This is a genomic window from Marinobacter mobilis (genome assembly GCF_900106945.1).
Taxonomy (GTDB): domain Bacteria; phylum Pseudomonadota; class Gammaproteobacteria; order Pseudomonadales; family Oleiphilaceae; genus Marinobacter; species Marinobacter mobilis.
This window is the reverse complement of record NZ_FNNE01000005.1, coordinates 56823-112920: the sequence shown is the minus strand read 5'-3', so window position 1 is coordinate 112920 and position 56098 is coordinate 56823. Positions and strand designations below refer to the sequence as shown.

At 59.3% G+C, this 56098-nt stretch carries 55 protein-coding genes (2 of these 55 only partly in view); 26 read left to right on the top strand and 29 right to left on the bottom strand.

The window, feature by feature from the left end; all coding sequences use genetic code 11:
- On the top strand, positions 1–523 hold the 3' portion of the coding sequence (gene xerC, locus BLV11_RS09155) for a tyrosine recombinase XerC (RefSeq protein ID WP_281242768.1). The gene continues 449 nt to the left of window position 1, outside the view; 523 of the gene's 972 nt are visible here — the last part of the coding sequence; its start codon lies off the left edge, out of view; the stop codon is at positions 521–523.
- A gap of 140 nt (positions 524–663) precedes the next feature.
- Here xerC and BLV11_RS09150 read toward each other — a convergent pair whose 3' ends face one another.
- Entirely contained in the window at positions 664–897 is a 234-nt protein-coding gene (locus BLV11_RS09150) for a DUF2789 domain-containing protein (RefSeq protein ID WP_091812794.1), read from the bottom strand.
- A gap of 115 nt (positions 898–1012) precedes the next feature.
- On the opposite strand from BLV11_RS09150, the gene BLV11_RS09145 reads away from it, so the two are divergent.
- The gene (locus BLV11_RS09145; RefSeq protein ID WP_091812792.1) at positions 1013–3745 is read left to right on the top strand and encodes a transporter substrate-binding domain-containing protein; all 2733 of its coding nucleotides are present in this window, start codon (positions 1013–1015) and stop codon (positions 3743–3745) included.
- Between the two features lie 9 nt (positions 3746–3754).
- Here the strand turns inward: BLV11_RS09145 and BLV11_RS09140 are convergent, their stop codons facing one another.
- Positions 3755–4129: a hypothetical protein gene (locus tag BLV11_RS09140; RefSeq protein ID WP_245725973.1), complete on the bottom strand. Its 375-nt coding sequence runs from the start codon at positions 4127–4129 to the stop codon at positions 3755–3757.
- Positions 4130–4334: 205 nt separating this feature from the next.
- On the opposite strand from BLV11_RS09140, the gene BLV11_RS09135 reads away from it, so the two are divergent.
- Together BLV11_RS09135 and BLV11_RS09130 are read left to right on the top strand one after the other, a co-directional pair.
- A complete protein-coding gene (locus tag BLV11_RS09135; protein ID WP_091812790.1) occupies positions 4335–4940 on the top strand; it encodes a hypothetical protein in 606 nt (201 codons plus the stop codon).
- Positions 4921–7185 carry a patatin-like phospholipase family protein gene (locus BLV11_RS09130; RefSeq protein ID WP_245725972.1) on the top strand — a complete coding sequence of 755 codons (2265 nt, stop codon included), beginning with the start codon at positions 4921–4923 and terminating at the stop codon, positions 7183–7185. The genes BLV11_RS09135 and BLV11_RS09130 overlap by 20 nt, the downstream gene beginning before the upstream one ends.
- 31 nt (positions 7186–7216) lie before the next feature.
- On the opposite strand, the gene BLV11_RS18220 is transcribed toward BLV11_RS09130, so the two are convergent.
- From BLV11_RS18220 to BLV11_RS09105, 5 genes are all read right to left on the bottom strand, one after another.
- On the bottom strand, positions 7217–7594 hold the full coding sequence (locus BLV11_RS18220; protein WP_139173221.1) for a hypothetical protein: 378 nt from the start codon (positions 7592–7594) through the stop codon (positions 7217–7219).
- Complete coding sequence (locus BLV11_RS09120) at positions 7581–8264, bottom strand: GntR family transcriptional regulator (RefSeq protein ID WP_091812784.1); 684 nt, start codon at positions 8262–8264, stop codon at positions 7581–7583. The genes BLV11_RS18220 and BLV11_RS09120 overlap by 14 nt, the downstream gene beginning before the upstream one ends.
- Before the next feature lie 111 nt (positions 8265–8375).
- Entirely contained in the window at positions 8376–9827 is a 1452-nt protein-coding gene (gene cls, locus BLV11_RS09115; RefSeq protein WP_245725971.1) for a cardiolipin synthase, read from the bottom strand.
- Complete coding sequence (locus tag BLV11_RS09110) at positions 9824–10876, bottom strand: AraC family transcriptional regulator (RefSeq protein WP_245725970.1); 1053 nt, start codon at positions 10874–10876, stop codon at positions 9824–9826. The genes cls and BLV11_RS09110 overlap by 4 nt, the downstream gene beginning before the upstream one ends.
- Before the next feature lie 312 nt (positions 10877–11188).
- On the bottom strand, positions 11189–11626 hold the full coding sequence (locus BLV11_RS09105; RefSeq protein ID WP_091812782.1) for a PilZ domain-containing protein: 438 nt from the start codon (positions 11624–11626) through the stop codon (positions 11189–11191).
- Positions 11627–11806: 180 nt separating this feature from the next.
- Between BLV11_RS09105 and BLV11_RS09100 the strand changes: the two genes are divergently transcribed.
- The gene (locus BLV11_RS09100; protein ID WP_091812779.1) at positions 11807–12580 is read left to right on the top strand and encodes an alpha/beta fold hydrolase; all 774 of its coding nucleotides are present in this window, start codon (positions 11807–11809) and stop codon (positions 12578–12580) included.
- Between the two features lie 13 nt (positions 12581–12593).
- Here the strand turns inward: BLV11_RS09100 and BLV11_RS18310 are convergent, their stop codons facing one another.
- Positions 12594–12734, bottom strand: a complete 141-nt coding sequence (locus BLV11_RS18310; RefSeq protein WP_175528319.1) for a hypothetical protein — start codon at positions 12732–12734, stop codon at positions 12594–12596.
- Between the two features lie 195 nt (positions 12735–12929).
- Here BLV11_RS18310 and BLV11_RS09095 point away from each other — a divergent pair, with 195 nt between their 5' ends.
- From BLV11_RS09095 to BLV11_RS09085, 3 genes are all read left to right on the top strand, one after another.
- A complete protein-coding gene (locus BLV11_RS09095; protein ID WP_091812777.1) occupies positions 12930–14018 on the top strand; it encodes an SMP-30/gluconolactonase/LRE family protein in 1089 nt (362 codons plus the stop codon).
- A complete protein-coding gene (locus BLV11_RS09090; RefSeq protein ID WP_091812775.1) occupies positions 14015–14494 on the top strand; it encodes an acyl-CoA thioesterase in 480 nt (159 codons plus the stop codon). Before BLV11_RS09095 ends, BLV11_RS09090 begins: the two co-directional genes overlap by 4 nt.
- A 64-nt stretch (positions 14495–14558) precedes the next feature.
- Positions 14559–15548 carry an NADP-dependent oxidoreductase gene (locus tag BLV11_RS09085; protein ID WP_091812773.1) on the top strand — a complete coding sequence of 330 codons (990 nt, stop codon included), beginning with the start codon at positions 14559–14561 and terminating at the stop codon, positions 15546–15548.
- Between the two features lie 12 nt (positions 15549–15560).
- On the opposite strand, the gene BLV11_RS09080 is transcribed toward BLV11_RS09085, so the two are convergent.
- Both BLV11_RS09080 and tcdA read right to left on the bottom strand, forming a co-directional pair.
- Positions 15561–17420 carry a cation:proton antiporter gene (locus BLV11_RS09080; protein ID WP_091812770.1) on the bottom strand — a complete coding sequence of 620 codons (1860 nt, stop codon included), beginning with the start codon at positions 17418–17420 and terminating at the stop codon, positions 15561–15563.
- A gap of 44 nt (positions 17421–17464) precedes the next feature.
- Entirely contained in the window at positions 17465–18265 is an 801-nt protein-coding gene (gene tcdA, locus BLV11_RS09075; RefSeq protein WP_091812768.1) for a tRNA cyclic N6-threonylcarbamoyladenosine(37) synthase TcdA, read from the bottom strand.
- Between the two features lie 399 nt (positions 18266–18664).
- Here tcdA and BLV11_RS09070 point away from each other — a divergent pair, with 399 nt between their 5' ends.
- The gene (locus BLV11_RS09070; RefSeq protein ID WP_091812765.1) at positions 18665–19702 is read left to right on the top strand and encodes an AraC family transcriptional regulator; all 1038 of its coding nucleotides are present in this window, start codon (positions 18665–18667) and stop codon (positions 19700–19702) included.
- Between the two features lie 6 nt (positions 19703–19708).
- Here the strand turns inward: BLV11_RS09070 and speA are convergent, their stop codons facing one another.
- Positions 19709–21616, bottom strand: coding sequence for a biosynthetic arginine decarboxylase (gene speA, locus BLV11_RS09065; protein WP_091812762.1), 1908 nt, complete (start codon positions 21614–21616; stop codon positions 19709–19711).
- 210 nt (positions 21617–21826) lie between these two features.
- Between speA and speE the strand changes: the two genes are divergently transcribed.
- Both speE and BLV11_RS18495 read left to right on the top strand, forming a co-directional pair.
- A complete protein-coding gene (speE, locus tag BLV11_RS09060) occupies positions 21827–22687 on the top strand; it encodes a polyamine aminopropyltransferase (RefSeq protein ID WP_091812761.1) in 861 nt (286 codons plus the stop codon).
- Between the two features lie 221 nt (positions 22688–22908).
- Positions 22909–23103, top strand: coding sequence for a DUF6316 family protein (locus BLV11_RS18495; protein WP_091812758.1), 195 nt, complete (start codon positions 22909–22911; stop codon positions 23101–23103).
- Between the two features lie 99 nt (positions 23104–23202).
- On the opposite strand, the gene BLV11_RS09050 is transcribed toward BLV11_RS18495, so the two are convergent.
- Positions 23203–24471, bottom strand: coding sequence for an ammonium transporter (locus tag BLV11_RS09050; RefSeq protein WP_091812756.1), 1269 nt, complete (start codon positions 24469–24471; stop codon positions 23203–23205).
- Between the two features lie 75 nt (positions 24472–24546).
- On the bottom strand, positions 24547–24885 hold the full coding sequence (gene glnK / locus BLV11_RS09045; RefSeq protein WP_004578958.1) for a P-II family nitrogen regulator: 339 nt from the start codon (positions 24883–24885) through the stop codon (positions 24547–24549).
- A gap of 391 nt (positions 24886–25276) precedes the next feature.
- Here glnK and BLV11_RS09040 point away from each other — a divergent pair, with 391 nt between their 5' ends.
- The 3 genes from BLV11_RS09040 to trmB all read left to right on the top strand — a co-directional run bounded on the left by BLV11_RS09040 (position 25277) and on the right by trmB (position 27944).
- Positions 25277–25534 carry an accessory factor UbiK family protein gene (locus BLV11_RS09040; protein WP_091812754.1) on the top strand — a complete coding sequence of 86 codons (258 nt, stop codon included), beginning with the start codon at positions 25277–25279 and terminating at the stop codon, positions 25532–25534.
- Positions 25535–25639: 105 nt separating this feature from the next.
- Positions 25640–27163: a YifB family Mg chelatase-like AAA ATPase gene (locus BLV11_RS09035; protein ID WP_091812752.1), complete on the top strand. Its 1524-nt coding sequence runs from the start codon at positions 25640–25642 to the stop codon at positions 27161–27163.
- Positions 27164–27227: 64 nt separating this feature from the next.
- Positions 27228–27944, top strand: a complete 717-nt coding sequence (trmB, locus tag BLV11_RS09030) for a tRNA (guanosine(46)-N7)-methyltransferase TrmB (RefSeq protein ID WP_091813211.1) — start codon at positions 27228–27230, stop codon at positions 27942–27944.
- Between the two features lie 39 nt (positions 27945–27983).
- Here trmB and BLV11_RS09025 read toward each other — a convergent pair whose 3' ends face one another.
- The 10 genes from BLV11_RS09025 to BLV11_RS08980 all read right to left on the bottom strand — a co-directional run bounded on the left by BLV11_RS09025 (position 27984) and on the right by BLV11_RS08980 (position 37113).
- A complete protein-coding gene (locus tag BLV11_RS09025) occupies positions 27984–28514 on the bottom strand; it encodes a hypothetical protein (RefSeq protein ID WP_175528318.1) in 531 nt (176 codons plus the stop codon).
- The gene (hemW, locus tag BLV11_RS09020) at positions 28511–29668 is read right to left on the bottom strand and encodes a radical SAM family heme chaperone HemW (RefSeq protein ID WP_245725969.1); all 1158 of its coding nucleotides are present in this window, start codon (positions 29666–29668) and stop codon (positions 28511–28513) included. The genes BLV11_RS09025 and hemW overlap by 4 nt, the downstream gene beginning before the upstream one ends.
- Positions 29665–30282 carry an RdgB/HAM1 family non-canonical purine NTP pyrophosphatase gene (rdgB, locus tag BLV11_RS09015; RefSeq protein ID WP_091812746.1) on the bottom strand — a complete coding sequence of 206 codons (618 nt, stop codon included), beginning with the start codon at positions 30280–30282 and terminating at the stop codon, positions 29665–29667. Before rdgB ends, hemW begins: the two co-directional genes overlap by 4 nt.
- Before the next feature lie 10 nt (positions 30283–30292).
- Positions 30293–30748 (bottom strand): DUF4426 domain-containing protein, encoded by a 456-nt coding sequence (locus BLV11_RS09010; RefSeq protein WP_091812743.1) that lies wholly within the window; start codon positions 30746–30748, stop codon positions 30293–30295.
- 2 nt (positions 30749–30750) lie between these two features.
- Positions 30751–31353 (bottom strand): methionine biosynthesis protein MetW, encoded by a 603-nt coding sequence (gene metW / locus BLV11_RS09005; protein ID WP_091812741.1) that lies wholly within the window; start codon positions 31351–31353, stop codon positions 30751–30753.
- Positions 31350–32498, bottom strand: coding sequence for a homoserine O-succinyltransferase MetX (metX, locus tag BLV11_RS09000; protein ID WP_091812739.1), 1149 nt, complete (start codon positions 32496–32498; stop codon positions 31350–31352). Before metX ends, metW begins: the two co-directional genes overlap by 4 nt.
- Before the next feature lie 168 nt (positions 32499–32666).
- A complete protein-coding gene (locus BLV11_RS08995) occupies positions 32667–34631 on the bottom strand; it encodes a dynamin family protein (RefSeq protein ID WP_091812737.1) in 1965 nt (654 codons plus the stop codon).
- 225 nt (positions 34632–34856) lie between these two features.
- A complete protein-coding gene (locus BLV11_RS08990) occupies positions 34857–35441 on the bottom strand; it encodes a YggT family protein (RefSeq protein ID WP_091812734.1) in 585 nt (194 codons plus the stop codon).
- Between the two features lie 78 nt (positions 35442–35519).
- The gene (proC, locus tag BLV11_RS08985; protein WP_091812732.1) at positions 35520–36353 is read right to left on the bottom strand and encodes a pyrroline-5-carboxylate reductase; all 834 of its coding nucleotides are present in this window, start codon (positions 36351–36353) and stop codon (positions 35520–35522) included.
- Positions 36354–36408: 55 nt separating this feature from the next.
- On the bottom strand, positions 36409–37113 hold the full coding sequence (locus tag BLV11_RS08980) for a YggS family pyridoxal phosphate-dependent enzyme (RefSeq protein ID WP_091812730.1): 705 nt from the start codon (positions 37111–37113) through the stop codon (positions 36409–36411).
- Between the two features lie 178 nt (positions 37114–37291).
- On the opposite strand from BLV11_RS08980, the gene BLV11_RS08975 reads away from it, so the two are divergent.
- The 3 genes from BLV11_RS08975 (at position 37292) to BLV11_RS08965 (ending at position 41023) form a co-directional block, all read left to right on the top strand.
- Positions 37292–38326 (top strand): type IV pilus twitching motility protein PilT, encoded by a 1035-nt coding sequence (locus BLV11_RS08975; RefSeq protein ID WP_091812728.1) that lies wholly within the window; start codon positions 37292–37294, stop codon positions 38324–38326.
- Positions 38327–38388: 62 nt separating this feature from the next.
- A complete protein-coding gene (locus BLV11_RS08970; RefSeq protein ID WP_091812725.1) occupies positions 38389–39510 on the top strand; it encodes a PilT/PilU family type 4a pilus ATPase in 1122 nt (373 codons plus the stop codon).
- Positions 39511–39625: 115 nt separating this feature from the next.
- Entirely contained in the window at positions 39626–41023 is a 1398-nt protein-coding gene (locus tag BLV11_RS08965; protein WP_091812723.1) for an OmpP1/FadL family transporter, read from the top strand.
- Positions 41024–41044: 21 nt separating this feature from the next.
- Here the strand turns inward: BLV11_RS08965 and BLV11_RS08960 are convergent, their stop codons facing one another.
- Positions 41045–41437 (bottom strand): hypothetical protein, encoded by a 393-nt coding sequence (locus BLV11_RS08960; protein ID WP_091812721.1) that lies wholly within the window; start codon positions 41435–41437, stop codon positions 41045–41047.
- A 232-nt stretch (positions 41438–41669) separates the two neighbouring features.
- Positions 41670–44396 (bottom strand): DNA polymerase I, encoded by a 2727-nt coding sequence (gene polA / locus BLV11_RS08955; protein WP_091812719.1) that lies wholly within the window; start codon positions 44394–44396, stop codon positions 41670–41672.
- 174 nt (positions 44397–44570) lie between these two features.
- Here polA and BLV11_RS08950 point away from each other — a divergent pair, with 174 nt between their 5' ends.
- Positions 44571–44912 (top strand): DUF2782 domain-containing protein, encoded by a 342-nt coding sequence (locus BLV11_RS08950; RefSeq protein ID WP_091812717.1) that lies wholly within the window; start codon positions 44571–44573, stop codon positions 44910–44912.
- Positions 44913–44922: 10 nt separating this feature from the next.
- Here the strand turns inward: BLV11_RS08950 and BLV11_RS08945 are convergent, their stop codons facing one another.
- Positions 44923–45480 (bottom strand): fibronectin type III domain-containing protein, encoded by a 558-nt coding sequence (locus tag BLV11_RS08945; protein WP_091812715.1) that lies wholly within the window; start codon positions 45478–45480, stop codon positions 44923–44925.
- Positions 45481–45789: 309 nt separating this feature from the next.
- Here BLV11_RS08945 and BLV11_RS08940 point away from each other — a divergent pair, with 309 nt between their 5' ends.
- Positions 45790–46215: a hypothetical protein gene (locus BLV11_RS08940; RefSeq protein WP_091812708.1), complete on the top strand. Its 426-nt coding sequence runs from the start codon at positions 45790–45792 to the stop codon at positions 46213–46215.
- 70 nt (positions 46216–46285) lie between these two features.
- Here BLV11_RS08940 and BLV11_RS08935 read toward each other — a convergent pair whose 3' ends face one another.
- Positions 46286–46951, bottom strand: a complete 666-nt coding sequence (locus tag BLV11_RS08935; protein WP_091812706.1) for a DUF4124 domain-containing protein — start codon at positions 46949–46951, stop codon at positions 46286–46288.
- A gap of 125 nt (positions 46952–47076) precedes the next feature.
- Complete coding sequence (gene pyrE / locus BLV11_RS08930; protein ID WP_091812704.1) at positions 47077–47715, bottom strand: orotate phosphoribosyltransferase; 639 nt, start codon at positions 47713–47715, stop codon at positions 47077–47079.
- 80 nt (positions 47716–47795) lie between these two features.
- Between pyrE and BLV11_RS08925 the strand changes: the two genes are divergently transcribed.
- On the top strand, positions 47796–48602 hold the full coding sequence (locus BLV11_RS08925; protein ID WP_091812702.1) for an exodeoxyribonuclease III: 807 nt from the start codon (positions 47796–47798) through the stop codon (positions 48600–48602).
- Positions 48603–48656: 54 nt separating this feature from the next.
- Here BLV11_RS08925 and rph read toward each other — a convergent pair whose 3' ends face one another.
- Positions 48657–49373, bottom strand: a complete 717-nt coding sequence (gene rph, locus BLV11_RS08920) for a ribonuclease PH (RefSeq protein WP_091812700.1) — start codon at positions 49371–49373, stop codon at positions 48657–48659.
- A 173-nt stretch (positions 49374–49546) separates the two neighbouring features.
- Here rph and BLV11_RS08915 point away from each other — a divergent pair, with 173 nt between their 5' ends.
- The 6 genes from BLV11_RS08915 to BLV11_RS08890 all read left to right on the top strand — a co-directional run.
- A complete protein-coding gene (locus BLV11_RS08915; protein WP_091812697.1) occupies positions 49547–50413 on the top strand; it encodes a YicC/YloC family endoribonuclease in 867 nt (288 codons plus the stop codon).
- 62 nt (positions 50414–50475) lie between these two features.
- Positions 50476–52161, top strand: coding sequence for a diguanylate cyclase (locus BLV11_RS08910; protein ID WP_091812693.1), 1686 nt, complete (start codon positions 50476–50478; stop codon positions 52159–52161).
- 181 nt (positions 52162–52342) lie between these two features.
- Entirely contained in the window at positions 52343–52969 is a 627-nt protein-coding gene (gene gmk / locus BLV11_RS08905; protein ID WP_091812687.1) for a guanylate kinase, read from the top strand.
- Between the two features lie 132 nt (positions 52970–53101).
- On the top strand, positions 53102–53314 hold the full coding sequence (rpoZ, locus tag BLV11_RS08900) for a DNA-directed RNA polymerase subunit omega (protein WP_091812685.1): 213 nt from the start codon (positions 53102–53104) through the stop codon (positions 53312–53314).
- Positions 53315–53491: 177 nt separating this feature from the next.
- Entirely contained in the window at positions 53492–55642 is a 2151-nt protein-coding gene (locus BLV11_RS08895) for a RelA/SpoT family protein (protein WP_091812683.1), read from the top strand.
- A 95-nt stretch (positions 55643–55737) separates the two neighbouring features.
- Positions 55738–56098 carry the 5' portion of a RidA family protein gene (locus BLV11_RS08890; protein WP_091812681.1) on the top strand. 26 nt of this gene lie beyond the right edge of the window, so 361 of the gene's 387 nt are visible here — the first part of the coding sequence; its start codon is at positions 55738–55740; the stop codon falls past the right edge of the window.

Genomic DNA, 56098 nt, shown 5'->3' with positions numbered 1-56098 from the left:
ATCGGGGCTGCGTTTGTCTGAACTGGCCGGGCTGGATCTGATCGATCTGGATCGCCGCAGCGCCGAGTTGCGGGTCATGGGTAAAGGCAGCAAGGAACGTCTGCTGCCGGTCGGCCGGAAGGCGCTGACGGCTGTTCAGGGCTGGTTGCCGGTGCGGGAGCAGCTGGCCGACGGGAATGAAACGGCTCTTTTTGTCAGTCAGCGTGGTCAGCGCATCAGTGTTCGCAGTATCCAGACCCGGTTAAAGCGCTGGGGGATCGCCAAAGGCGCCGACCAGCGACTGTATCCCCACCTGCTGCGACATTCCTTTGCCAGCCACATGCTGGAATCCAGCGGTGATCTGAGGGCAGTACAGGAGTTGCTGGGCCATGCCGATATTGCCACCACTCAGGTCTATACCCACCTTGATTTCCAGCATCTGGCGCGAATTTACGACCAGAGCCATCCGCGGGCGCGGCGCCGTCATGGTGGAGAGTCAGCTGGCTCGTCAGGACAGGTCGATGATCGTCACTCTGATGACTAAAGTTGTGACGCCCGGTCGTTTACCGATTTGTTGAATGGGGTGGGGCTGAACGGGTTGCCGTTTCCTTTTCGCGGCGAGCCCGTTACGATCACCTTTACCGCAGGCCTGACCGAACTGCAGGAGACCGACGACCCGGTGACTCAGTGACGCAACATCGCGTCCAGTTCGTCGATCAGTTCGGCCCAGTCGGAATCATCGGCCAGTCCTTCGCTGAGAAAGCTCGACTGACTTTCACTCCAGAAGGGCGCGTCGGCCAGGGTCATTTCCCGCGGCAGCGGACTGTGGCGTGTCACAAACTGGGTGATGCTATTGTCATCTGAGGCCAGGCCCAGTTGCTCGAAAAGGGTACCCAAAGATCGTTTGCTGATATCCATGATGGGAATCCTTCTGCTCTCTTTCAGAATTGGCGTCGTGTTTTTTTCAATGTAGTGGATGTGATGGGGATATCCAGTGATTGCTCGCGGTACGGTTAGATTTGTTGTTTGGCTGATGGTCACGTTGAGCTCGCCGGTGCTGGCCGAGCCACCACAGTTATCCCCTGCACCGGTACTTGGTATTGACGATCTGCGCTGGCTGGGTCAGCTCACTGAGCTGAACGTCGGGGTTAGCGGTGGCCAGGTGCCGTTGGCGTTCAGTACCGTTGATGGCCAGATGGTCGGCACCTATATCGATTACCTGGATCGGATTGCCAGCAAGCTGGACCTGACGGTTGTGCAGGTGAATGCCGCAGGCGATGAGTTGGAGCGCATGTTGGACGCCGGTGAGCTTGATGCCATTGTCGTTACCCGCTTCTACGGCGAGTCCCCAAGCTCCGAGCGGGAGTTGACCGTGCCGCTGATGTCGCTGACCTACGGGTTGTTTGTCGATGCCGGTGACGCCAGTATTCGTACCCTTGGAGATCTTGAACGCCGGCGCATAGCGCTGGTGGAGAGCGATGCCAATCAGTTCCAGCTGCTGGAGCCGGTGGAAAATTTTCACCCGGTCCATGTCGCGAATATCAGCGAAGCGGTCAGCATGGTGCTATCGGGGCAGGCTGATGCTTTTATCGGGCCGGTGCCGGTGGTGTCGGATTACCTGCAGTCCGCGATGATCAACGGCATTGGCCTGGCGGTGCTGCTGGATGAATGGCCGGTTGATGTGGTGTTGGAGGTGGCGAGCGGGCGCGACCAACTGCTTCGGGTTCTGGACGGTGCGGTGGAGTCGATCAGCCATAATGAGCACCGGGAAATCCGTCAGGCCTGGCTGCCTGTTACGGTCCCTCAGGCTGGCCAGGAGCTCGATGTTACCCTGACCGAGATCGAGCGGGCATGGCTCAAGCGGAACCCGAACCTTCGGGTGGCCTTCCGTGACCATTGGCCGCCGTTCGAGTTTGCCGAAGACGGCAAGATCCGCGGCCTGGTGTCTGACCTGGTCAACCGTATCGAAGGACGGCTGGGTGTGACGTTTGCTGAGCAGCCAGTGACAGATTTGGCGCTGGCTGAGCAGCAGTTGGCCAACGGTGAACTGGATATTCTGCCGGCGTTGTCGCGGACCCCCCAGCGGGAAGGCAAGTTCCTGTTCAGCCGGCCCTACCTGACCCTCCCCATTGCCCTGGTGATTCGTGATGACGGCCGCTTTATCGGTGATCTCCGCGAGCTACGCAAAGAGCGGGTGGGGGTTGTACGTGGTCAGGCGGGGTTTGACTATCTGCTGATCAATCACCCGGACCTGGATCTTTACCCGGTGCTGAATGTGGAGGAGGGGCTGTTGGCGCTATCCAACGGTGACCTCGATGTCATGGTGACTCAGATTCCGGCCGTGAGTTACACGGTCGCCCGGCTGGGTCTCTCCAACCTGAGGATTACCAGCATAACGCCCTATGAGTATGAACTGAGGTTTGCCGTCAGCAGGGAGCGGCCGGAGCTGCTGAGAATCATCAATAAGACCCTCGGCAGTCTCGGCAGTGCTGAAACCGAAGAAATCTACAATCGCTGGATCCATCTCGATATTGAGCAGGAAACAGATTACACCGTGGTTCGTCGGGTCATCCTGATCGCCCTGGTGGTGGTGCTGATCTTCCTCTACTGGAACCGAAAGCTGTCCCGGGAAGTGGATGAGCGCATCCGCTCAGAGGAAGCCCTGCGCCGCAGTGAAGATGAACTGCGTGCCGCCAAGCAGGAAGCCGAACGGCTGGCGCGGGAGGCGGAAGGGGCCAACCGTGCCAAGAGTGAGTTCCTGGCCAACATGTCCCACGAGATCCGCACGCCCATGAATGCGGTAATCGGCTACAGCGACTTGCTCGACAAGAGCGTATCCGATCCCCGGCAGCGCAGCTATCTGGAGGCGATCCGGGCGAGCAGCCGCAGCCTGCTGATGCTGATTAATGACATCCTCGACCTGTCCCGCATTGAGGCTGGCAAAATGCCGCTGGAAATTGCGCCACTGGCCATGCGGCGCCTGCTAGACGATGTTCGCCACATCTTTGATCTGCGGGCCCGGGAACAGGGGATCACGCTTGATGTGTCGGTAGACCCGTCATTGCCGGCGGTGATGATGCTCGATGAGACCCGCTTGCGTCAGGTTCTGTTCAACCTGGTAGGGAATGCCATCAAGTTTACCCATCAGGGCGGGGTGACGGTCAGGGCGTCGACCGACCAGTGCAAGGACGATGGTGAGGCGCTGCACTGCCGGTTGCAAATCACCGTCAGCGATAGCGGCATTGGCATATCGCAGGATCAACAGGATCGTATTTTTGAGGCTTTCGAGCAGCAGGAGGGGCAGAGCAGTCGCAAGTACGGTGGTACTGGTCTGGGTCTGGCGATCAGTCGTAAGCTGGCCCGTATGATGGGGGGCGAGCTGACGGTGGTCAGTGAGTCCGGGCAAGGTTCGACCTTTACCGTATCTCTGCCGGATGTTGAGGCCTCGGAGGCGTTGGTTGAGGGTGAGGATGCGCCTGAAATCAGCGAACAGCCTTTGGTGGAAACCCTGAACATGCAGGAGCGGGGCTGGCTTCGCCATCAGCTGGCCGATGATTTTGGCGACGAATGGAAATCGGTGCGGGAGAGTGGTGACCCGGAGCAGATGCGCTACTTTGCCAGTCGCGTATTGTCCTGGGGGCAGCGCTTCCGCTCTCGTACCGTTACTCTATATGGCGAGAAGCTGTTGGCCGATGTGGATGCGTTCAATCTGGACGCAATCAATGCCGCACTGGAAGGTTTCCCCCGGTTACTGGGTGAGGACTAGCGCGTCGTCTCAGAGGCAGTCGTACTGAGACTGGCGGTCGAAAGCCACTGAGACCATGTCGTAGCCGGCATCGGACAGCGAACGGATCAGTTCGCGGTCCCGCAGCAGGGTCATGCAGGCCTTGTGGACACTGGCCTGTAACTGTTCGTGGCCGGTCGCCGGATCGATACGGAAATCGACTATCAGGTACTTGCGGTCAACGGCGGAGGCGACGGGGATGTCGGTCCGTTCGACACTCTGGTAGCCGATATAAGTGGCTTCGGCGGCGGTGAATACATCGCTCATCAGAAGGTCAATGTTTTCCGCCTGTCCCGGTACTGACACCGCCAGGCCGACCAGCAGGGCAGCGCTCTGAAATCCGGGCAAGAATCTGGGTAGCCGCATCGTCCTTGGCCTCTACGTTATGTAACCAAACAGAAAATCTTTGTTACAAAATATTGTTGCAGATAGCCGGCGAGCTTTCCCGAGTTTTTGGGACAATTTTTCAACTTTTTGCATTCTGGTTAATAAGTGAACATTTCTCCGGGCTTTGTGAGCGCAAGGGGATCAACTATGATGAACGTACCGTCGAACAGGGAGTGACTACCTCATGTTTCAGCTTGTTTTCAAGGGCGAGTGTGCCCCGGGCACCGACCTCGATGCCGTCCGTACCAACGCCCGTGCCCTGTTCAAGGCATCCCTGGAACAGGTCGACAAAATGTTCAGCGGCCAGCGGGTGGTGATCCGTAACAAACTGGATGAAGCTCAGGCGGAGAAGTATCGGCAGGTGTTGCTCAAGCATGGCATGGTGGCCCATATCGAACCGATGGCCACGGCACCGTCTGCTCCCGCTCCGCAGCCTGGCCCTGCCGCCGCGGCTCCACAGCCGCAGGCCAGCGCTGCCAGCCACTCTGACGCGGCAGAGAGTGCCACGGCTGAGGGCGTCGCCGTGGAACCGGGTGACCGCTTGCCAGTGGCGGGCGACAAGGTCGATACGATCCTGTCCGGAACCGGCCTGAGTCTTGACCCGGTGGGGGTTACCCTGGCGGAATCCGAAGACGTGGAAGCACCGATGTTTGAGCATCTCGATGACTGGACCGTTGCGCCTGCGGGCAGCGATATCGGCGTCGAGAGGGACCTGCCGCCACCGCCGGTGCCTGATACTTCCCACCTGTCACTGGCGGATGACGACAAGAGTGAACGCGGACATAGTTAACTCTGACATTGTTGCCGTGATCCGCTCCCTCGCTGTTTCAACTCTCTTTGCCCTGTTGCTGGGGGCATCCCCGCTGTTTGCTGCTGTTGTTGACGGCAGCAACGACGCTGACCCGCGTCCCCGGGTTGGCCTGGTTCTCAGTGGCGGCGGCGCCAAAGGGCTGGCCCATGTTGGGGTCCTGCGGGTACTGGAAGAGATCCGGGTGCCGGTGGACTATATTGCCGGCACCAGTGCCGGATCGGCGGTGGCGGCCTTATACGCCCTTGGCATGCCGGTGGATGAAATCGAGCAGCGTTTTATTGAACTGAACTGGAAAGCCAGTTTCCAGGATACCCCGGGCCGCCGCTATGAGCCGATTCACCGTAAGGACCAGAGCTGGCGCTACCCCTTGTCGCCAGGACTGGGGGTTCGTTCCGACGGCTTTCACCTCGGGCGGGGACTGATTTCCGGCCAGAACCTTGGCTTCATTCTCAACGGGCTCATCGCTGATGCGGCCACGGTGCAGGATTTTGACCAGCTGCCAATTCCCTATCGCGCGGTGGCCACCGATCTGGCGACCGGGCAGCAGGTGGTGATCGGTACGGGGGATCTCGCCGAGGCCATTCGTGCCAGTATGAGCGTTCCCGGAGCCTATGCGCCGGTGGAGAGGGATGGGCGGCTACTGGTCGATGGCGGCATCGCCAACAACATTCCCATCAGTGTGGTCCGCGACATGGGGGCGGACATCATTATCGCGGTGGATATCTCCGACGCGCTGCTGGACGGCCAGAACCTGCAGGAAGCGTTCTCTGTGGTGGGGCAGCTCACCACCATGCTGACTCTGGTCAATGCCCGGCCGCAGCTTGCGTTGCTGGGCGAGAACGACATTCTGCTGAGGCCGGACCTGCAGGGATTGGGCTCAGCGGACTTCTATCAGGCACCGTTGCTGATTGAACTCGGCGCGACCACTGCCCGGGATCATGCCCTGGAACTGTATGACCTCACTGTGGACGAGGCCAGCTGGGAGGCCTACCTGGAACATCGGGCGACGAGGGATTTCCGGGCCGGACCCATCACCGACATCAGAGTCACTGACCGTCCGCGGGAGGTCTCCACGGAGTTTGTGGCAGCACGAATCCGTCAACCGCTGGGTGAGCCACTGGATGTGCCCGGGCTGGAGGAAGATCTCAAGCGAATCTATAGCCTGGGCTACCACGAGACTGTCGGCTATCGGCTGTTACCGTCGGATGATGGAACGGCGCTTGAAGTGGATACTCGGGCCAAAAGCTGGGGGCCAAACTACCTCAGGTTTGGTCTGGGTTTAGAGGATAACTTCCGTTACGACACCCATTTCAATACATCGGCTGAGTTGCGAATGACCGAACTTAACAGTCGGGGCGGAGAATGGTTGACGGGACTGCAACTGGGTACTGATCCCTATTTCCGCACAGAGTGGTTTCAGCCTCTGGACTACGGCCAGGATCGCTTTGTCGCCGTGGGTGCACAATACCAGCGGGAAACGTTCAATCTGTTTGAGCCTGACGGGGAGCGGGTAGCTAAAGCAGAGCTCAGCCGTCGGCACGTGGACCTGTCGGTGGGCATGGCGCTGGGTGTCGACGGTGAGGGCCGGGTGCAGCTGGCCCGGGGGTTCACCGAGACTGATGACCTTCTGGGCGCACTGGTGTTTGAGGATGAGCGGGTGGAGCAAGGCAGTCTCGAGTTACGCCTGCTTTATGACTCTATGGACGACCCGTTCCTGCCTTCAAGTGGCGGCTTTGCCGGACTCAAGGGGCGCTTTGAACGGCCATACCTGGGCTCGGACCGCGACTACGACCGGGTGTCCATGATGTTGTCTCAGGCCGTGGGCTGGCAGAGCTACTACCTGATCGGGACACTCTACGCTGACGTGGTGACCCGGGGGCAGGCAGGGTATGAGGACTATGTCCTGCTGGGCGGGTTTCGCCGTTTAACCGGCTACAGCTATGGCGAAGTGGCCGGTCAGGATGCTGCCCTGGCCTCTCTGGCCGGTTACCGGGAGTTCGGGGGGCCGTTTGTCCCTTTCTTTGCCGGTGCCGCCTTTGAAGCTGGCAACGGCTGGGACTCCATTGGCGATGCCCGATGGGGGAATGCCCGCAAGTCGTGGAGCGTATTTGCCGGTGTTGATACGTTTCTGGGGCCGGTCCAGCTCACGACCTCCCACAGTCAGGACGAAGACTGGACCGTCACGCTCAATATTGGTTACTACCTGGGCCGGTTATTCGACTGATGGCCCCGCAGGGGTATCCGTTCCCCGCGCCCTACAGCGGGCCTACCAGATACAGCTCGGCCTCACAGGGTCCGGTCATCGGTCGCCTCAACAGTGCTTTGTACTCATCGCCTCTGGCTGCGCCCCCGGGCAGTGGGTGGAAGACAATGTCGTCGCCTGGGAAGAATTGCCATGTGGCGAGAGCGGGATTGGCCATGGCACTGGTGACAGACAGTATGGTGGCCACGCCTCTTACCTGGCTCCAGGCGCAGCGAGGGATAGGCTGGACAGGGGGCGGTGGAGTCCGGTGGGCGTTGGTGTCAGTCGTGTCCACTGGGGTGGTCGTCACCGGCGGCGTGCTCGCACAGGCGCTCAGCAAGGTCGCTGCCAACAGGGCTGCTGTTGCCCGGAGTTGGCTAGCGTGACGCATGATCGGTCTCGCCGCTTTCAAGAGAGGCGACGACGTTCTGACATTGCTGGCTGGCATAGTGCTGGATAATGTCACAGAGTCCATTGTCATCGTGCCTGGCAATCGCATCCAGCGATTGGCGCATGAACGTCAGGTTGTCGTTCAGGGTTTGGAGGCCGCCGTGAGTGAACGCGGCATAGGCGCAGCGCTTCGCTGACGGCCATAGATCTTCGATGGCTGAGACGATGAAGTGGTTATCAGCATAGGCCAATGACGCCTGAGTATATTCGATACCGAGCTCAAGGAAGGTGAGCAGGTCGTTGCCCTGATAGCAGCTCTGCATGGCGCCATAGAGCGATTCCAGGCGTTCCAGGTCACTGGCCTGGGCTTCCCGGGTCAGCTTGCGCCCGGTATGGCAGAGGTACAGTGCCATGATCTCGTAAAGGCTGCGTACGAAGAATCCGTCGAGTTCGGTGACAAACGCGCCCTTGCGAGGAATGTTCCTGACCAGATGGCGCTTTTCCAGCAACAGCAGGCCCTCGCGAATAGAGCCGTGACTGACGTCCAGTTCCCGGGCCATGGTGGTTTCATAGACGCGTTCGCCGGATTTCAGCTGGCCGAACACGATCAGGTTCTCGATGTGGCGGGCGACCTGCTCGGTCAGGGGCTCTCGGGGTTTGAAGGCTGTCATTTAGTCGTTATGGGTTAGGGGCTGGCGGCGCGCTCGTTACAGACATGGTCTCACATCTGATCCGGTGGAAAAACACCGTGGCACTATTCGCCACTGCTGGTGCAGTCACCGTTACAGCAACGGTGCCAGCAGTCTCACCGCACGACAACCAATCCGGAAGGCCAGGGAACGGTCGCGGTAGTCCCGGGCCGTCATCAGTCGGCACGCCTTCAGATCCTCCAGCAACATGTTTTCGATATCGGTAACAAAGGCTGCGGCGGTGGACAGTGCCGTGATCTCGAAATTCAGCCGCATGGAGCGGTTGTCCAGGTTGGCGGTGCCAATGGCAGCGTAACGGATATCCACCAGCACGACTTTCTGGTGCATGAAACCCTGCTGGTACTGATAGATGCCAATGCCGGCACGGCTGGCCTGAACCAGGTAGGAATAAGCGGCCAGACGGATCATCTGGTTGTCGGACTTCTCGGGGATCAGGATGCGTACATCCACGCCCCGCAGACAGGCCAATTCCAGGGCGTTGAGAATCTGCAGGTCCGGGACAAAATAGGGAGAGGCGATCCAGATACGCTCGCGGGCGTTGTTGATGCAGTTCAGAAAAAACAGGGTGCCCGTTTCATGGGAGTCGGCCGGATTGGCGGGTAGGATCAGTACGTCCTGCTCTCCGGCGGGAGGGGCGGCCATCGGCCAGTCCAGTTCTGGCAGTTCATCGCTGGCCCAGTTCCAGTCTTCCAGCCAGGCCAGTTGCAGACCCAGCACGGCCGGCCCCTGAATGCGGCAGTGGGTGTCCCGCCAGGGCTCCTGGCCCATCGCCGTACCCAGGTATTCGTCACCCAGATTAATGCCGCCAACAAAGCCGATGTTGCCGTCGCAGATCAGCAGTTTCCGGTGGTTGCGGAAATTGATCTGAAAACGGCGGCGACGGACGTTGCCATTACCGAAAGACGCAACACGGGCCCCCGCCTTCACCAGTTCACTGAAATAGTTGCGGGACAGGGAGAAGCTGCCGATGTCATCGTACAGGAACCAGACCTCGACACCCTCCGCGAGTTTGCGTTGGAGTATGGATTTGATGCGTTGTCCCACCCGGTCGGAGCGAACGATGTAAAACTCCAGCAGAATATAGCGGGCCGCACTTTCCATGGCTTCGAACAGCGCCTGGAACGTTGCTTCGCCATCCCGCAGCACGGTGCACTGGTTGCCAGTGGTGAACGGCTGGCGGGCGAGACGGCTCAGTACCAGCAGGTCATCGCTGAATGGCCCCTGGTCAGACGCATCGTAGCTGGGCAGGGGAATTGCGCTGTTCTGGCTCTCGAAGCGGTCAAACAACGGCTGCAGCGATTGGTCGCCCATACGGCGGGCTCGGACATAACCGCTGAATCGATTGCGGCCAAAAAACAGGAACAGTGGCACGGTGACATAGGGTGCGCCCAGCAGCCCCATTATCCAGGCGATCGCACCGGGCGCGGTGCGATAGGTCAGTAGCACCCGGTACACGCAGACGAAGGCGACCGCGTACAGCAGGAACAGGCCAAGGGCAATCAGCGACGACAGATCCTTGGTCACAGGGGCGGCTCCTGATGTTGGTGTTGGGCCCGGTAATGGGCCGGGGCTACGCCGGTCCAGCGCTTGAAGGCCCGGCTGAAGGCGCTCAACTCCGAGAAGCCGAGCAGGAAGGCTATCTCGCCCAGGGCGTACTGGTTGCCGGCGACATAGCGCAGTGCCTTATCCTTGCGAACCTCCTCGACCATGTCGTGAAAACTGATGCCTTCCTTCTTGAGCCGCCGGTACAGTGTCTGGCGACTCATGTGGCATTGCTGGGCGAGGGTGTCGGCATTGATGCGATCCGTGGACATTTGCCGGGAGATCATGCGGCGCACCTTGCGGCTGAAGGTTTTTTGCGGCTGCCAGCGGGCCAGGATGGTGTTGACCTGCCGCAGAACCGCGGAATAGATATAAGGATTGCGCCGGGGAATGGGGTGGCTGAGGTGGCGGTTGTCAAAGGCGACCCGGGTGACTGGGGCGTCGAAGGTAATGTTGCCGCCTAACAAGCGATGGTATTCATCGGCGTACGCTGGCGCGGGGTGGGCCAGCTCTATCCAGTCGGCGTGAAAGTCCGCAAGAATGAAGTGACGGGTTCTCGCGATGGCCGACGCCAGGGTGCGGTCCATATCCTGACGGCAGTAGTGTTGCGGGCTGTCCGGTTGCCAGCTGAGAATGGTCTGGTCTTCGGTTTGTTCCAGGCTGAGGCTGATGGACTCATTGATCAGCCGGTGCAGACGCACGTACTGGGCTACGGCATCGCCCAGGGTGTCGCAGTTGAAAAAGACGTGCCCGACCAGCCCCATACTTTCAGGATCAACGGACGCTCCGGCATGCAAACCAATAGCGGGGTCAGCGCAGGCCGCCTCGGCGTAATGCCACAGGGCGTAGTAGCGATCAGCATCCATCCGCTGATCCGGTCCCTGAAGCTGACTGGTGGGTGTCCCGAGGATCTGACAGACCGCTTCCATGTCGCCCAGTCCCTTGCGCTTCAGGTACGACACCAGAGCCAGGATGCTGGAGGCAGCGACCTGGGGCGGGGTGTCGTTGTTTGGTTGGTCAGCGCTATCCACGAGGGTCGCCTTGTCAAAGAATCAGTTTGACCGAAATGTTGTTACGAAATGTCAAATGTATGGGTCAGCCTGTCAAGGGGTTGTCACAGGTTTAACGATACCATCTGTTGTACGGTTACAGAGATTTTGAATGCATCTACGGGAGGTGATTTGTATGGAAAGCACAATTTTCGTCCCCCATGACGAACTGGAACGTGAAAACTGCAAGGCATTGGCGGAATACCTGAGCAGCATGTATTTCTGCTGAGTATTCGCTACAGACATAACCCTTTCGAGGGGCCGGAGTCATCCGGCCCCTTTTTTTTGCTGCCACTAACGACCTGAAGGACTCTCGAGGGGCTGGATCCGCAGGCGAAGCTTTTCGCTGCGCTCAAGGATGCCTTCAATCCGCCCGAGCTGAACCCGAGTCTGTTCGGACTTCATGGCGCGGTTGGCGCCAAAATCAAATTCCAGACCAAGCACCTGTTGGCCATTGCCGCCATCGCGGACATTGCGAACCGTAGCGATCAGGCTGTCGAGACTCAGGGAGCCGGCCTCCATCGACAGCATTGCCTGTAACTCCAGGCTGTCACCTTCGCGGATAGCCCCAGGTTCGTTGGTCAGCAAGGATAAGCCGTTGCGGCTGAAGTCCCGGCCTTCGGCTGGTTGATAACGGTTGAACAGGCCTTTGCGGGGGCGCCAGGCCAACGCCAGGGTGGCGGCTGGCATACGGCGAAGTCGGCGTCGCTCCATCCGTTGCGTCTCGTTCATGGCTTTGGGGTTCCTGTATCGATTTCCGGCGGGCAGAGGTCCGCGCGGATGGATTGGTGGGTGGTTCTCATTCGGTGGTAATGTATCCTGCGAAACTTTCCCCGGGCGCGATGAATTCCACAAAATACAGTCGCGGCGGGGACTTGTGTCACAGTCCTGGCGGGAATTTAAGGAGTTACCATGACGGTCAGTCTCAACCACCGTATTACCGGCAGCGGGCAGCCGCTGATTCTGCTGCATGGCCTGTTCGGGTCGCTGGAGAACCTCGGCGGTATCGCCCAGAGGCTTCAGGACCAGTTCCAGATTCATGCCCTCGACCAGCGCAACCATGGCCGCTCACCTCACACTGACAGTATGGATTACCCGTCGATGGCGGCAGATGTGCTGGCGTATATGGATCAGCAGGGGTTGGATAAGGCGAGCCTGCTGGGGCACTCCATGGGGGGGAAGGTCGCCATGCAGGTGGCGCTGCAGGCGCCATCACGGGTGGACCGACTGATTGTGGCTGATATTGCCCCGGTCACTTACCAGCCTCGTCACGATGCGATTATGGAGGGGCTGTCGGCGCTCGATCCAGAGCGGATTGGCAGCCGTCAGGAAGCCGATCGGGCGCTGGCCGAATACGTTGAACTGCCGGCCATACGCCATTTCCTGCTGAAGAACCTGCAGCGAGCCAGCGGATCCGACGGGTTCCGCTGGCGGCTTAACCTGCCGGTCATTCAGGCCTGTTACAACAACCTGGCGGCGGCTCCGGTCTCCGACGGTTGTTTCGAGGGCCCGGTGCTGTTCCTCAAAGGCGAACTGTCTGCCTACATCCAGGAAAAACACCGACCCGAAGTCGCACGACTGTTTCCGAATGCAACCCTGCGTATTGTCTCCGGCACCGACCATTGGCTTCACGCCGAGAAGCCGGATACGGTTGCTGCACTGTGTCGCCAGTTCCTGAACGGGTGAGTGTTCGCCGGACTCAGGCTTCGGCTTCGCAGGAGTGTGACTTGTTGAGGTCGGCGATTTTGCGGTCGAAGAAGGTTTTGGCACTGTAAACCACGCCGCCGAGAACCATCAGTGCGGCGAAGGTGAACGCGGGAGAAGAAATGTCATACAGCATGGGCTGCTCCGGTATAAAGATGGCTTTTGCGGCGAGCCGCTCAAAAAATGACCAGCACTATACCCGAGCCAGATATTGGCATCAAGGGCCCCGCTGACGCATCGTGTCGCTCGATGACAACTGTCCCCAGTGACGCGACTACGGTACGATCAGGAATAGATAAATGATTGATAACCATAAAAAAGGAACTTGGGTATGCGGTGGCTTTTGATCCTGTTTCTGGCTCTGTTTATGATGATTGGGGGCTTTCTGCTGACGCCAACGCCGATTGACAGTCAGAGCTGGCAGGCGCCGGTTCCTCCGGCGCTGTCTGGTGTCTTGGCGCCTAACGAGGCCTTGCAGCAGGCGGAGTTGCTGGCCAAGGGGCAGGTCTATGGCCCAGAGGACTCCGCCGAAGACAGCGAAGGCCGGATCTACGCTGGCACCCAGGACGGCAAAGTTGTGCGGGTTTGGCCTGATGGCCGGGTCGAGGATTGGGTTGAGACCGGTGGCCGCCCACTCGGTATGGTGTTTGATCGCCGCGGCAACCTGATCGTCGCGGATGCCTGGAAAGGTCTGCTGAGCATCGATCCCGAGGGTGCGGTGCGGGTGCTGTCCCGTGAAGCCGGGGGCGTACCGTTCCGCTTCACCGATGACGTCGATATCGCGCCGGATGGCCGTATCTATTTCACCGACGCCAGCTCTCGCTTCGTGCAGCCGGAATACAAACTCGATCTGCTGGAAATGCGTCCCCACGGCCGCCTGTTGCGCTATGACCCGGCGACCAGGCGCACGGAAACCTTGTTGAGTAACCTCTACTTTGCCAATGGGGTGGCGGTATCACCCGACGGCACTTACCTGCTGCTCAACGAAACCTGGAAATATCGTATCCTCAGGGTCTGGCTGACGGGCCCGAAAGCCGGACAGACCGAGGTTTTTGCCAATAACCTCCCAGGATTTCCGGACAACCTCGCGGTGGACGAGCAGGGGCGGTATTGGGTTGCCTTCCCATCACTGCGCGACGAAAAAATCGATTTCATGCATGGTCATCCCTGGCTCAAGGAGCTGGTTGCCAAGTTGCCGGGCTGGCTGCAGCCGAAACCGAAGCCCTATGGTCTGGTGGTGGCGTTTGACGGTCGGGGCCAGCCTCTGGTCAGCCTGCACGATACCGGAGGCCAGCAATTGCAGGAGATTACCTCGGTCAATCCCAGTGGTGGCTATCTATACTTTGGTTCACTTCACAACGACCGCATTGGTCGGCTAGCGTTGCAGTCCGTTCCTGGACTTGCAGAAGGTGGACTATGACAGGGAAAGACGAGCCGGTTGACTGGGATTTACCCGAACCGTACATCATGGAAATCGAGGTTACCGATGCCGATACCGATCGGCTGGGGCACGCCAACAATGTGGTTTATGTGCGTTGGCTCGAAGACATCAGTTGGGCGCACATTGAAAGCCTGGGCATGACCTGGGATCGTCATGAAGCCACCGGCAAGGCGATGGCGATTACGCGCACTGAAATCGATTATCTGGCTCCAGCCAATGCCGGTGATCATCTGCTCCTTGGCACCTGGCTCACGGACTTCGATGGTCGTTTCCGTTCTGCTCGAGAGTTCCAGCTGGTGCGGCCTGCCGATGGCAGAACCCTGGTGCGGGCGAGGTCTGCTCACGCCTGTGTCGATCTCAAAAGTCAGCGTCCCACCCGGGTCCCCAAGGAGTACGGCGAAATTCTTTCGGCGGCCATGACTGCCGGTGGCAAGGGCCTGCCCGGCAAGGGTTAGGCGCGCTGCTGCAATTATCTGCTAGGCTGGAATGAAGCCTTCCCTGTCTGCGCTGGAGACTGCCATGGATAACCTGACTGTGCCCCCTGAGTCCGGAGAAATGCGTCGTATCGTCTACCATCAGTTTGGTGAGGCCGATCAGCTGCAACTGGAGCCGGCCGCAGTGCCGCAACCGGGCTCTGGTCAGGTCTGTGTCCGGGTCGCCGGCGCCGGGCTGAATCCGATTGACTGGAAAACCCGCAAGGGCCTCGGCTTTGCCGCCCAGCAAATTGGCTCGCGGCTGCCCTGGACGCCGGGCTACGACATGGCCGGAGAAGTGGTATCGGTGGCAGAGGATGTGAGTACGCTGGCGCCCGGGGATCGGGTCATGGGGATGATCGGCTTCCCCGCAGACGGCGGTGCCTACGCCGAGTATGCGCTGGCGGGGGCGGATGAACTGGCCATCGTTCCGGAAGAGCTTGATCTGGTGGCCGCCGCAGCGGTGCCGCTGGCGGCCCTGACCGCCTGGCAGGCGCTGTTTGAAGTCGCCAAGCTGGAGCCTGAGCAAAAGGTGCTGATCCATGCCGGCGCCGGTGGAGTGGGCCACTTTGCCATCCAGTTTGCTCTGGTCCGCGGGGCTCATGTGATTGTGACGGCGTCTGCGGCGAACAAGGATTTCCTGGACGGCCTCGGGGTACACGAGGTTATTGATTACACCAGTACGGATTTTGTCGATGAGTGCTACGGTCTGGATGTGGTGCTGGACTTGCTGGGGGGGGAGGTTGGCAAGCGCTCACTCCACACTCTGAGCGAACACGGTGTGCTGGTGACGATTCCCACGGTGACGGCGGACGACATTATCTCCGCCGCCGAAGCCATGTCCCTTCGTGCCCACGGTATGACCGTGCGGCCGGAAGTCTTTCACCTTGAGGAAATCGCAGAGCTCATTGAAGACGGCGATGTCCGGGTGCATATCGATCAGGTGTTTCCGTTGGCCGAGGCCGCTGCCGCCCATCGCCTGCTGGAGCAGGGCCATGTTCGCGGCAAGCTGGTGCTGGATTGCCGGGCGCCCTAGCGCGCCCGGCACTCAGGCATTCTGGGTCTTCGGGTTATCCTGGGGCTCGGCCGGAACGTCCTTCTCTTTACGTTCCTTGGGTGGCTGCGGTGGCACCAGACAGATCAGCGTCCAGTCCTTCTCTGGCTTCAGTGCTGAGTCGCTGGTAACGGGCTGGATTCGCCCGCGATTGTCCAGAGTGAACAGGACCAGGGCCTGGTTGTCGTACTGGGCCTGGAATGCCTCGAAGCTGAAGGCGTCACTTAATTGTGGGGTCTTCACCGTATAGCCCTTGCTGACCATGCTGGCCATCTTGGCGTAACTGACGTCGCCGAACAGTCCCCGGGTTCGCTGTATTTTTTCTGCGGTCTGGTGCCGTGCCAGCTGATCCTGATCCCCCTCTGACAGGCTGAACACGTGATTCTTGCCGAACCAGTCGAGGAAGTGATAGGTCGCCAGGGTATTGAGCTGCTTGTAGGGAGAGATCACCAGCAGATTACCCAGACCGGTGAAATCCAGGTGGGTGGTCGCATGCTCCGACACCGGATTGCCGAAGTAGGTCTGCAGGTTGTCCATCCGCGCCAGTCGGACATTCTCCCAGTTGGTGTCGGTGAGGGTAACGGGTACATCGTACTTGCGCAGGGCCAGGGCAATCTGGCGCGCTACCTGGTTGGCACCGAGAATCAGGTAGCCGTAGTCAGCCGGCTCGGCGACCTTGAGCAGTTGTGCAACTGGCCGTGCGGTCAGACTCTGCAGGGTAACGGTGGCAATAATCAGGATGAATACCAGTGGAACCAGGGCTGCGGCACTGTCATACCCCACCTTCTGAAGCTGGAAGGCAAACAGTGCGGAAACCGCTGCCGCTACAATACCGCGAGGGGCCACCCAGCTGAGGAACAGCTTTTCGCGCCAGTTAAGGTTGGTGCCCAGGGCTGCAAGGAAAATGCTCAGCGGCCGAGCAATCAGGATCAGTGCCGCCAGCACCAGCAGCAGGTTCCAGCCGAGGCTGGCAATGGATTCGAACTCAATGCGGGCGGCAAGGATGATGAACAGCCCGGAGATCAGCAGGACGCTGAGCGACTCCTTGAACTCAAGAACGTTATCGATCGGCACCTGTTTCATGTTCGCCATCCAGATGCCCATGACTGTGACGGTCAGCAGGCCGGACTCGTGGGCAAGCTCGTTGGACAGGGCGTAAACCCCCAGCATGAAGGTCAGGGTGCCGGCGTTGTGGAGGTACTGCGGTAACAGGTGCTTGCGCAGTGCGACGCCGTTCAGCCAGCCGGCCACGGCACCGATCAGGAAGCCTACCAATAGGGTCTTGCCGAAGATAAACAGGGAGTGGCTGAACACGTTGCCCTGGCCCCAGGAGACAATTCCCTCGAAAACCAGCACCGCCAACAAGGCACCCACCGGGTCGATGATTATGCCTTCCCAGCGCAGGATGTTGGCCAGCTTTGAGGTTGGGCGTACCGAACGCAGCAGCGGGACAATCACCGTGGGCCCGGTGACAATGGAAATGGCGCCGAACAGTAACGCCACTTCCCAAGGCAGATCCAACGCCCAGTGGGCCGCCAGGGTACCAATGGTGCAGGTGACCAGTGAGCCAATGGGAATCAGGTTTCTCACCATCTTGCCGTGGCCCTTGATCTCCTCGTAGCGCAGGGTCAGGCTGCCCTCGAACAGGATGACCGCCACCGCCAGCGACACCATCGGGAACAACAGATCACCGAACAGCGGTTGTGGGTTGAGCCAGCCCAGCATTGGGCCGGCAACGATACCGCCGGCCAGAAGAAACAGGATCGCGGGCATACGGACCCGCCAGGCGAGCCATTGGCAGAACAGGGACAATACGCCGATGCTGGCGAGGAGCATTACGATGCTGGCGGACATAGAGGGATCAGATCCGTTGAGTGGATAAAGTGAACAGGTAAGCCCTAACTATCGCCAAGGCGCGCTTTCCTTGCAATGCGGTTGATCAACCGGGAGGCCCCCACAAAGCCAAAGGTGGCGGTTACCGGGCTGGCGGCGCCGAAGCCCGTGGCGCAGTCCAGTCGAACCGGACCGCTGGTATCCGGCTTTTGCAGACAAACCTCACCGTCACCGGCAGGGTAGGTGAGTTGTTCCAGGGAATACACGGCCTCGATGCCAAAGCGCCGTTTCGGATTGCGCGAGAAACCGTATTCCCGTCGCAACAGGTTGCGCACCTTGGCCAGCAGCGGATCCTGGGTTGTGCGGCTCAGATCGGCGACCTGGATCTGGGTCGGATCCATCTGCCCGCCGGCTCCCCCGGCGCACACCAGGGGAATCTTGCGGCGCTGGCAATGGGCGATCAACGCCGCCTTGGGTTTGACGCTGTCGATGGCGTCGATTACTCCGCTGACGTCCTCGCCCACGAGATCGGCCACGTTTGCCGGGGTCAGAAATCCGAAGTGGGGACGAATGTCGGCTTCAGGATTGATCGCCCGCAGGCGCTCGGCCAGGGCGTCGGTCTTGGTGCGGCCGAATTGGCCGCTTAGGGCATGGGACTGGCGGTTGGTGTTCGACACACAGATGTCATCCATATCCACCAGGGTGATGGTGCCGATGCCGGTGCGGGCAATGGCCTCAGCCGCCCAGGAGCCAACGCCACCGAGCCCGACAATAACGATATGGGCCCGGCGGAAAGCCTCCTGGGCGCGGCGGCCATAGAGCCGTTCGATACCGCCAAAGCGGTGACTGTATTCATCAGCGGTCATGCCAATTCCCAAGAGAGACGCCTGAAGAAAGCGGGCATTGTAGCGTAGCCAGCAGCTGGCCTCTATCGTCGCGCATGCGTAATGGGTGGTTGGAGGGGCGTTGATCCGGAATCGTGGAATTGCAGGCATAAAAAAGCCACGCAAAAGCGTGGCTAAAAGCAAGATTGCTCAACCCGACGAGAGTTGAGCTGGACTAGTTCAGAGACACTAATCAACGGCGTCATTGTCTGAAACCCGGCGCTGTAGCGGAAGGTCAGAAGCTGACAAGTGTCGGTCATTTTCGGACAGGGTCTGAACTGGCTGGACTGTCGCCGTTGCCGGGGCGTTGGGGTGATTGCCGGTTGTCGTGGCGCAGGCTACTCTTGTCTGGGTAAATTTTGGACAGAATCAGGGGCATCGATGCTTTCATCCGGAGTGGCAGTGGATTTGCCGGTTATCAAGGCGCATTACGCGGATATCCTTTGCCAGCTGGTGGAAGAGAAGGGCGCGTCCCGGGGCACGTTGCTGACCGCGGCGGATATCCGGCCTTCGGCGTTGAGCCATCCTGATAACCTGATCACCGTTAGCCAGTTCGTGGCGCTGAATCGGGCGGCGCTGGTGCTCAGCGATGATCCGGCCCTGGGGCTGGAGTACGGTCGCCGGTTGAAATTCACCACCCACGGTGCACTGTCGCAAGCCGCCATCAGCAGTGAAACCATTGAAGAAGCGCTCAAGGTGCTGATCAAGTACTTCCGTGTGCGCTTCGTCTACATGGACCTGGATTTTTTTGTCGATGGTGACGACGCGGTCATTCAGCTGAAAGTCCGGCACGATCTGGAAGACCTCTACGTCTTCAATGTCGAGGTGGTGCTGGCCTCACTGATGGATGTCAACCTGTTGCTGTTTGGCACCTGTTTGCTGGATGGCGGCTCCTGTCGCCTCAGTTATCCCAGCCCGGGGCACGACAAGGCGTATCAGTCGATGTTCGGGGCAGCGGTCAGCTTTTCGGCCGGTGCCAATCAGTTGCGTTTCCGCAAGAAGTATCTGGGTTTGCCCATCGCGTTGTCCAATCCGGTCGCACGGCGGGTGGCGGAAGAACAATGCGAGGAAGAATTACGGCATCTGGAGGCCAACCTGACGGTGTCTGGACGGGTGCAGCGCCAGCTGGAGTCCGTGCGCTGGGGGCGATTGCCAGGTCTGGAAGCCATTGCCGACAGTCTCGGCGTGTCGTCACGAACCCTGCGGCGTCAACTCAGTGCCGAAGGTGCGAAATTTCAGGCCATCCTTGACCGGGTCCGCCACACCAAGGCGACGCTGCTGTTGCAAACCTCGCCCCTGAGCATTGATGAAATTGCCGACCGGCTGGGCTACAGCGATCCCTCAAACTTTGGTCGCGCTTTCCGAAAATGGGAGGGGGTGTCCCCTTCGGTCTACCGGGCGACCGTCAGCGCCAGCTAGTGCCTCTCAGTCTTCCAGATAGGTATAGCCGTACAAGCCATTTTCCAGTTCCGTCAGCAGGGCCTCCTGGCTCTCGGCTGTCAGGTCACTGTGGGCAAATTTGCGGCGGTAGGCCTGAAGCAGTGCGTCGGGTTCAAAATTAACGTATCGTAGTACCTTGGCCACGGTATCGCCAGCGATGGTTTCGCTGATGTCGTAACTCCCGTCTTCGGTTCTGCGAATGTCAACGGAATGAGTATCACCGAACAGGTTGTGCATGTCCCCGAGAATTTCCTGGTAGGCCCCGGTCATGAAGAACCCAAACAGTTGCGGTTCGTCGCGGGTCCATTCGGGAATTGGCAAGGTGGTTTCCACGCCCTGGCCGTCAACGTAGAGGTCGATCCGGCCGTCTGAGTCACAGGTAATGTCCTGGATAACCGCCCGCCGGGTGAAGGGCTGGTCAAGGCCGCTTAGGGGCAGTACCGGAAAGATCTGGTCAATGCCCCAGACGTCTGGGAGCGACTGGAACAGCGAAAAGTTGACGAACAGCTTGTCGGCCAGTTTCTCGTTCAATTCGTCCAGGATTTCACGGTGGCCACGGCTGCCGCTGTTCAGCTGCTGCTGTAACAGGCGGCAACAGGCGGTGTAGAGCTTTTCAGCATCCGCCCGGTGCCGCAGGGATACCAGGCCGTGCGCAAACTGGGCGTGAACGTCGGTAATGGCATGGACCACGTCGTGGAAGATCTCCACCCGTGACCGCGGCGAGCGCGGGTCCTGCAGGTGTTCCAGGTCACGCCAAAGATCCAGCAGAGGCTGCGGCGCCTGCTCGTCGGGCTCTGACACGCAGCCGGATTCCGGCTGTTCCCGGTCAATCACGTTGGTGATCAGCACCGCGTGGTGGGCCGTGAGGGCCCGGCCGGATTCGCTGATCAGGTCCGGATGGGGGATGCCGGCACGCTCGCATTCCGCCTGCAGGGTGTGGATCACATTGTAGGCATACTCTTCAACACTGTAATTCATCGAACAGCTGCTGCGGGTCCGGGTGCCTTCGTAATCGACTCCGAGGCCGCCGCCGATGTCCACCGTGGTCACTGGCGCGCCGAGTTGCCGAAGTTCGCTGTAGAAGCGGGCACATTCCCTCAGCCCGGTCTGGATATCGCGGATGTTGGCGATCTGGGAGCCGAGGTGAAAGTGCAGCAGCTGCAGCGAGTCCAGGGCACCGGCCCGGGTCAGGGTTTCGGTCAGATCCAGCACCTGGCTGGCCGAGAGCCCGAACTTGGATTTCTCGCCCCCGGTATTCTGCCAGTTACCCTTGCCAATGGTTGCCAGACGGGCGCGCACGCCAATCAGCGGTTTGACATTGAGTTTGCGGGCTTCTTCCAGAATCAGCGTCAGTTCCGACTTCTTTTCCACCACAATAAACACCCGGTGGCCGAGGGCCTGGCCGATCAGGGCCAGACGAACGTACTCGCGGTCCTTGTAACCGTTGCACACGATCACCGAGCCGGGCATGCACAGGGCCAGTACGGCCATCAATTCGGGCTTGCTGCCCGCTTCAAGACCAATCTGGTTCTGGCTGGCAGCGGGTTCAGAGCGGATCAGTTCCTCGACAACCCGCCGTTGCTGGTTCACCTTGATGGGGTAGACCGCGGTGTAGCGTCCCTGATAACCCTGCTTGGCCGCAACGCCGTTGAAGGCATTGCACAACCGGTTGACCCGGTCATGGAGAATGTCGGTAAAGCGCACCAGTACCGGCAGCTGGAGTCCTCGCCCGGCGAGGGATGCTGCCAGCTGGGTGAGGTCGATAGCGCTGCCGCTGACACCCCGGTCGGGCTGGATCTGGACATTGCCCTGATCATTGACGGCAATGTAGCCATCGCTCCAGTGGGGGATGTTGTAGGTCAGTGTTGCATGGCTGGCGGAGGCGTCTGTCATCGCGCGTATTACCTGATCCTGAAAGCATCGCCGGCCCGGTGCCAGCGTATTGGCGCCATTGTATGGCTTCCCGGGGCCGGCTAAAAGATGGTGGATGAAAACTTCGTTGCCAATCATGCGAGGTAACGCTTCTGATCGGCGAATTAGACACATACAATAGCGGAATATCTGGCCCGCACGACGGGCGTACACTGGGAATTGGAGACAGGCATGACCACGCTGAACGACGGTTGGTTCACGGAAGTATTTCAGAACGAGGGGACCGCATTTTCCCTCAAGGTTCGTGGCAAGTTGCATGAGGAGCAGAGCGAATTCCAGAAGCTGGAAATCTACGATACCGAAACCTTCGGCAACCTGATGGTGCTCGATGGTTGTGTCATGCTCACTGCCCGGGACAACTTCCTCTACCACGAGATGATGACCCACCCGGCGCTGTTCACCCACAAGAATCCTCGCAAGGTGGTGATCATCGGTGGTGGGGACTGCGGCACCCTGAAAGAAGTGCTCAAACACCCGGATGTGGAAGAAGCCTGGCAGGTGGAAATCGATGAGCGGGTAACCCGTGTGTCAGAGCAGTATTTCCCGGAACTGTGTGAATCCAATGGTGACCCGCGAGCCAACTTCTTCTTTGGCGATGGTGTGCAGTGGATGCGGGATATCGAGCCCAACAGTGTCGACCTGATCATCATCGACAGCACGGACCCGGTCGGCCCGGCGGAAGGGCTGTTTGCGCTCGATTTCTATCGTGACTGCATGCTTGCGCTGCGGGACGGAGGCATCGTGGTGCAGCAGAGCGAATCACCGTTGCTGCACACGGAGACCATTATCCGGGGCATCCACAAGGACATGAAAACCGCCGGGCTGGCTCACGTGGTGACCCTGCCGTTCCCACAGCCGGTCTACCCGACCGGGTGGTGGAGCTGCACCATGGGAAGCAAGACCAATCCGCTGCACTATTTCCGCGAAGCCGACGCGGCTGAGCGGCCGTTTGTAACCCGTTACTACAACGAGGCCACTCATCACGCTGCACTGGCACAGCCTCAGTTCATGCGGGATGCCCTGGAAGATTAAAGGCCAGGCAGATCAGAAACCCATGTCGACAGGCATGGGTTTTTTTATGCCTTTTTAAACGCTATCGGCATAAGCGGGCAGTGCTTATTTCTGTCTGGTGTAGCATTTGTGAAACATCGTGAAATATTTCTGCATCTTGCAGGATTGCGTCGGAATGTTAACTAGAATCTTGGATGTGGATATTTTTTAGCCAGTGATTCGGCGTATCAGAGAGGTGCAGTATGGACGTACGTCATGGTGAGGAATCCAGGAGCTGGTTCCGGAGCAGTCGGTTTGTGTGCGTAAACGGTCAGTATTTCTATCAGACCCGGGAAGGCTCGACGGAAGGGCCGTTCGATTCTGCAAAAGAGGCTGAAATGGATTTGTTATTGTACCTCCGCCATGCCGAGGACTGTGTTTTTCAGGGAGTGGCTTAGCGGAGCGATCACACGCTGGGGGCAAGCTATTAATGCTGCACCGGCAAGAACAAAAAAAAGGCGCCCTGATCGGGCGCCTTTTTTTTGTCGGGGTTTGTCTTACTTGCTGCTGACAAACTCCGGGTAGGCTTCCATACCGCACTCGGACAGATCCACGCCTTCGTACTCGTCTTCCTCGCTGACGCGCAGGCCGATGATAGCCTTGATGACGCCCCAGGTTACCAGGCTGGCACCGAAGACCCAGACGAAGATGGTGAGGGCGCCGATGAGCTGGCCGCTGAGGCTGACGTCACCGTTTGTAGCCGGTACCAGCAACAGACCCAGCAGACCACACACACCGTGGACGGAGATGGCACCGACGGGGTCGTCGATCCGCAGCTTGTCCATGGTCACGATGCTCAGGACAACCAGGATACCGCCCAGACCGCCGAACAGGGTTGCCGTCAGTGCGCTCGGCGTTGAAGGCTCAGCGGTGATGACCACCAGGCCAGCCAGGGCACCGTTCAACAGCATGGTCAGGTCAGCCTTGCCGAACAGGATGCGACCGGTGATCAGCGCGGCGATCGCGCCACCAGCTGCTGCGGCGTTGGTGTTCAGGAAGACCATGGCCACAGAGTGTGCACTGGCGATGTCGCCCAGTTTCAGCACAGAACCACCGTTGAAGCCGAACCAGCCCATCCACAGGATGAAGGTACCGAGGGTGGCCAGCGGCAGGTTGGCACCTGGAATGGCGCGAATCTCGCCGTTCGGGCCGTACTTGCCTTTACGGGCGCCCAGCAGCAGTACACCAGCCAGGGCAGCCGCAGCACCCGCCATGTGAACGATACCGGAGCCAGCGAAGTCGCTAAAGCCGAGGTCGCTCAGAGTGTACATGCCAAAGACAGACGCGCCGCCCCAGGTCCATGCACCTTCCATCGGGTAGATCAGGCCGGTCATGACCACTGCGAACAGCAGGAAGGCCCAGAGTTTCATGCGCTCAGCCACGGCACCGGAGACGATGGACATGGCCGTTGCGACGAAGACAACCTGGAAGAAGAAGTCGGAAGCGCCAGAGTAGATGGAGCCGCCTTCAAAACCGTCTTCGCGACCGCTGAAGTCACCGAGTACGCCAGCAACATCAACTTCGCCCATGCCGGACAGGAAGAGATTGCCGCCGTACATGATCGCGTAGCCGCAAATCAGGTACATGGTGCAGGCGATGGCGAACAGAGCCACGTTTTTGGTCAGGATTTCAGTGGTGTTCTTGGCGCGTACCAAGCCAGCTTCCAGCATGGCGAAGCCAGCGGCCATCCACATGACTAATGCACCACAGACAAGGAAATAAAAGGTATCTATAGCGTACTGCAGGTGAAAGATATTGCTTTCCATATGAAGCCCTCCGCACGAGGCTTTTCAGGTATTTAAGTTTTTTTGCGTTGGCTGGTAATTAGTCCGGGGAGCGGTTTATACCGCCTCTTCTCCGGTCTCGCCGGTCCGGATTCGAATCGCCTGTTCGAGTTCGGTCACGAAGATCTTGCCGTCACCGATCTTGCCGGTATTGGCTGCCTTGGTGATGGACTCGATCACCTGGTCCAGCAGGTTGTCGCCGATGGCTACTTCAACCTTCACTTTGGGCAGGAAATCGACCACATACTCCGCGCCGCGATACAGCTCGGTATGCCCTTTCTGCCGACCGAAGCCTTTGACTTCAGTGACAGTAACGCCTTGAACGCCAATCTCGGATAGTGCCTCACGGACATCATCCAGCTTGAAAGGCTTGATGATTGCAGTCACAAGTTTCATGGGTTTCTCCTTGGTAAAGCCGCTTCAACAACTGGACCCTGATTGGTCGGTGTTGAACTCGGGATGCTGCCACCTCGCACACCAATTGTGCGGATTGCGTACAAGGCTATTAGCATCGTGTGTGCCAACGCAAAAAAAACATTTTGAAACAATGGCTTGGGAAAGCGCTGTTCCAAAATGGGACGTTCGGGCGCTCCATTATAGCGCACGGTTTTGGATCGTGAACTATCGTGGTGCAGTTTCGGGGTTGCCAGCCAGCGCCATTGCTTCCCCCACCGGTGTCCGGCCAACAGTATGGCAGGGTCGCCATTGTGTTACACTCCCCCCAACTTAATATTGCCACTCCCGGACGCAGCACCAGCGGCGTCCCGGCACGACAATGAGGTGACATGTGAAAGGCCCACAGGATTTTCTTGCCCAGATTCAAGGCCAGCTTGGCCAGTTCGTACCCGATATGGCCCGGGCGGCGCGCGATGATTTTGAAGGACATGCCCGTGCGACGGTCATGTCGGTTCTGTCAAAGCTGGAACTGGTAACGCGGGAAGAGTTCGACGCCCAGCAAGCCGTACTGTTGCGTACCCGGGAGAAGGTGGAGGCACTGGAAGTCCGGGTTGCCGAACTGGAAAAGCTGCTTGCCAGCAAGGGCTGATAGCCCAGCGCTTTTTCTCTGATGTAAACCTGCCCACGGATAGGGCGGGTCAGCGGCTGGAAACGGGTTCCGGCCAGTTCGATTCAGAATCCAAGGAAGGAAGCCATGCTTGCCACCGTCCACACCCGCGCCCGCCTGGGCGTATCTGCACCACTGGTGACCGTTGAGGTTCACCTCTCCAACGGCCTGCCGTCGCTCTCCATCGTTGGTCTTCCTGAAACCGGCGTTAAGGAAAGCAAGGATCGGGTTCGCAGTGCACTGATCAATGCCGGTTTCGAGTTTCCCGCCAAGCGCATTACCATCAACCTGGCGCCTGCCGACCTGCCGAAGGAAGGTGGTCGCTTTGATCTGCCCATTGCACTGGGTATCCTCGCCGCGTCCGGCCAATTGCCGGCGGATGCCCTGACGGGTGTCGAATGTCTTGGGGAATTGGCTCTGGACGGTACCCTGCGGCCGGTGAAAGGGATTCTTCCGGCCGTGATTGCCGCGCGCCAGCATGATCGTCAGGTCCTGATTCCGGAAGAGAACCGTGAGGAAGCTTCGCTGGCGGCTGGGGACAAACTGTTCGCAGTGGCGCACCTGCTGACTGCCTGTGAACATCTGGCCGGCACCGCCCGCCTGCCACCGGTTTCACCGATGCCGATGGAACGGGGGCCGCAGGATGGTCCGGACCTGGCCGATGTGCGTGGCCAGCATGTGCCACGGAGGGCGCTTGAGATCGCCGCTGCCGGTGGCCACAACCTGCTGATGTTTGGCCCGCCGGGCACCGGAAAAAGCATGCTGGCGAGTCGTCTGCCGGGTTTGTTGCCACCTCTGGACGATGAAGCTGCCCTGGCGGTGGCCAGTGTCCACTCCATTGCTGGTCTGCCCGTACGTGCCGGAGGCTGGCGTCAGCCGCCCTATCGGGCGCCTCACCACACTGCGTCTGCGGCCGCTCTGGTGGGTGGAGGGAGCAGCCCTCGGCCGGGGGAGATCTCGCTGGCTCATGAGGGCGTGCTGTTCCTCGATGAATTGCCGGAGTTCAGTCGCAGGGTACTTGAGGTGTTGCGCGAGCCGATGGAGTCCGGGGAGATTGTGATCTCCCGTGCGACCCGGCAAGTTGCTTTTCCGGCCCGGTTCCAGGTGGTAGCCGCGATGAACCCGTGTCCCTGTGGTTACCGTGGTCACCCGGCCATCGAATGCCAGTGTACGCCGCAGCAGGTGGTGCGGTATCAGACGCGGATCTCCGGGCCACTGCTGGATCGCTTCGATCTACACGTCGAAGTGCCGGTGCAGCAGGGCGAGGTATTCATGGGCCGGGGGCACGAGGGCGAATCCAGCGCGGCCGTCCGGGAGCGGGTGGAGCGGGCCCGCCAGCGCCAGCGGGATCGTGGTGGCGTTAATGCCCAACTGGCCGGGCGGGCGCTGGACGCTGCCTGTGCGCTGGATGCCGCCAGTGAACGGTTGGTCACCCAGGCGATTGAGCGGCTGGGGCTGTCGGCTCGGGCCCTGCACCGGATTTTGCGGGTTGCCCGGACGATCGCGGATCTGGCCGGTGACGAGGTGCTGAGCCAGCGCCACCTGGTAGAGGCGCTGGGTTATCGCAAGCTGGACCGGCAGGCCGCTACTCGAACGGCAGCATCCGCCTGAGTGCTGATCTCTGGTAAACTGCGCGGCCATATCCCATGAACAGCCAGTGCTTGAGGACTACGACATGACAGACCGGCAAGACCCGTCGGATCAATCCCCAGTAACCACCCGCCGGGGTATCCGCAGTTTTGTGTTACGGCAGGGGCGTATGACGGTGGGTCAGAAGAACGCTTACGAACGCAGTTGGCCAAAATTCGGTCTGACCCGTGAGCAGGGGCTGATTGATCCGAAAGTGGCGTTTGGCCGTGAGGCGCCGCTGAATCTGGAAATCGGTTTTGGCATGGGCAAGTCGCTGGTCGAGATGGCGGAGGCTGCGCCGGAGCAGGATTTCATCGGGGTTGAGGTGCATCTGCCCGGTGTTGGGGCGTTGCTGAAAGAGGTGGAAGAGCGCGGCCTGGAAAACATCCGGGTGTACTGCATTGACGCCAATGATGTCATTGATCTTTGCCTGCCGGAAGGCTGCCTCGACCGGGTCATGGTGTTCTTTCCGGATCCCTGGCACAAGAAGCGCCATCACAAGCGGCGCCTGGTGCAGCCGGAGTTCATTCAGCGTATCCGCAGCAAGCTGAAGGTGGGCGGCATCTGCCATCTCGCCACCGACTGGGAGAATTACGCAGAGCACATGATGGAAGTGATGATTGCGGCGGAAGGGTTCAGAAATACCCAGCCCGGAACCGAGTTCGCTCCCCGGCCGGAACATCGCCCCATCACCAAGTTTGAGCAGCGTGGAGAGCGCCTGGGCCATGGCGTCTGGGATCTGCTGTTCGAACGGGTTGACTGAGCAGGGCTAGCCCAATCCGGGCCTTAAGGCCCGGGTGCCTCAGGAATGCAGCGGGTGCCGGCGTTCAGCGCGGATGATCACCAGCCCGGCGGCACCGAGGATCAGGCAGGTAAACTTGATCAGCGCGCAGACCGAGGCAGTGACACTGATGGCATCGGTCGGTGCCGACAGGTTGTTCAGCAACAAGGCATTTTCCGTGATGTCGCTGACGCCGGCACCGATGAAGGCTGCTCGTATCCAGTGTCCGATCTTGCGTTCCCTCACGCCGGGCCGGTCTTCCAACAGGTAGTTGGTAAGCAGGATCAGGGTGACCACAAACGCGCCGATAAACAGGAAGTCCAGCCACAACGAGGCCTGAGCCCAAAGCAGACCGCTTTCGCCCCAGCTCGCCAGAATCGCCAGCGTACGCTCGGCATCCGCTGCCAGTTGCAGGCTGACAATGCCTTTGGGTGCGAGAGTGGTGGTCAGCGCCTGATTGATGGCAACCAGCAGAACAAACAGTGCCAGCGTTGCCAGTGCGCCCAGCTTTAGCCGGCGCGGCGGTGGTGGCAAGGTAGGTTCATGTTTCACAAGAATCTCTCCAGAAGGCTGTTCAGGTAACGCTGGCCCTGCTCTGTGGTTTGCAGACGGTCGGCGGTGAGTAGCCCTTCAGCACGGATTTGGTCCAGTAATACCGCAATCGTTGCTATCGGTAAACCTGTACGCTTCATAAACAGGTCTTCCTCCACGCCTTGACGCAGACGCAGGACGTTCATCATGAATTCCAGCGGTAATTCTTCGCGCTCAATGATCTCGCTGCCCGCAGTGCGGCTGCCAATGCGCCCCAGGTAGGCTTCCGGTTGTCGTGTTTTCCAGTAGCGGTGGATGCTGCCATCGGCCAGGGTGAGCTTGCCGTGAGCACCGGCGCCCAGCGCCAGGTAATCCCCAAAAGTCCAGTAGTTCAGGTTATGACGGGAAGCTCGCCCCGGCCGACTCCAGGCAGACACTTCGTAATCACTGAAGCCTGCCTGGTGAAGATGGTCGGCGCCGGCCAGGTAGATCTGCCAGAGCCGGTCTTCGTCGGGTAATGCCGGTGGGCGGCTGTAGAATTCGGTGTTGGGCTCCAGGGTGAGCTGGTACCAGGACAGGTGCGGCGGCTGCCAGGACAACGCGGCCTCGAGGTCGGCAATGGCTTCTGCCTCGGTCTGGCCGGGCAGGCCATGCATGAGGTCGAGGTTGAAGTTGTCAAAACCGGCCTGTCGGGCGGCTTCAATGGCTCGGTGAGCGGAACGATCGTCGTGAATGCGGCCCAGGGCTTTCAGATGGTCGGGGTTGAAGCTCTGGATGCCGATGGACAGGCGGTTGATGCCGGCCTGGCGGAAACCCTCAAAACGGGCTTGATCCACGGTGCCCGGGTTTGCTTCCAGGGTGATTTCGGCATCGGGGCTGAATTCGAGGTGTTCTGACAGGGCCGCGAACAGGCGATGGTAGAACTCCGGGGACATCAGCGAGGGTGTGCCGCCACCAATAAAGACGGTCTGGATGGTGCGCTTTCCGATCTGCGCCAGATCGGCCTGCAGGTCGTCGTGAATGGCTGCCAGGTACTGGGATTCCGGTGGCATGCCATCTTTCAGGGCATGGGAGTTGAAGTCGCAGTAAGGGCACTTGCGAACACACCAGGGCACATGCAGGTAGAGGCTCAGCGGCACGCTGGCCGGCGACAACGTCGTGGTGGTTGTGTTCACGAGGTTGCGCGGGTGTCGCCGAGTTGGGCCAGCAGCACCTTAAGAGCCTGGCCCCGATGGCTGATGCGGCCTTTCTCGGCGCGGGAAAGTTCTGCTGCACTGCACTGATGGTCGGCCACCCAGAAAACCGGGTCGTAGCCAAAGCCGCCGTCACCCCGTCGCTGTCGCAGAATCTGGCCGGGCCAGCGGCCATGGCAGATAACCGGGGTCGGGTCCTCGGCATGGCGCAGGTACACCAGTACGCAATGGAACTGTGCGCTGCGGGCTTCATCCGGGGTATCAGCCAGGGCAGTCAGCAGGGCATCAATGTTGTCGCTGTCGGTGGCGTCAGGTCCCGCAAAACGGGCTGAGCGCACGCCAGGCATGCCGCCGAGGGCATCCACGGCGAGCCCTGAATCATCGGCCAGCGCAGGCAAACCGGTTACCCGGGCGGCGTGGCGGGCCTTGATAATGGCGTTTTCGACAAAGGTGATGGCCGGTTCCTCGACTTCATCGACCCCGAGCTCCCGCTGCGCCCTGGGTTTCAGATTCAGGGGCGCCAGAAGCTCGGTCAGCTCGGCGATTTTGCCGGCGTTGTTGCTGGCAATGACCAGGGGCTGAGAGGTGTCGGTCATGGGCATCGGCTCAGTCATCGTTGTACAGGGTGTGGGCAAAGCGGATCGGCAGATCCGATGGGTGGCCCGTAGGGCGGGCGGTGATCTTAAAGGTCAGCATCTCGCCCGAGCGGTACTGGAATTCGGAGATAAAGTAGACCGCATCCCCCTCCTGAATACGCCGGAACGCCAGGAAACGGCTCTGCTGGATATCGTTGAGAACCTGCCCTTCAACCTGGCCGCTGACGGTCTCGAGTCCGCCGAGTTCATTCTCCCGCATGATACTGATGTTAAGAATGCCAATGGCACGACTGCGATTGAGATTGTTCTGGGCTGCGACTTCCGGCGTCAGGAAGGTGCTGGCGAAAACGCTGTAATGAACTTCGTATTCGCCAAAGTCCACCGATTCGGCCAGGCTTTGGCTGCCGATCAGGCACAGCCAGCACACGGTCAGTAGTTTGAGAGTACGGCTAAGGGTGATGTTCATGATCAATCCTCCTGCCGGGTGATGCGGTAAATCGCGATCTGCCCCAGCATGTTGGGCCATAGGCGGCTCAGCCAGCGATCCCGGTGCTGGCCATCCACCACCGTTCGGTTCTTGATACGGAAGTTCTTGCGGTGGCACAGGGCCTCGAAGTCCTTGAAGGTACAGAGGTGGATGTTCGGGGTGTTGTACCACTTGTGCGGCAGGGTTTCGGATTCCGGCATTCTGCCGCGGCGCATCAGATACCATCGTAGTCGCCAATAGGCAAAATTGGGAAATGTCACGATGCCTTCGCGGCCAAGCCGGAGCATTTCATCGAGAACCTTGTCCGGGCGCCTTACTGCTTGCAGGGCCTGGGTCATCAGCACCACGTCAAAGCTCTGGTCGTCAAAGTTCTGCAGACCCTGGGTATCCAGGTTCTGTTCAATCACCGTCACGCCACGATCCATGCAGGTTGTGATGTGGTCGGGATTGATCTCCAGACCATAACCGCTGGCTTGTTTCTCCCGCTGAAGGTGGTCGAGCAGGGTGCCGTCACCGCAGCCGAGGTCGAGGACATGGCTGCCGGGTTTGATCCACTGTTCAATGATTTCCAGGTCCGGCCTCATGCGCCAACCTCCCTTGCTACCCGGCCCATATAGGCACCGAAAATGTCGGTATAGCGCGGCGTCGGAATCAGGAATGCGTCGTGGCCCCAGGGCGCGTCGATTTCGGCATAGCTGACCTTGCGGCGGGCGGCAATCATGGCGTTGACCAGCTCCTCGGAGCGAGCCGGTGAGAAGCGCCAGTCGGTGCTGAAGGATAATACCAGGAATTCACAGCTGGCCTGGGTCAGGGCTGCCGCCAGGTTATTGTCGAACTCGTAGGCCGGATCAAAATAGTCCAGTGCACGGGTCATCAGCAGATAGGTATTGGCATCAAAACTCTCGGAAAACCGCTCGCCCTGGTAACGCAGGTAGCTTTCAACCTGAAACTCGGCGTCATAGCCAAACTTGTAGGCCTGATCCCGCAGTTCACGGCCAAATTTCTCGCCCATTGAGGCATCCGAGAGGTAGGTGATGTGGCCGACCATGCGTGCCAGCATCAAGCCCTGCCGGGGGAGGGTGTCGAAATCGTGATAGCGGCCGTCATGGAATTCCGGGTCGCTGGTAATGGCTTTGCGGGCGACCTCGTTGAAAGCAATGTTCTGGGCCGTCAGGCGCGGGGTGGATGCAATGATCAGGGCGTGACGCAACCGGTTCGGGTAAGACAGACTCCACTGCAGAGCCTGCATGCCGCCGAGGGAACCGCCAACCACCGCGGCCCAGCACTCGATGCCGAGGCGGTCCGCAAGGATGGCCTGGCTGTGGACCCAGTCCTGTACCGTAATGACCGGAAAATCGGGACCGTAGGTTTTGCCGGTTTTCGGGTTGGTGGCATTGGGGCCGGTGCTGCCGTTACAGCCGCCCAGGTTGTTGAGACTGACCACGAAGAAGCGCCGGGTATCGATAGGCTTGCCGGGGCCGATGCAGCTGTCCCACCAGCCAGGTTTACGGTCATCCATGCTGTGATAGCCTGCGGCATGGTGATGTCCGCTCAGGGCGTGACAGATCAGTACCGCATTGCTGGCATCGGCATTGAGAGTGCCGTAGGTTTCGATCACCAGATCGTAGCTGTCGAGGGTTTGCCCGCAGGCCAGGGTGAGTGGTGAATCGAAATGCAGTGTCTGCGGGGTCACTATCCCGACAGAATCCGGTGGCAGGGAATCGGGCATCGGCGCGATAGGCTTCCTGGTTCAGTCCGTAAAACTCTAGGAGTGCGTCAGACGACCCCTAGCAGAAGGTGTCTGGAAACCGTGCCCGCCAGGATGAACCAGAGGGCGGTAACCAGCCATGCAGTTTAAAGGCCGACCTGCATGGCTGCAACCGCAAGGTGTCCCAGGTCAGGCAATGCCTGAGATGTTCACCACTTTTTGCTGGATCAGGGTCGGTGCTGGTTTGCGGATCTGCTTCTGCATATTCTCAGCCAGCTCCAGCTGCTTGCGCAGGTCAGCGATACTGGCCTCCAGGCGAGCGCGCTCGGCTTTGCTGTCGCGATCGGTGCGCACCATGTCCTTGAGCCGGCGTATCTGGTGCTCCAGCAGCTGCTTTTGTTCCATGGAGTACTGCATGATCGGCAGCAGGGCCTCACCCGGCCAGCGCAGGACGTCCTTACGTACTCGCTCGTGCAGGGTGCGGGCTTCGGCGACCATGACATTGAAGAAGCGGCGAATCAGCTGGCTCTGCTCCGTCAGCAGGTTCTTCGGGTTGAGCCGGAAGCGATTGGCTTTCTTGCGCAGCTCGCGGATGGCGATGACATGGCGGCCCGCGCGCAGAGGAATGGGTTCCAGGTGGCGGGCGCGGGTATCCTCGTTATAGCGACGATAGATGGCGGCGACCATCTTCTCGGCGAGCTGGCCTTCACTGAGAAGGTTGCTGAGGTCAATCTCCAATAGTTCGAAGAAGTGATCCATACCCCGGCTCATGCCGGCGGTGGTCCAGCTTTTGGTCAGCTGCTCGCGGGTTGTCTGAACATGCTGTTCAAAACGGGCTTCGCTGACCAGTTGGTTGAGGGTGTCGCCCTGGGACTGCATCAGTCGGCGGCTGGAGCGCAGGGTGATCAGCTTCTTGTAGTAGAAATCGTAATCCTGCTGGGCCCTGTCGGCGAGACGGCGCAGGGCATCCTTGTCGATATGGGTGTCTGAGCAGGCCGACAGCTCTTCTTCCAGTACGCCCAGGCGGTGCTGCATGGCCGCCTGACTGTTCTGCAGCATGCCCAGAAGGTCATTGATCAGACTCTGGGTGATGAGCTGTTCCTTGTGAATCAGGATACGGTCGATGATCAGCTGTTCGAGGTTGGGCAGGTTGCTGCGTTCATACAGCGAACGGTCGTTGCGTACCTGAGCCACCAATCCCTGCTTGGCGGACACCGGGATAACATCGCTCTGGCGAATGTTCAGATGGTCAGCCGTGTATTGCTGAATACGGGCAATTGACTCCTGGGTCTGGTCCTCGCTCTGCAGATCGTCCCAGAGCACGTCAATCTTGTTGAGAACCGCAAACCGACCGGCACGGTGATCGGCGTGCTCGGTATCAATATGTTCGTTCCAGATCGCCATGTCACTGGCGGTCACGCCGGAGTCAGCGCTGAGCAAAAAGATCACCGCATGGGCATTGGGCAGCATGCTGATGGTCAGTTCCGGCTCGGAGCCAAGGGCGTTCAGACCCGGGGTGTCGAGAATACGCAGGCCGCGTTCGAACATCGGGTGACGGATGCTGATCTGGGCGTTACGCCAGGCCGGTACCAGCACCTGGCCGGGGTTATTCCGGTCTGGTTCCAGCATCTGTTCCTCGAAGCCAAGCTTGCGGGCCTCACCAGGGCTGACACTCTTTACCTTGGCAACTTCGGCCAGCACTTCCCGCATGACATCCGGATTGCTGTCGTCAAGTTCGTGACGGACCCAGTGCTGGGGTTGCTTGCGAAGCTGGTGCAGGGAAATGTCGCCGCTGCGGGTCTCGATCGGCAACAGCATCAGGTAATTCTGGTTTTCGGCCCGGTCGAAAAACAGTTCGGTCGGGCACATGGTGGTGCGGCCGGCTTGGGAAGGCAGCATGCGCTGACCGTAGTCAGAGAAGAACAGCGCGTTAATCAGCTCGGTCTTACCGCGGGAATACTCGCCGACAAAGGCAATGGTGAGCTCATCTTCGATCAGCAGTTCGAGGCCGTGACGAATGCGGTTGCTGATGTCGTCGGAAAACAGGTCGTTGTCCTGAAGCCACAGGCGGTAACGGCTGATCTGGCGGATCAGTTCCTTTTTCCAGGAATGGTAGGCTTCTACCTGCTGAGACAAGCTGCCGAGATTGCTCATTTCACGGACCTTCGCAGATTAACTGAGGATGACAGAAATATTACTTGCATTGTCTGCACATTGCTCCCCATTACCCGGGACACTTTTGCCGGGCGTTGGGGAGTTTGGCGATTTCCTGTCTGTATTTATAGTCGATGTGGTTTATTAATCAACAGCTTGCTATTCGTCTGTGGCAATGTGTTGTCGTGTATGGGTTTGTAACCGCCTGTATCTCTGTGAACTGGTTTACAGGCCAACGCCAATGGCACTGAGGCCGGCGGCCATGGCCATACGCTGTACCACTTCGGTCAGTACGCTGAGAATCAGGAACACCACGATCGGTGACAGGTCGAGCCCGCCCAGAGGCGGCATCACATTGCGTACCGGGCGCATCACCGGTTCGGTGATTTGTGCCACCAGCTGAATGGCGGGGTGGTGGCTCTGGGGCGCAATCCAGCTGACCACCACAATGGCGACCACTGACCAGAAGTAGATCTTGATGATCAGACCGACCACGGTCAGTGCCGACCAGGTCAGCAGGGTGATGGGGTTGAAGGCTGGCAGGCCGTTATTGAGCGTGAGCAGGATCAGCACGTAAGTCAGTGCCTGGATCAGTACTGCCAGCACCAGCGCGGCGCCGTCGATGCCACCCCAGCCGGGGATCAGCCGCCGTAGCGGGCGCAGCAGGGGGTTGGTCGCTTTGACCACAAACTGGGAAATCGGATTGTAGAAATCCGCACGTGCCAGCTGCAGCAGAAATCGCAGCAGGACCACGGTCAGGTAAAAAGTTGAGGCGACTTGCAATACGGTGATCAGGATGTGCGCCAGCATGCAGCAATGTCTCCGTTCAAAATAGCGTTACCCGGGATATGGGGTCGCAGGGGTTGGCAGGCAACCCCTGAGGTGATTTCAGTCCTTGCCTGCCAGTTCCCTGGCCATTTCTTCCGAGCGTTGGTAAGCCGCCTGAACGGCTTGTTCAACCAGCTCCCGCAGGCCGCCGCTTTCAAAGCTGTTAATGGCTTGTTCGGTGGTGCCACCCGGAGACATAACGTTACGTTTGAGCTGAGCGGGGTCGTGCTCACTGCGGGCCGCCATTTCGGCGGCGCCAGCCATGGTCTGGATGGCCAGTGCACGGGCGGTTTCTGCGTTCATGCCGGCTTTGGTGGCGGCGCCCTCGAGCGCTTCCAGCATCAGGAAGAAATAGGCCGGGCCACTGCCGGAAAGCGCGGTGACCGTGTGCAGGCTGGACTCCTGCTCAACCCACAGCGCTGAGCCGATACCGCTGAAGATCTGCGTCACGGTCGCTTTCTGGGTGTCATTGACCTGATCGTTGGCGAACAGGCCGGCAGCACCTTTGCCCACCAGGGACGGGGTGTTGGGCATGACCCTGATCAGCGGTAGGCCACCACCAAGCCATTCGTCGAGGGTCGCGCACTCCAGACCGGCGGCGATGGATACCATGAGCGGGCGGGTGTTCTGGACGACCGGTGCGATGTCGCGGCATACCGCCGCCATGATCTGCGGCTTGACCGCAAGGATGATCACGTCGCCCTGCTGGGCGCAATAACGGTTGTCGGTAGTCACGCTGACACCGAACTGGTTGCGCAGCGCCTGCAGGTGCCCATCATCCGGAGCGCTCGCCCAGATGCGTCCGGCATCAACACCTGATGCCAGCATGCCGCCAATGATCGCGCTGGCCATATTGCCGGCGCCGATGAAAGAGATGGTTGGTGAGGTGCTCAAGGTCTACTCCGGTAAGGTTCGAATCTGTTGCCGATGATAGCAGGATATCGGGAGCTCAGCCCGCACTGGCACGGGCGCCGAACAAAGCCGTACCCACACGCACCCAGGTAGCGCCTTCGGCAATGGCGCTCTCGAGGTCTCCTGACATGCCCATGGACAGGGTGTCGAGGGCCTGTTCCGGGGGCAGCTGCTCGTTGATGGTGGCCAGCAGCTGAGCCAGTTGACGGAAGCTTTGGCGGAGCTCCGTGTCCCCCTGCCGCGGGTCGGGAATGGCCATCAGTCCACGCAGGCGGAGATTGGGCAGTCCCGCGATCGCGCTGGCCAGGGCGACGGCTTCCTCCGGGTGGCAGCCGGATTTGCTGGCCTCGCGGTCGATATTGACCTGCAGGCAGATATTCAGCGGTGCCAGCGCCGGGTCACGCTGCTCATTCAGGCGACGGGCGACCTTGAGGCGGTCGACACTGTGGACCCACGAAAACTGATTGGCGATGGGGCGGGTCTTGTTGGACTGTATGGGACCGATGAAGTGCCACTCCAGGTCTGTCAGGTCGGACAGGGCTTCAATCTTGTCGAGGGCTTCTTGCAGGTAGTTCTCGCCGAAGGCCCGCTGGCCGGAGCTGGCGGCAGTGCGAATGTCGCTTGCCGGGCGGGTTTTGCTGACCGCCAGCAACCGCACGGTACCGGGTTTGCGGCCGGCATCGATTGTTGCTTTTTGTATGCGTCGGGTTACGCTCTCAATGTTGTCTGCTATGCTGCTCATAGTGTCAAAAACGCAAAGCGTGTCAATCTGTTGGCCCTTGGGCTGCACGGATGTGCAGGATGTGGCGAACACGTTACCCGCAGCACCGGAAAATGCCAAGCAGCAGGCATGGCCGGATTGTGGGCAGAGGGACATGCATATGGCACCAGGATAAAAGAAAAGCCTCCCGAGGACTCCAATGGATATAACAGAACTGCTTGCCTTCTCGGCAAAACAGGGTGCGTCTGATTTGCACCTGTCTGCCGGCCTCCCTCCCATGATCCGTGTTGACGGCGATGTCCGCAGAATCAATCTGCCCCCCATGGAGCATAAAGAAGTCCACGGGCTGATTTATGACATCATGAACGACAAGCAGCGCAAGGATTTCGAGGAGTTCCTGGAAACCGACTTCTCGTTCGAAGTGCCTGGCGTGGCTCGTTTCCGGGTTAACGCGTTTAACCAGAACCGGGGCGCAGGTGCGGTGTTCCGAACGATCCCTTCCAAGGTGCTGACCATGGAAGATCTGGGCATGGGACAAGTGTTCAAGGATGTGTCCTCAGTGCCGCGGGGGCTGGTTCTGGTGACTGGGCCGACCGGTTCCGGTAAGTCGACCACGCTGGCGGCGATGCTCGATTACATCAACGAAACGCGTTATGAGCACATCCTCACCATTGAAGACCCCATCGAATTCGTACACGACTCCAAAAAATGTCTGGTCAACCAGCGGGAAGTCCATCGGGATACCCTGGGCTTTAACGAAGCGCTGCGTTCAGCGCTGCGGGAAGATCCCGATATCATCCTGGTGGGCGAGCTGCGGGACCTGGAAACCATCCGGCTGGCGCTGACTGCGGCTGAAACCGGTCACCTGGTGTTCGGTACCCTGCACACCACCTCAGCGGCCAAGACCATTGACCGTGTGGTTGATGTATTCCCGGCGGAAGAAAAGTCCATGGTCCGCTCCATGCTGTCGGAGTCGTTGCAGGCCGTGGTTTCCCAGACACTGATGAAGAAAGTCGGTGGTGGCCGGATCGCGGCCCATGAAATCATGATCGGCACCCCGGCAATCCGTAACCTGATTCGCGAGGATAAGGTTGCGCAGATGTACTCGGCCATTCAGACCGGCGGCTCGCTGGGTATGCAGACGCTGGATCAATGTCTTGAACGGCTGCTTCAGAAAGGGTTGATTAACCGGGAAGCGGCCCGTGCCAAGGCCAAGATGCCGGACAATTTCTAAACTATGTGAGTACAGGCCCTGCTGGCAGCAGCTGGCAGGGACGGTCATAGCAGGTAAGCGTAATGGAATTTGAAAAGTTACTTCGATTGATGGTGGAAAAAGGTGGCTCCGACCTGTTCATTACCGCAGGGGTTCCACCCAGCATGAAGGTCAATGGCAAGGTGCTGCCGGTGACCAAGAATGCGCTGACACCGGAGCAGACCCGTGAACTGGTCTATGGGTCGATGAACGACAAGCAGCGGACCGAGTTCGAGGCGACCCATGAGTGTAACTTTGCCATCAGTGCCCGTGGTATCGGCCGTTTCCGGGTCAGCGCATTTTTCCAGCGCAACCTGTGCGGCATGGTGCTGCGGCGGATTGAGGTGAAAATTCCGCAGATCGATGAGCTGTGCCTGCCGGAGATCATCAAGGATCTCGCGATGACCAAACGGGGGCTGATCATTTTTGTGGGCGCCACCGGAACCGGCAAGTCCACCTCGCTGGCGGCGATGCTTGGTCATCGTAACCGCAACAGCCGTGGCCATATCATTTCCATTGAGGATCCGATCGAATTCGTACACCAGCATCAGGGCTGCATCGTTACCCAGCGTGAGGTGGGCATCGATACCGAGAGTTTTGAGGTGGCGCTGAAAAATACCCTGCGCCAGGCCCCCGACGTTATTCTGATCGGTGAGATCCGGACCAAGCAGACCATGGAGTATGCGGTGCAGTTTGCCGAAACGGGTCACCTGTGTCTGGCAACCCTGCACGCCAACAACGCCAACCAGGCGCTGGACCGGATTATCCAGTTCTTTAATCCGGATCAGCATGCCCAGACCTGGATGGACCTGTCTCTCAACCTCAAGGCCGTTGTTGCCCAGCAGCTGATCCCGACCCCTGATGGCAAGGGCCGGCGTGCAGCCATTGAAGTACTGATCAACTCGCCGCTGGCCTCAGACATGATCCGTAAGGGTGAGGTTCACAAGCTTAAGGAGCTGATGGCCAAGTCCACCGAAGGCGGCATGCAGACCTTCGATCAGGCGCTGTACCGGCTCTATTCCGACGGCCTGATCACCTATGAAGATGCCTTGGCTCATGCGGATTCCGCCAATGACCTGCGTCTGATGATCAAGCTGGGCAGTGATGCCCATACGCCGGATCAGCTGTCGTCTACGGTCGACAAACTGTCCATTCAGGATGACTGAGCGGCGAGTTAGACGTTAGTCGTAGTTGAGTCGCACTCCGAATCAGTAGTTTTGGCATTTGAGGCCATTGGCCTTGCCTGCGTATACTCCGCGCCGTTCCAAAACGGGGGGAGTTATGCAGAAGTTCGTACGTTGCCTGATTACAGGTGTTCTGGTGTCGTCGCCGGCCTCGCTGCTGGCCGGTGGCTTCTCACTGAACGAACAGAGTGCCAGCGCCATGGGCGTTGCCAATGCCGGTTCCGCGGCCAATCCGGAAAATGCCACCACGGTCTTCTTTAATCCGGCCGGCATGAGCCAGCTATCCGGTACCAATCTGTCGTTTGGTGCCGCGATGCTGAACATCAAGGCCGAGCTGGATGGGCCCACCGGGGCTGCCACCGACTCGATTGGCCAGCCTGTTGCCGGTGGTAACGGTGGTGATTTTGTCCCCCTTGCTGTCCTGCCGAATATTTACCTCACCCACGAAGTCAACGACTGGCTGGATGTTGGCTTCGGTGTCCACGCACCGTATGGCCTGAAAGCCGATTACGACAATGACTTCATTGGTCGCTACTTTGCAGACAAGACCGAACTCACCGCCATCGCCTTGAGTCCGTCCATTGCGCTTAATGATGGCAACGGATTTTCCCTGGGTTTTGGAGTTAACCTCATGTATGCCGAAGGGCGACTGAGCAAGTTCCAGGATTACAGTGAGAGCGAGGCACGGCTCCGGAAGGTGGGTTACAGCGGCCCTGCGCTGGAAGAAGGGTATGTGGATATCCAGGGGGACGACCTGGCGGCTACCTTTGCCTTCGGCATGTTGTGGGAAGTGAATGAGCGCACGCAGCTGGGGTTCAGTGCCCAAAGTGGAACGGAACTGGAACTGGATGGTGACGCTACGCTGACCAACATGCCCCAGGCCTCACTCGGGGCGGGCGGTCTGACGGTCACTATTGCCGATGTGTCTGAGCAGGTTGTGGTGCCCCTGGAAATCCCCGAAAGCGTCAGTTTTGGTGTCCGTCATCGTGTCACCGATACGGTTACCCTGCTTGGTGGTGCAACCTGGGCGAAATGGAGTCGCTTTGTTGCGCTGGATATCATCAGCCGTGAGCAGAATGGGGCGATCTCGGCAGCGGGCAGTGCCAAATACGGGGCTGATGGTTATGTGGGTCACGTGTCCGAGAACTGGGATGACACCTGGCAGTTCAATGTCGGGGGCATCTGGCAGGTTTCACCGGCCTGGGCTCTGAAAGCGGGATATGCTTACGACCAGTCACCGGTGCCGGATGATTTCCGAACGGCCCGGATTCCTTCGGACGATCGTCAGTGGCTAAGCCTCGGCACCCAGTTTGCTGATGCCCAAAGTGGCTGGGCCGTGGATGTGGCTGCCGGAGTGCTGCTGTTCGACAAGTCCAAGGTGGACGAAGTTGAGCGTACCGTTGATGACGAGCCGGTGGCGAACCTGGCCCATTTCAGTGGCAGTTATGATCTGGATGCCTGGAATGTTGCCGTTCAGGTCAGCAAGGCCTTCTGAGTGGGCGGTGTCGTGGTCAGGTCAGCCAACGACCTGGCCGCGGTAGATGATCTTTTTCTTCGTGGTTGCAGCGGCCTCGTGGCGATGATCGGTTTCATCTGTGCTTGAGCGCGGGGCGTCCACGATGACCTGCCCACGGTATACCCGTCTATTGGTGTGCCCCTCCTGCGCCGTTCCCCTGGCCGCTTCCGGCTCGTCGTAGCCCGGAATCTGTTCCTTCAGTGAGTTCCAGACACGCGTCAGCTGGTTCGACCGGCTTTTCCCGGCGTAGTCCGCCAACTGTTGCTGTAGCTGATCGTCGGTCAGGTGGAGCTTGATGCCGAATTCGGTATGAATGAGGCGGCGGCACTGGTGAACCAGTTTGAGCAGGGCGGGATCAAACAGCCAATTTCGTTCAGGGGCAGTGGAGATCATTCTCGCAATCCTTCAGGGCGGATGTCACAACAGGCAGGGCTGGGCCCGGGTGGGTCAGTTGCCGACGTCTGAAATAAAGCGAATATCGTGCCGCAAGTGTGATTGGCGTCAAATATAGCGAAAAGCGGCGAAATGCCGTCAGTTCGGCGGGCGGGGTTAGCGCGAACAGCGCCCCAAAACGGTGACTGCTCGCGATTTTTGCACCATTATCAGTCAGATAGAAGGTTTGGGGTTAGTGGGCCTCATCCCAGTTGTTGCCCACGCCGGCTTCCACCAGCAGCGGCACGGAAAGTTCGGCTGCTGCCGACATCCGGCTGACCAGACCCTCGCGAATGGTATCCACCGCTGAACTCCTGACTTCAAGAATCAGTTCATCGTGGACCTGCATGATCATCCGGGCATCGTCCGGGTGATCCTCGGTGAGCCAGCGCTCCACCGACAGCATGGCCTTCTTGATGATGTCGGCCGCGGTACCCTGCATTGGTGCGTTGATGGCGGTACGCTCTGCGGCCTGTTGCATCTGTTTGTTGCGGGCGTTGATCTCCGGCAGATACAGGCGACGGCCAAACAGGGTTTCGACAAAACCGTCTTCATGGGCCTGCTTGCGGATGGCGTCCATATACCTCAGTACGCCGGGGTACCGGTCGAAGTAGCGGTCGATGTATTGCTGGGCAACCTTGCGCTCCACATCCAGCTGCCGGGCCAGTCCGAACGCAGACATGCCGTAGATCAGCCCGAAGTTGATCGCCTTGGCACTGCGACGCTGATCCGCGCTGACTTCGTCCACGCCAACACCAAACACTTCCGCTGCCGTTGCCTTGTGGATGTCTTCGCCGTGGGCAAAGGCGTTGAGCAGGCCTTCATCCTCTGACAGGTGTGCCATGATCCTCAGCTCGATCTGGGAATAGTCGGCGGCCATCAGCTTGTAGCCATCCGGAGCCACAAAGGCCTGGCGGATGCGGCGCCCCTGGGGCGTGCGGATTGGAATATTCTGCAGGTTGGGCTCGCTGGAAGACAGTCGTCCGGTGGCCGCCACTGCCTGATGGTACGAGGTGTGAATGCGCCCGCTGCGCGGGTTGATCATACCCGGCAGGCTGTCGGTGTAGGTCGACTTGAGCTTGCTCAGGCTGCGATGCTCAAGGATCAGCCGTGGCAGCTCATGTTCATGGGCGAGTTCCTGAAGCACCGGTTCAGCGGTGGAAGGAGCACCCTTTGGGGTCTTCTTGATGACCGGGAGCCCCATCTTGTCGTAGAAAATGCTCTGGAGCTGTTTCGGTGAACCGAGGTTGAACTGCTCTCCGGCTTCCTCGTAGGCCAACGTTTCCAGTTCGGCCATCCGTTCCGCCAGTTCCTGGCTCTGGGTTCTCAGCAGTGCCGCGTCCACCAGAGCTCCACGTTGCTCCATGCGGGACAGGACCGGAACCAGTGGCAGGTCGATGGTTTCATAGACTTCCTGCAGGCGACCGGTGTCGGCCAGCTGCGGGCGCAGGGCCTGGTGCAGGCGCAGAGTGATGTCGGCATCTTCGGCAGCGTAGGGGGCTGCCTGTTCCAGTTCGATCTGGTTGAATGTCAGTTGTTTGGCGCCCTTGCCGGCAATATCCTCGAAATGGATCGTGCTGATGCCCAGGTATTTGAGGGCCAGGGAGTCCATGTCATGGCGGGTGCCGACGGAATTGAGCACGTAAGACTCCAGCATGGTGTCCTCGGCAATCCCGTTAAGCGTTATGCCGTGGTTAGCCAAAACGTTCTTGTCGTACTTCAGGTTCTGGCCGACCTTGGCCCGTGCCGGATCTTCCAGCAGGGGCTTGAGAAGGGCCAGGGTCTCGTCCCGGTCGAGCTGTTCCGGTGCGCCCATATAGTCGTGACCGAGGGGGACATACGCGGCTTCGCCAGGCGTGATTGCAAAGGATACGCCCACCACCTGGGCCTGGCTGTAGTTGAGGCTGGTGGTCTCGGTATCGAAGGCAAACAGTGGGGCTTCTCGCAGACGCTGGAGCCAGCTGTCCAGCTGATCCTGGCTGGTGATGGTGTGGTAGTCGCGGCCGGGATCCTCCGGCTCGGGGTGTGTCTCATCCGCGGCGCTGCCACTGGCATCGGCACTGGAGGCGAGATCTGCAACCCAGCTCTTGAACTCGTATTCCCGGAACAGTGATAGCAGTTGCTGGTCGTCCTGGGGGGAATGGGCCAGCTGCTCCAGGTCGATCTCGAGTTCAACGTCGGTCTTGATGGTTGCCAGTTCGTGGCTCAGCGGAAGTTGGGGCAGCGCCGCGCGGAGATTTTCACCGATCTTGCCCTTGATCTCGTCGGCCCTGACGGTGAGTTCATCCAGTGTGCCATAGGCCTGCAGCCATTTGACCGCAGTTTTGGGGCCGCATTTGGTAACGCCTGGTATGTTGTCGACGGAGTCTCCTACCAGTGTCAGGTAGTCGATGATCTGTTCCGGCGCCACGCCGAACTTGTCGATCACGCCGCCCCGGTCCATGCGGGTCTCGGTCATGGTATTGATCAGGGTGACATGGTCGCTGACCAGTTGTGCCATATCCTTGTCGCCGGTGCTGATCACGACATCAATGCCTTTGGCGGTCGCTTCATGGGCCAGGGTGCCGATGACATCGTCAGCTTCCACCTCAGGAATAATCAGTAGGGGCAGGCCCATGGCGCGGATAATCTCGTGGATGGGGGCAATCTGGACCCGCAGGTCATCGGGCATGGGTGGGCGATTGGCTTTGTACTCCGGATACAGGTCGTGACGGAAGGTCTTGCCTTTGGCATCAAAGACCACGACCACTCGCGAACCTGGAAAATCCTGCTCTAGTCGCCGGATCATGCTGATCACTCCCTTGATGGCTCCGGTAGGATGGCCCTTGCTGGTGATCAGGGGAGGCAGGGCATGAAAGGCCCGGAACAGGTAGGAGGAACCATCGACTAGTACGACCGGTGGGGTCTGCTGCTGACTCATATCAAGACAAATCCGGAATCTGATTGAAGCGTGAATGACCTTGTGTAACCCTAAGTCTGATGTTGCCGTTGCCTTCTGGTCCGGCGCAGGGTAATCCAGGCGCAAGGCTGTCTCTTCGCAAGAGCCTAGGGTAAGAAAACAAAGCTTAAAGGCCTAAAGGGTAAAAAGAGTACCATGAAAACTATGCGATTCCCCTGCCTCAGCGCCATGACTCTGGCACTTTTTTCACTCACTGCGCTGGCGCAGGAAGCGGACCTGCCGACAGGCGTGGAAGCCCCGGAGGAACCGGTGGTGGTTCCCGAATATCAGCCGGATCTGGCCGAGCCCCAAGTGGTTATTCGTGGGGGCGAAGACGAGGTGATCTACGAGTACCGGGTCAATGGCGAAATCGTGGAAATCAAGGTGGTGCCGGCCATAGGGCCCGCCTATTATCTGGTGCCGGCCGACAGCGGCGGGTGGCAGCGTACCCGCGAGTCGCGGACGCGGGTCCCGAGCTGGGTCATCTTCCGCTGGTAGTCCGCACTTTTCAGATAAGGTCAACGGCTACGGAGCCGGAGGGGGCGCTCTCCCGCCCCTGGCTGTCCACCACACTGACTGAAAATTCATAAGCCCCTGGATCGAACCGGTCCAGGCTCAGCCGCGTGTTCTCGGCACCTTCTACCATTATCGACTGAAACGCTTCCCTGTGCCTTAGCCGGAACCGCACCCGGTAGCCGCTGATTTCGCTTAAGGCGAGGGACTCGCCATTCTCGCGGGTGAGCGGGGCACTCCAGGACAGGGTCGGGCGTGATTCGGGGTGGGGCGATGGGGTGCTGTCGCTGATTTCTCCGTTTCCGCCGCTCCCGCTTGCCGGTGTGGTGTCGGCCGGTTGGCTTTCGTCCCCGAAGGCCTGACGGAATGAGCTGATGGCGGAGCTTTCCCGCTGGGCCGCTACCAGAGGTGCGCTTTGTGTGGTGGAGCTGTAGCTGTCTGTGCTGCCCTGCTTGCAGCCGGAAAGTAATGCCAGGGCGGTTGCCAGGACCAGCAATGACAGGTTGGCAGATAACCGCCGGGCGGCCAGCCTGGGATGTCGCATATCGGGCATTAGCTGCTCTCAATAGGCCCATGCCGGGCCGAAAGGTCTGTTTGAGGCGGGGCCTGAATAATGCGGGGAGTCGGGCCAGCGAACCAAGGCGATCGATTATGCGAATCAGGGTGGGATCATCAAGTGAACAATCGGTAAATTGCGGGCCAGTGCACGCCCCTCCATTGGATGGGGTTTAGTATGAACATTCTAATTTTAAGGAATAACCTGCTCTCCAGATGAAAAAAACGGTGGGCGACCGCCGCAACTGTTAACCCTGTTTTCCAGACTTACGCTGAATTCAGGTCTCACCAAGTAAGGAGAGTATCGATGGGCAAGCTCAAGACCTACCAGGAACAACTGCAGGACATCGTCACCAAGGGCATCAACGCCGCTGAAGAGCAGCAGAAGAAGCTGGCTTCCAAGCCGTTCGAGTACGCTGAGAAGCTGGAAACTGAAGTACGCGAATACAGCGTCAAGACTCTGCGTGAGCGGTACGACGGTTACAGCGAATCCCTGTTCGAGCAGCTGCGTGGTCTGAATGACCGTTTCGGCAGCTTTGCTGCTGACCTGGTTGCACGCATTGAGAAGGAAGCCGCTGAAAGCGCCGACGCCGTAGCTGAAGCCGCTGAAAGCGTTGCTGAAGAAGTTGCTGAAGCCGCCGAAGAAGTGAAGGAAGCTGTTGCAGCCAAGAAGCCTGCAGCCAAGAAGCCGGCTGCCAAGAAGACTGCAGCTGAAGCGTCTACCACTGCCTGATTGCAGCTGGTTCTGACCACAAAAAAACCGCCTGCGGGCGGTTTTTTTGGTTGTGGCGGATTCACGTAGCTCAAGGCTCGCTGGGTTCGGGTGCGTCCTCTGATGGCTGCGGCGGCAGTGAGCTGGATTCGCCTGTGATCTCCTCGAGCCGGCGAATATCGTCGATAAAGCGGGCCTTGAGGCTTTCTATGTCGTCCTGTTGTTGGGCGATTTCCCGCTCGATGTCGTCGATCTGACTCTGCAGGCGTTCTATTTTTTGCAGTGTGGCTTCGGGCACATCCCTCCCGGAGCGTTCAAAGTCGGCGGCGCGGCTGCGTTCAGCGTCCAGCTGGCTGGCGATGACGGCCATATTGCCGCGTTTGAGTTGCGACAGGCTTTCCAGCTCCTGGATCTTGCGCTTCATGGCGCTGACCGCTTCTTCTGGGGTGCTGAAGCGCTTCAGCAGTGCCCGGTCTTCGGCTTCGCGCAGGGCTGCCTGGCGCAGACGTTCCTCCGCAGCTTCGCGGGCGGCAATTTCCTCTGGTGTCGGGGCAGGGTCAATGACCTCGATCACACGCCCCTGGTTGTTGAGGATTTCATAGCCGCGCTGGCTGGCTTGTTGAGGCACAGTGTTACTGATAACCAGGCGACCGTTATCGTCGTGGTATCGATACATGCGCGCATCGGCGGTGGCAGATGCGAGGAACAGGGTAGCGGCTAGGGCAGGCGCCAGGCCTTTCAGGCTGCGGTGATTCATTCGGCAGAGCTTCTCCGGTTTCTTGGCGTTGTTCTGTTAGGCAAGCATACCAGACAACCGGGGTGGTGCCATGGGGGATGCCGCAAACGGGTTGCCTGGTTGGGCCGCCCGCTTGCGGAGGCGGCTCAGATACCGTAGTTCTGACGGTACTCGGCCACCTTTTCGGCGTGTTCGGCAAAGTCCGGCCGCGCCTTGAGGTAGTCCAGTACCTGTTCCAGCTGGATAATGCTGACCACCGGAATGCCGAACTCCTGTTCCACCTCCTGGATGGCGGAAAGTTCACCATTGCCGCGCTCCTGGCGGTCAAGGGCGATCAGTACACCGGCGGGTGTAGCGCCTGCGGCATGTATAAGGTCGATGGACTCGCGGATGGCGGTGCCTGCCGTGATGACGTCATCGATGATCAGGACTTTGCCCTCGAGCGGAGAGCCGACAATATTGCCGCCTTCGCCATGGTCCTTTTTTTCCTTGCGGTTAAAGGCGAACGGCCGGTTGTCGCCGGCGCCAGCCAGTGCCATGGCGGTTGTGGTTGCCAGCGGGATGCCCTTATAGGCAGGTCCGAATATGATGTCATACTCCAGTTGGCTGCGCTGGAGTGCCGCCGCGTAGGCCCGGCTGAGCTGGAGCAGGTCATCTCCGGTATTGAACAGACCGGCGTTGAAAAAGTACGGGCTGATACGGCCGGACTTGAGGGTGAATTCGCCAAAACGCAGAACGTTTCGGCTAATGGCGAAATCAATGAATTCTTGCTGATAGTCTTGCATGACAGGGCTTCTGGCGAGGAGATTCTTTAAATAGCGTGTAAAACCGGTATCATACACACAAACCGAATCAGGGAACATGTATGCGCGTAGTGTCAATTAGCGTCAACGGTCTGGAACAGGCCGTTGAAAAAGGCTTTTTTGAATGGCTGGTCCAGCAGGATGCAGACGTTGTTTGCGTTCAGGATCATCGCATGCGTGCTTACGAAATTGAAGACCGCAACCTGATTCCGGAAGGTTATGAAGCCTACTTCATTGATGGTGAGCGCAATGAAGACGGCGGTGTCGGGATCTACACCCGCCATTTTCCTAAAGCGATCATGTACGGTTTTGCCAGTGAACAGGCGGATCGGGAAGGGCGTTTCATTCAGGCGGACTTCGACAAGGTCAGTGTGGCGTGTGTGCTCGCACCATCAGCCCTTGGCAAGGAAGATGACCCCATCGGGGATGATGACCTGACCGCGCTGGACCATAAAGACGATTTCATGGAGGCCTTTGGCCTGCTCATGCAGAAAACCCTGCGTAAACGTCGCCAGTTCATTTTCTGTGCCAATCTGCAGACTGCTCACCACGTGACCGACGCCAGTTCCCGTTACCACAAGCTGGATGCGTCCGGGTTCCTGCCCCACGAGCGGGCCTGGCTGGATCGCCTGTTTGACGAGATGGGCTGTGTGGATGCGTTTCGCGAGATTAACAAGCAGAGTAATCAGTTTACCTGCTGGCCGGAGTGGGCTGAGGGCTGGCGTCGTAATGCCGGTATCCGTATCGATTACCAGCTGCTGACTCCGGGTATCCGCAAGACCATTCTCGATGGCTGGATTGATACCCATACCCGCTTTTCTGACCATGCGCCGCTGATCATGGATTACGATATCGAAATCGGGTTCTGATCGAACGGCTGATCATCAGGGCGGTCGTCTGACCGCCCCGGTTCTGCCCGCGGCTTATTCAGCCAGCGCGGCTTTCTGCACTTCAAACAGCGTTTCAATGCCCTGGCGAGCCAGCGTCAGCATGCTCTCCAGTTCGTCTTGGGCAAAGGGCTCGCCTTCGGCTGTTCCCTGAATCTCGATGAAACCACCACGATCCGTCATGATCACATTCATGTCGGTTTCTGCCGCGGAGTCTTCCGGGTAATCCAGGTCGGTGACCGGCGTGCCCTTGTAAATTCCGACGGATAACGCAGCAACCATCTGCTTCAGCGGCGATGATTTCAGTCGCTTTTCCTTTACCAGATGGTTGAGGGCATCGACCAGTGCAACGCAACCGCCGGTGATGGCGGCGGTCCGGGTGCCACCATCGGCCTGAATGACATCGCAGTCGATGGTGATGGTGTGCTCGCCAAGGGCGCTCAAGTCGACGGCAGCGCGCAGGGAACGGCCAATCAGACGCTGAATCTCGACGGTGCGACCGCCCTGCTTGCCGCGGGCGGCTTCCCGGCCCATCCGGCTGCCGGTGGAGCGGGGCAGCATGCCATACTCAGCGGTAATCCAGCCTTTGCCCTCGCCGCGCATGAATGGCGGGACCTTGTTTTCGACCGAGGCGGTGCAGATGACTTTGGTGTCGCCAAACTCTACCAGCACAGAGCCTTCGGCATGGCGGGTGTAGTTACGGGTGATACGGATATCTCTCGGTTGTTCCGGGGTTCTTCCGCTGGGGCGCATAGACTGTCCTGAATGTGGTGCCGGAAACCGGGGGAGAATCCGTTTTCCGGACATTGGATGGATGGAAATGGTGCGGCAGTATACCACGGCCGGCCGCCGGCTCGCGGTGGAGTGGAAGTGCCTGCTAAACTACAGAATTATTCCCCTGCTTTTACTGATTGACCGGAGTCACCATGATCAGAAGTATGACCGCGTTTTCCAGACAGGATGCCCAGGAAGCGTGGGGGACATTGACATGCGAGCTGCGGACGGTGAATCACCGCTACCTGGAGCCCGCTTTCCGCCTGCCGGACGCCTTGCGGGAGCTGGAGAACCGTTTCCGTGAAATGATGCGGGGGTCGCTGAAGCGGGGCAAGGTCGATATCGCCTTACGGCTTCAATTGACCGAGTCCTCCCGTGAGCGCTTTGACATCAACCAGGAGTTGGCGGCGGCGCTGAACGAAGCGGCAAATCAGATCAACCGGATTCTCGACAACCCCGCGCATATCAATGCACTCGATATCATGCGCTGGCCGGGGGTGATGGAATCTCCGGAGCAGGATCTGGGGCCGGTCAAGACCGCTGCGCTGGACCTGTTTGAACGTACCCTGAAGGACCTGTTGCTTGCGCGGGAACGGGAGGGGCAGCGCCTGAAGCCTCTGTTCGACGAGCGCCTGGATGCCATGGGGCGGTTGGTGGCGGAGGTGCGGGCGTTGATGCCAGAACTGCTGGCCCAGCAGGAGCGGCATCTGAGGGAACGATTTGAGAAGGCGCGGGTGGAACTTGATCCGGATCGTATCAGCCAGGAAATGGTGATGCTGGCGCAAAAGTCGGATGTTGCAGAGGAGCTCGACCGGCTGGATGCCCATATTCGGGAAGTGACCGATACCCTGGCCGGGGATGATGCCATCGGTCGCCGTCTCGATTTCCTGATGCAGGAGCTGAATCGGGAGGCGAACACCCTGAGCAGCAAGTCTATCGACGCCAGGGTGACGCGGGCTGCGGTCGACCTCAAGGTTCTGATTGAACAAATGCGGGAGCAGGTTCAGAACATCGAGTAGTTACGGCCGCCGGCCGAAAGGATGCGCGCAGGGCACGGGGCCGCCAGACAGAGGCTGGTCAGTTGAATATTCGTGGCAAACTCACTGCGGGCATGTGTGTACTTTTGGGGGCGCTGTGTGTCGGCGTTCTGGCGACAGTCCACCTGTTGTTGTTGCCGCAGGTGGAAGAGCTTGAGCGTCAGTCTCTGCAACTGGATCTCGAACGTTCCCATCAGACCCTGATGCAGGAGCAAAAGCGACTGCTGTCCATTGCCGCTGACTGGGCGCAGTGGGACGAAACCTACCAATTCGTTCAGGATCGCAATCAGGATTATGTGGCTTCGAACCTGATTGACGATTTTCTCATTCCCCTGCAGGCCGACTTTCTGGTTATTCTGGATCAGAACGGTGACGCGATAGCGAATCTCCACTCCGACAAGCTGGGCGCTCCTGAACTGACCGCGATCGCCCAGGGTGCCGAAGGCATCACTGCTCCGTTGGCGCACATGGGGCAGGCTGGCGAACCCAGTACGGCGTTATTACAGACCGGAGCCGGGTTTTTTATGGTTGCGGGTCAGCCGGTAACCGACAGTTACCGTGTAGAGCCGGCAACGGGCATGCTCTACTTCGGTCGTCTGGTCGATCCGCCCTTTATTGACTCTCTGGCGGAACAGTTGCGTCTCCCGCTCTCGGCATCCCTGGTTTCGGGCGAGGCGTCGGGTTCGCGAATCCGCTTTCTGTCCAGTCACCAGGCCATCGCCGATTTGCCCCTAACGATTGCCAATGCGCCGGATCAGGTGCTGTTGCTCAGCCTTTCCAGCGAGCGTCCGTTTTACCGCAAGGGGGTGGAGGGGGCGCTGTATACCGAAGCCGTCATTATCCTGATCGGGCTGGTGGCGGCGCTGGCGGCGTATGTGTTCTTCAAGCTCACCCTGGTCTCCCCGATCATTGAGCTGCAGCGAGTGGCCGAGTCCCTGGGGCAGGGCGAGAGCCCGGACGACCTGGCCTTTGTCAGTCGTCGTGATGAATTGGGAAAGCTTGCTCGTACGTTTCACCGGATGGTGGAGAACATCGAGGAAAACCAGCGGGTGCTGCGAGGTGAGCGCAACCAGTTTCTCAATGTCAGCCTGACGGACCCGCTGACCGGATTGCGCAATCGCCGCTATCTCGAACGCCATCTCGGAAACCCGGATTCCTGGCTCATGGGTCAGAGTTACCTGTTCATGATCATCGACATCGACTTTTTCAAGCAGGTCAACGATGTTCATGGCCATGATGTGGGGGATGTAGTGATTCGCCAGTTCGCCGAAACACTCAGCGAATGCTGCCGCAGCAATGACGTGGTGGTCCGGTTCGGTGGGGAGGAGTTCGCAATTCTGTGCCTGGATTGCGATACCCAGGCTGGTGAATTGTTGGCGGAACGCATCGTGCAGAGCGTTTCGCAACGCCGTTACGGGCCACCATCAGCCGGGCTGGCGATCAGCTGCTCCATCGGGTTCTATGTTGTGGCGGCAGATCGGGTAAGGGAACCGGTCAATGAGTGGCCGGAGATGCTGAAAGTGGCCGACCTTGCCCTCTATACCGTCAAGCGTAATGGTCGCGATAACTGGATCGGGCTTGACTGGTGCGGCACGGCAGGCTGGGCTCGCCATCCTCAGAGTGCGGTCGATATCCAGGCTGGCCTGGCCCGGGATACGCTGCGACTGGTCACCGGGGGGTTTGGCGAAGAGTTGCCCCGTTGGGATGGGCAGGCTGCGCCAGGGCGCTGACCGGCTTGTGTTGTGATTCAGGAACGCTGGTCGTCGGTCATGTTCAAGTCGGACTCCTGACGCTCCGGCAAGGCGAGTCGTTCTGATGTGTCGTGCTCTAGTCGGTGGGTATGCATGCGTTGGGTGCGGGTTATTCGTATAATCGCCTTTTGTTTGTATCAGGGTCAGGAGAGCAGGCGCCATGGGGCAGTTTGAAAAAGGCACTTTATACGTAATATCCGCGCCGTCCGGTGCCGGAAAAACCAGTCTCGTTGCGGAGATGCTTAAGCGGGATCCTGTGCTCGGCCTCTCTATTTCGCACACCACCCGCCCAGCGCGTCCGGGCGAGCAAGATGGCGTCAACTATCACTTTGTCAGTCGTGATGCCTTTGAGGCGATGATTGCCCAGAACGATTTTCTGGAATACGCCGATGTTTTCGGCAATTACTACGGTACATCCCAGCGTTGGGTCGAACAGGCGTTGGCCCGCGGGGAGGATGTGATCCTGGAAATCGACTGGCAGGGTGCGGCCCAGGTACGGCGTTTGATGCCGGAGTGCGTGGGGATTTTTATCCTGCCGCCATCGCCGGAAGAGCTGCGGCGACGGCTTACCGGTCGTGGCACCGACGCCGACGATGTGGTTGAGCGACGTCTGCGGGAGGCTGCGGAAGAGTGCAGTCATGCCCAGGAGTTCGATTACCTGGTGGTGAACGACCAGTTCGAGGTTGCCCTCAAGGAGTTGCTGGCCGTCGTCGCAGCCCAGCGCGTGCGCACCGCTGTCCAGCAGCAGCGCCACGCCACCCTGTTGTCCCGCCTGGCGAGCAGCTAATCCGTGCTACGGGTTGTATACAAATTGAACCGGCACCAGTAAACTACGCGGTCTGCCGAAATACATGCCTGCCGGAAGGGACTGACGGCCGGCACTGGCGCAACCGTTACCAAGAGAAAGCTGGGGAGAGTTATGGCTCGAGTTACCGTTGAAGATTGTCTGGATCATGTAGAAAACCGTTTTCAGCTGGTTATGCTGGCCAGCAAACGTGCCCGCCAGATTGCGACCAAGGGTCAGGAGCCGATGGTTCCGGAAGAAAATGACAAGCCGACCGTTCTGGCTCTGCGCGAAATTGCCGAAGGCAAGGTCTCCCGCGACCTGCTGCTGGAAGAAGACGAAGACTGAATTATCGGTCTGCCCCTGGCTGGGGCATTGAAAATTGTCCCTACGGTTTTATAGTGTCTTAACAGGGAGCCGGTTTTGGCTCCTGCCGTTGATGGGCATCTGAAGGACCCGGATGTAAGCATCCGGGTTTTTTTGTTTGTCAGATGTCAGAGCGCATAACGCTATTGTGGAGGCGAGGTGTCAGCAGAGTCTACGGTTGATGGGCTGTCGAAAGAACTGAGCAGCTATCTGGATACTGGTCGTATCAATCAGGTACGGCGGGCCTACTATTACGCGGAGCAGGCCCATGAAGGGCAGAAGCGCCGAAGTGGTGAGCCCTATGTCACCCATCCTCTGGCGGTGGCTTTTATTCTCGCTGACCTGAAACTGGATCATCAAAGCCTGATGGCGGCGATGCTGCACGATGTAATTGAAGATACCGGTATCCCCAAGGATGCCCTGGCCGAGCAGTTTGGTGACTCGGTGGCGGATCTGGTTGACGGCGTCAGCAAACTGACCCAGATAGAATTTCGCTCCCGCGCTGAGGCCCAGGCCGAGAACTTCCAGAAAATGACCCTGGCGATGGCCAGGGACATTCGCGTTATCCTGGTAAAACTGGCCGACCGCCTGCACAACATGAGGACCCTGGGTCCGTTGCCGTTTGCCAAACGTCAGCGTATTGCCACCGAAACCCTCGATATCTACGCGCCGATTGCCAACCGCCTGGGTATGCACTCGGTCTGTACGGAGCTCGAAGACCTGGGCTTCGCCTCGCTCTACCCCATGCGCTCCCGCTACATATCGCAGGCCGTGGCCAAACTTCGCGGCAGCCACCAGGAAATCATCCACGAAATTCGTAGCCGGCTGCAGGAAAAGCTGGTTGAGCGCGGCCTGCCCGGGCGGATCCTCGGGCGAGAAAAACACCTGAACAGCATCTACAACAAGATGAAGTTCAAGCAGAAATCCTTCCATGAAATTATGGATGTGTATGCGTTCCGCATCATCACCGATACCGAGGATGACTGTTACCGTATCCTTGGGGCTGTGCACAGCCTCTACAAGCCGCTTCCCGGGCGCTTCAAGGATTACATCGCGATGCCCAAGGCGAACGGCTACCAGAGCCTGCACACCACGCTGTTTGGTATGCACGTCAACATCGAGATCCAGATCCGCACCGAGGAGATGGAGCACATTGCCAACAATGGTATCGCGGCTCACTGGATGTACAAGAACGACCAGTCCACCATTGCCAGCGTCAACCAGAAGCGGGTTGATCGTTGGGTGCAGGGGCTGATGGAGATGCGGGAGCGGGCCGATGATTCCCTGGAGTTCATCGAGCACGTCAAGGTTGACCTGTTCCCCGACGAAATCTACGTGTTTACGCCGAAAGGCAAGATCATGGAGTTGCCCAGTGGTGCCACGCCGATCGATTTTGCCTACGCCATCCATACCGATATCGGTAATGCCTGTGTGGCCTGTCGCATCAACCGTAACCTGGGCTCCCTGAGCCAGCCGCTGCAAAGTGGTCAGACCGTGGAAGTGATTACCGCACCCGGTGCCCGCCCCAACCCGGCCTGGCTCAGCTTTGTGGTCACTGGCAAGGCTCGCAGCAGCATCCGGCATGTGCTGAAAAACCAGAAGCAGGCAGAATCGCTTGAACTGGGGCGGACCCTGCTGAAAAAATCCCTCAATGGCTTTGGCCAGAAACTGTCGAAGGTCAGTGATGCCCAGATTGCTGCGGTGGTTCAGCACAACCAGGTCAGCAGCCTCGACGACCTGCTCAGTGAGATTGGACTGGGCAACCGGATGGCCTACCTGATCGCCCGTCAGCTGGTCAGTGGCGGAGGCAGTGAAGAGCAGCCGCTGGAAGCAGGGCTGGAGAAAACCTCCGGCGAGGATCAGCGAACGCCGGTGACCATCCGTGGTACTGAAGGCCTGTTGGTTAAGTTTGCGTCCTGCTGTAAGCCTATCCCGGGAGATCCGGTGGTCGGGCTGATGGACTCCGGGCACGGCATGATCATTCACTCGGATACCTGCTCACGCTTGCCCGAAGACGATGAGGCCCGGACCCGCCTGACTCACCTCAAATGGGCCAAAGACATCACCGACGAGTTTTCGGTGGAGCTGCGGGTCGAAATGGAGCGTCAGCGCGGGGTGATTGCAGAAATTGCCAGTGCGGTCGCCATGGCGGATGGCAACATCGAGCGCATCAATGTCGAAGAGCAGAATGCCCGCTTTGGCGTGGTCAGCCTCGTGGTTCACGTCAATGGCAGGCGCCACCTGGCCCGGGTCATGCGCCGGGTGAAAAATATCCGTGCTGTCACCCACATACACCGGGTCCGGCATTAGGTTGCTGTCTGTTCTTTACTGCCCGTATTGTTCAGTTGACAGTGGCGAGCAGCAGAGGCGAGGATGGCGGTTTTTATTTCAGAAGGACGAGTCCCATGAGCAACAAATCCGTGATTCAGACCGATAAGGCGCCAAAGGCGATCGGTACCTATTCCCAGGCGGTGAAAGCCGGCGATACCGTTTACCTGTCCGGCCAGATCCCGCTGGTGCCGGAAACCATGGAAGTGGTGACGGGTGACTTTGCAGCGAATACCCGTCAGGTGTTTGAAAACCTGAAGGCTGTCTGTGAAGCCGCAGGCGGTAGTCTGCAGGACATCGTCAAGCTGAACATCTATATGACGGACCTGGCCAATTTTGCCACCGTCAACGAAGTGATGGCGACCTATTTCCAGGAGCCATACCCGGCCCGTGCAGCCATCGGTATCGCATCCCTGCCGAAGGGTGTGCCGGTGGAAA

What these genes read in the sequence shown, in the direction of transcription:
- glnK (WP_004578958.1), bottom strand. Translation starts at nt 24,885, where the DNA reads ATGAAACTTGTGACTGCAATCATCAAGCCTTTCAAGCTGGATGATGTC.
- BLV11_RS09010 (WP_091812743.1), bottom strand. Translation starts at nt 30,748, where the DNA reads ATGAACATCACCCTTAGCCGTACTCTCAAACTACTGACCGTGTGCTGG.
- BLV11_RS08995 (WP_091812737.1), bottom strand. Translation starts at nt 34,631, where the DNA reads ATGAGCAATCTCGGCAGCTTGTCTCAGCAGGTAGAAGCCTACCATTCC.
- BLV11_RS18310 (WP_175528319.1), bottom strand. Translation starts at nt 12,734, where the DNA reads ATGCTGTATGACATTTCTTCTCCCGCGTTCACCTTCGCCGCACTGATG.
- BLV11_RS08975 (WP_091812728.1), top strand. Translation starts at nt 37,292, where the DNA reads ATGGATATAACAGAACTGCTTGCCTTCTCGGCAAAACAGGGTGCGTCT.
- BLV11_RS08970 (WP_091812725.1), top strand. Translation starts at nt 38,389, where the DNA reads ATGGAATTTGAAAAGTTACTTCGATTGATGGTGGAAAAAGGTGGCTCC.
- BLV11_RS09120 (WP_091812784.1), bottom strand. Translation starts at nt 8,264, where the DNA reads ATGACAGCCTTCAAACCCCGAGAGCCCCTGACCGAGCAGGTCGCCCGC.
- BLV11_RS08960 (WP_091812721.1), bottom strand. Translation starts at nt 41,437, where the DNA reads ATGATCTCCACTGCCCCTGAACGAAATTGGCTGTTTGATCCCGCCCTG.
- metX (WP_091812739.1), bottom strand. Translation starts at nt 32,498, where the DNA reads ATGCCCGATTCCCTGCCACCGGATTCTGTCGGGATAGTGACCCCGCAG.
- BLV11_RS09135 (WP_091812790.1), top strand. Translation starts at nt 4,335, where the DNA reads ATGTTTCAGCTTGTTTTCAAGGGCGAGTGTGCCCCGGGCACCGACCTC.
- BLV11_RS08940 (WP_091812708.1), top strand. Translation starts at nt 45,790, where the DNA reads ATGGGCAAGCTCAAGACCTACCAGGAACAACTGCAGGACATCGTCACC.
- BLV11_RS08980 (WP_091812730.1), bottom strand. Translation starts at nt 37,113, where the DNA reads ATGAGCAGCATAGCAGACAACATTGAGAGCGTAACCCGACGCATACAA.
- BLV11_RS09085 (WP_091812773.1), top strand. Translation starts at nt 14,559, where the DNA reads ATGGATAACCTGACTGTGCCCCCTGAGTCCGGAGAAATGCGTCGTATC.
- BLV11_RS08925 (WP_091812702.1), top strand. Translation starts at nt 47,796, where the DNA reads ATGCGCGTAGTGTCAATTAGCGTCAACGGTCTGGAACAGGCCGTTGAA.
- BLV11_RS09050 (WP_091812756.1), bottom strand. Translation starts at nt 24,471, where the DNA reads ATGGAAAGCAATATCTTTCACCTGCAGTACGCTATAGATACCTTTTAT.
- BLV11_RS09100 (WP_091812779.1), top strand. Translation starts at nt 11,807, where the DNA reads ATGACGGTCAGTCTCAACCACCGTATTACCGGCAGCGGGCAGCCGCTG.
- BLV11_RS09145 (WP_091812792.1), top strand. Translation starts at nt 1,013, where the DNA reads ATGGTCACGTTGAGCTCGCCGGTGCTGGCCGAGCCACCACAGTTATCC.
- BLV11_RS08950 (WP_091812717.1), top strand. Translation starts at nt 44,571, where the DNA reads ATGAAAACTATGCGATTCCCCTGCCTCAGCGCCATGACTCTGGCACTT.
- BLV11_RS09150 (WP_091812794.1), bottom strand. Translation starts at nt 897, where the DNA reads ATGGATATCAGCAAACGATCTTTGGGTACCCTTTTCGAGCAACTGGGC.
- BLV11_RS08945 (WP_091812715.1), bottom strand. Translation starts at nt 45,480, where the DNA reads ATGCCCGATATGCGACATCCCAGGCTGGCCGCCCGGCGGTTATCTGCC.
- BLV11_RS09095 (WP_091812777.1), top strand. Translation starts at nt 12,930, where the DNA reads ATGCGGTGGCTTTTGATCCTGTTTCTGGCTCTGTTTATGATGATTGGG.
- metW (WP_091812741.1), bottom strand. Translation starts at nt 31,353, where the DNA reads ATGAGGCCGGACCTGGAAATCATTGAACAGTGGATCAAACCCGGCAGC.
- speE (WP_091812761.1), top strand. Translation starts at nt 21,827, where the DNA reads ATGACCACGCTGAACGACGGTTGGTTCACGGAAGTATTTCAGAACGAG.
- pyrE (WP_091812704.1), bottom strand. Translation starts at nt 47,715, where the DNA reads ATGCAAGACTATCAGCAAGAATTCATTGATTTCGCCATTAGCCGAAAC.
- BLV11_RS09105 (WP_091812782.1), bottom strand. Translation starts at nt 11,626, where the DNA reads ATGAACGAGACGCAACGGATGGAGCGACGCCGACTTCGCCGTATGCCA.
- rph (WP_091812700.1), bottom strand. Translation starts at nt 49,373, where the DNA reads ATGCGCCCCAGCGGAAGAACCCCGGAACAACCGAGAGATATCCGTATC.
- BLV11_RS18495 (WP_091812758.1), top strand. Translation starts at nt 22,909, where the DNA reads ATGGACGTACGTCATGGTGAGGAATCCAGGAGCTGGTTCCGGAGCAGT.
- speA (WP_091812762.1), bottom strand. Translation starts at nt 21,616, where the DNA reads ATGACAGACGCCTCCGCCAGCCATGCAACACTGACCTACAACATCCCC.
- tcdA (WP_091812768.1), bottom strand. Translation starts at nt 18,265, where the DNA reads ATGACCGCTGATGAATACAGTCACCGCTTTGGCGGTATCGAACGGCTC.
- trmB (WP_091813211.1), top strand. Translation starts at nt 27,228, where the DNA reads ATGACAGACCGGCAAGACCCGTCGGATCAATCCCCAGTAACCACCCGC.
- BLV11_RS08965 (WP_091812723.1), top strand. Translation starts at nt 39,626, where the DNA reads ATGCAGAAGTTCGTACGTTGCCTGATTACAGGTGTTCTGGTGTCGTCG.
- gmk (WP_091812687.1), top strand. Translation starts at nt 52,343, where the DNA reads ATGGGGCAGTTTGAAAAAGGCACTTTATACGTAATATCCGCGCCGTCC.
- BLV11_RS08915 (WP_091812697.1), top strand. Translation starts at nt 49,547, where the DNA reads ATGATCAGAAGTATGACCGCGTTTTCCAGACAGGATGCCCAGGAAGCG.
- BLV11_RS08990 (WP_091812734.1), bottom strand. Translation starts at nt 35,441, where the DNA reads ATGCTGGCGCACATCCTGATCACCGTATTGCAAGTCGCCTCAACTTTT.
- BLV11_RS09070 (WP_091812765.1), top strand. Translation starts at nt 18,665, where the DNA reads ATGCTTTCATCCGGAGTGGCAGTGGATTTGCCGGTTATCAAGGCGCAT.
- polA (WP_091812719.1), bottom strand. Translation starts at nt 44,396, where the DNA reads ATGAGTCAGCAGCAGACCCCACCGGTCGTACTAGTCGATGGTTCCTCC.
- BLV11_RS18220 (WP_139173221.1), bottom strand. Translation starts at nt 7,594, where the DNA reads ATGCGTCACGCTAGCCAACTCCGGGCAACAGCAGCCCTGTTGGCAGCG.
- rpoZ (WP_091812685.1), top strand. Translation starts at nt 53,102, where the DNA reads ATGGCTCGAGTTACCGTTGAAGATTGTCTGGATCATGTAGAAAACCGT.
- rdgB (WP_091812746.1), bottom strand. Translation starts at nt 30,282, where the DNA reads ATGACCGACACCTCTCAGCCCCTGGTCATTGCCAGCAACAACGCCGGC.
- BLV11_RS09080 (WP_091812770.1), bottom strand. Translation starts at nt 17,420, where the DNA reads ATGTCCGCCAGCATCGTAATGCTCCTCGCCAGCATCGGCGTATTGTCC.
- BLV11_RS09035 (WP_091812752.1), top strand. Translation starts at nt 25,640, where the DNA reads ATGCTTGCCACCGTCCACACCCGCGCCCGCCTGGGCGTATCTGCACCA.
- BLV11_RS09090 (WP_091812775.1), top strand. Translation starts at nt 14,015, where the DNA reads ATGACAGGGAAAGACGAGCCGGTTGACTGGGATTTACCCGAACCGTAC.
- BLV11_RS08935 (WP_091812706.1), bottom strand. Translation starts at nt 46,951, where the DNA reads ATGAATCACCGCAGCCTGAAAGGCCTGGCGCCTGCCCTAGCCGCTACC.
- BLV11_RS09140 (WP_245725973.1), bottom strand. Translation starts at nt 4,129, where the DNA reads ATGCGGCTACCCAGATTCTTGCCCGGATTTCAGAGCGCTGCCCTGCTG.